Genomic DNA, 57,671 nt, shown 5'->3' on the forward strand with positions numbered 1-57,671 from the left:
TGACGCGTGAGGCTTTCACCGACAAACAAGTCTGAAGCAACAGTTATTCCATAGTTTAAATGTACGCCCTTAATCATCATATTGATATCCGGAATAACGTATTGAGGCTTAATGAGCGGCCTTTTGCCGAAATTTTCAAGCCAGAAACGACGGATAATTGACAATTTATTATCGTAGCTGATCCATTTCTGATTCAACAACCATTCCTCTACCCCATGCATATCGTTGGCTTTTATCAAGTCCTCCATTTCCCGGCAGTTGTAACTTGCGTGTGCAACAATCATAAAACTTTCTTCCACTAACGGTTCGTAAACCACCTCGTTAGATTGGACTTTTTTCGTGGCTATAACAAAATCCAGGTTCTTGTTCAGCAAATTCGTTATCAGCACATCGGGATGGCCGAATTGAAATTGCACATCCTGTTTGCATTCGCTCAACTTACCCAATAAAATATTGTTTGCATACTCAATGGGAGAGCCGATTCTCAATTGTTTTGAACGGATCAACGCGGATTTACGAAACTCAACCTCTACTCGTTCCAGATGCTCTACCGAAGCTACAATCTGCGCATAAAGCATTTTCCCGTATTCGGTAGGCTCCAATTTTCGCGGAAGTCTTAAAAACAGCTTTTGCCCGATATAACTTTCCAAAGCAGCCAGTTGAATACTTACATTCGGTTGCGATATCAGCAGTTCCTCCGAAGCACGCGTGAGATTACCGTTCTGATAAATTGATTTAAAAGTTCTATACCATTCGAAGTTAACCATGTGGTAAATATAGACATTAATCTATAAATATATTTATAGCTAACCATAATTTATTCTATTTTCATAATAGTAAATACAACCGTAACTTTGTACTGTAATAAAACAATTAAAAAAGAAAGAGAGTAATTATGAAAACCGTATTATTTAAAGAAGCAACAAGAGGTCGCGCCAACCATGGTTGGTTAGATTCGAAACATACGTTCAGCTTTGCAAGATACTTCAACCCTACCCGAATGGGCTTTGGATTACTACGGGTTGTTAATGACGATAAAGTAATTGGCGGTGAAGGCTTTGGCACACACCCACACGATAATATGGAAATAGTATCCATCCCTTTGTCGGGAAGTCTTGCTCATAAAGACAGTATGGGACACGAAGAGATCATCAAATCCGGCGAGGTACAAGTAATGAGTGCCGGAACAGGAATTACGCACAGCGAATACAACGCGAACGTTGATCAGGACGTACAATTTCTTCAGATTTGGGTATTCCCAAGAGCACAAGACCTGAAGCCCAGATATGATCAGAAAGCGTTCGACTTTACAAAAAAGCACAACGACCTTACGCTGATCGTGTCTCCTGATAGCGAAGATGAAAGTTTGTGGGTTAACCAAGACGTATGGTTCAGCATGGGAGAGTTTGACGACAAACAGTCAAAAACATACAATGTAAGACGAAAAGAAAATGGCGTTTTTGCCATGGTTATAGAAGGTGAATTTGAAGTAGCCGGAACAAAACTTACAAAACGAGACGCAATCGGCATCTATGACACAGATTCTTTCGAAATAAAATCGCTGGCAAACAACGGACGCCTCTTACTGATTGATGTCCCCATGGATTAATCAGACCAAACACAGCTGAAAATGAGGAGAGGGATTCATGCCTGCACACTACAAAAAGAGGGTGTCCAAAAAAAATGGATACCCTCTTCTTTTAAACTTCTAAACTGAATCAGTACACAGGATGAGATTTGAACTCACACACCGTTACCGGCACTACCCCCTCAAAGTAGCGTGTCTACCAATTCCACCACCTGCGCATTCTAATGGTTGCCAAAACAAGACAATCTTATCTTTGCACCATCTCCAAAACGTGTGCAAAGATAACGCATCTAAAAAGAACAACAAAACTTTAATTACATATATTTTGCACCTTTCAATTTTATTCGCACCTGCGAAGCCCATAAAAAAGACACAATTCCAAACAAATTTAAAACTCAAATTTCCCCTTCCTACAACACCATTTTTTTGCATTACTATATGAAAAAAAAAGATAACCTTTATATTTCAAAAAATAACCTTTATGTTTCCAAAAATAACCTTTATGTTTTTCGCCCTCATAAGGCGCTGTTAATCAGATAAATAAAAACAGCCTGTTTTTCCATATTTTTGCTACCCTGCCGAAGCTCCTTATACTATTATTTCGCTCCATGCAGAGATCTCTCCACTCCGGTCGAGAAGACAGGGAGAAGGATCGAGATGACAGGGAGGGTGGTTCCTTCCCCTTGTCATCCTGAGCCTGTCGAAGGATCTCATCCCATCTGACTATTATTGAACGAAGCCGTATGCAGAGATCTCTCCACTCCGGTCGAGATGACAGGGAGGGGGGCGAGATGACAAAGTGGTGGTCAGGTTGGCAAAGAGGGAGGGTCGGAATAACAAAGAAAGTGGGATAGGAAAACAATACATTACTAAAAACAATTCCGAACAAAACAAAAAAAAGCCTTGCAAGTCTATTGACTCACAAGGCTTATTTGTTTTGTTAAGTGCCCAGAACAGGACTCGAACCTGCACGTCCGCAAAGACACTCGCACCTGAAACGAGCGCGTCTACCAATTCCGCCACCTGGGCTTAATACGATAAAAAGGCAGCCTCATGCCGCCTTTGCTAAGAGCGAAAGACGGGATTCGAACCCGCGACCCTAACCTTGGCAAGGTTATGCTCTACCAACTGAGCTACTTTCGCGATAACGGGTGCAAATATAGGAGTATTTTTGATTTTATCAAAAGATCAATCGTTTTTTTATCAAAAACAATACTATATAAACCCATTACTCTTCTATTGTTATTTCAATCCTGTTGCTTCCAACCATAAGTTAGCCATCAACTGACGACCGGGCAGATCAGGGTGAACGCCGTCTCCGGACCAGTAACGGGCAGGAGCTAATTTCATTGCGGCATCAAAGCCTGCTTGATAAGGTACAAACACGGCATTGAACTCATCGGCCAGCTTTCGGGCAACTACGCGGTACTCGTCAAACATAGGAAACCATTTATCCAGATCAATAGCCGAACCTCCTTTTAATGTGAATGGTTCGCCAATTACCAATTGTACGTTAGGCATTTTCTCCTTTGTGTATTGAAGCAACGCGCGGAAATCGTCTTCGTAAATCTGAACTGTTCCTCTATAACCTCCGTTTAATGTATGCCAATAGTCGTTTACACCAATCAGGATACTTACCACGTCCGGCATGATGGAAAGGCAATCAATTTCCCAACGATCGCGCAACTGAAACACTTTGTTTCCACTGATTCCTTTGTTATAAATTTTCAGCTGTTTGTCGGCATGTTTGGTAAGCAGACCGGTTGCTGCATAGAGTGAATATCCATATCCCAATTGCCCTTGAGAGTTACAGTTCACATCAGCTCTGTCACGTCCGGCGTCTGTTATTGAATCTCCTTGAAAGAGAATAACGCTATTTTTCTTCAAACTAATTTTTGAAGCATTTGCAGAGGCATTTTCCTGAACAGTTGCTTTTGCCAGTTCAGGGATCATCATTGCTCCTAAACCTGCCGCGATTCCTTTCTTAAAAAAGGATCTTCTTGAATTTTCCATGAATTTTATATTCAATTATTGATTAACGATTAACTTTTTAGAATTAGATACGCAAAACTACAAAAAGTATACGTGAGTTAGTCTATTTTTGCGACTAATTGGGTAAACAACATAGACATAACATCTGCAGCCTTGTTTGCCGCTGCAATTACATCGGCACCATCATTTACAAAATCGTCGGCAAAATGATAGCCTTCATTTGTAATTACAGACATTCCTAAAACCCGGATGCCGGCATGGCGGGCGATAATTACTTCCGGAACCGTGCTCATCCCTATGGCGTCACCTCCAACTTTACCATAGAAGGCATATTCTGCCGGGGTTTCATAAGTCGGTCCTGTTAAAGCCACATATACCCCTTTCTTTAATGTGATTTGCTTTTCTTCGGCAATTTCTTCCATTATCCGGATCAGTTCACGATCATACGCTCTTGTCATGTCCGGAAAGCGAGGCCCGAAATTTTCATTATTAGGACCTATCAACGGGTTGGGCATCATATTAATATGATCACGTATCAGCATCAGATCACCTACTTTAAAGGTGGTGTTTATTCCTCCCGCCGCATTAGAAACAAGCAATGTTTTAATTCCAAGCAGTTTCATTACACGTATGGGGAAAGTAACCTCCTGCATAGGATAGCCTTCATAATAATGAAAACGTCCCTGCATGGCTAAAACTAATTTGCTCCCTAACTTACCGCAAATCAGATTTCCTTTATGCCCCATTGCTGTGGAATGTTTAAAGTGAGGTATTTCGTGATATGGAATAACTACAGGATCTGTTATTTTATCCGCTAAACCTCCTAATCCACTTCCTAAAATGATTGCAATCTCAGGCAGAACAGGTATTTTACTTGCTAAATAGTCTGCTGTTTCTTTGTATTTCTGATCCATATCTTTATAGGTTTATCTTTCTACTAAATCATACGCTCTTTGAGCAGCCTTGTCCATTATCTCATTTTCACCGGGCACCACTTTATTCTCCATCAGCACCTTTCCGTCACAAATAAGCGTATCCACACAATTTCCGTTTGCTGAGTAAACTAAGTTAGAAATAAAATTAAAATTCGGAGTAAAGGCAGGTATATTTAAGTCGATCAAAGCTAAATCGGCCAATGCTCCTTCTTCAATCCGACCGGCATCTACTTGCAGAATCGATGCTCCTGTGGCAGTTGCCGACTCGAACATTTCTTCCGCCGACAAAACAACAGGATTTTCTCGCCAGCCCTTACCTAATAAAGCTGTAAGTTTCATTACCTCAACCATATCCAGGTTATTAGACGACGCACAACCATCGGTTCCCAGTCCTACACGGATACCGTATTTCTTCATTTCGTCGTACATAAAATGAATTCCAGAACCTAACTTCATGTTGGAAGCCGGATTATGCACCACACTCACACCATGATCCGCAAGCAATTGCATCTCTTCTTCATCCACATAAATACCATGAGCCACAACTAAATTAGGAGATAATACGCCCAATTTATGAAGATATCGCACGGGAGTATCTCCAAATTGTTTTATCGAAGCTTCTACCTCGCCCTTTGTTTCCGACAGATGGAGGTGAACAAGGATATTGTTTGCTGTAGCGAACTCTTGCACCCACTTAAGTAATTCACCGGAAACCGTATAAATAGCGTGTGGACCAATAGCATACGTCAATCGATCACTGTATTTATGCATAGACGCAAGCAGCGCTTCACTTTCACGTTTGCATTTCTCCGTCAGCTCTGGTTTAAAATAATCGAAACAAGAGCCTGCAAGTACTGCCCGAAGTCCCATTTCTTCTACCGCCTGAGCCGTTGAATGAAATCCGGTATACATATCGAAGAAAGTAGTTGTTCCTGTTTTGATCATCTCAAGACAAGCCAACTTGGCTCCCCAATAAATATCTTCATCCGTTAGTTTAGACTCATTTGGCCATATACGATCTTCCAACCAGGGCTTCAAAGGCATATCATCGCCAAAACCACGAAACAAAGTCATCGCCGCATGTGTATGGCAGTTCACCATACCCGGAATAACAGCTTTCCTTTTACCGTCAATAATTTTGTCTGCCGGATTGTTCAACTCTTCTCCGATCTTCACGATCCGGTTACCTTCTATATAGATATCTGTCGGTTTCTTATTCCACTCTACAGATTTTATCAATAAACTCTTCATCAAAAAAACTTAGCTTTCATATTTTTAATTTTCTCCTCTCCTATTCTCTTTAGTAAAGCCGGCAGTTCAGATCGCTTCACAGCAGCAAACGAATAGCTTTCTTTCACTTCGACAATACCGAGGTCGTCCTTTTCTAACGCTCCTTTTTGAAAAAGGAATCCCACAACATCTTTTTTACTTAGCTTATCCCTTTTGCCTCTGTTGATCGTTAACGTTGCCCAATCTGACGGAATGGGTGTTTTCACTTTCTCTGGCAAAAAAAATTCATCGGGTACAGGTGTGATATATTCGGGAACAAACTCCTTATCGTTCAGTATAAGGTAAGCATCCCCTTCGGCATGCATACGAGCCGTACGCCCATTCCTGTGAATAAATGATTCTTCATTAACCGGAGGATGGTAATGTATTACGTTTTTCACTTCCGGAATATCTAATCCACGGGAAGCAAGATCAGTCGAGATCAACACGATAGTTGAGCCATTTCTGAATTTAGACAATACCCGTTCCCTATCCAACTGCTCCATTCCTCCATGAAAACACGCATTATCGACATTCCTCTCCGTAAGGTAATTGCTTACCCGCTCTACAGCTTCACGTAAATTACAGAATACCAAAGCAGATCCACCCTTCAACTCCCCCAACAAGGCGTAAAGAGTATCCAATTTATCCGGGACAGGAGATTTCACAAGATGCATCGATAAGGCTTTGTTCTTTTTCTCTTCCGTCAGAAAAGAAAGTTTTACCGGAGCCTGTATTCGCACAAATTCAGGAATCTGAATGGCAGCGGTAGCAGAAGTCAAAACCCGTCGGCGTACACTTGCCAGATGAGCCAGAATATCTTTCATCTCTGCCGTAAAACCAAGCTCGAGAATCTTATCGAACTCATCTAAAATCAATGTTTTCACATTATCCAGCGAAATATTCCCACGATCCAGATGATCCAATATACGTCCGGGCGTTCCGATTAAAACCGCCGGAGGATGCTCCAGACTCTTTTTTTCCGTACGTATCGGATGACCACCGTAACAACAGTTTATCTTAAATCCGGAACCGAGCGAACGAAATACGGATTCTATCTGAAGCGCAAGTTCCCGCGAGGGAGCTATGATAAGCGCTTGTATTGTTTTTGTATCACGTGACAGGGTAGTCAGTAAAGGAAGTAAAAAAGCTAATGTCTTTCCTGACCCTGTCGGACTAAGCAATAGCATATCTTTTGATGTACCTGCGTTAAGAACCGCACGCTGCATCTCATTAAGAGTCTCAATCCCCGCGTTTTTCAACGCGAGGGAGACAACTTCTTTTTCAATCATAAATTATTTATATTCTCTGTAAAATTCAGCAACCGATTCGATGCCTTTATAAAAGAAATCTAAACGACAACTCTCATTCGGCGAATGGATTGCATTCTGTTCCAGGCCAAAGCCCATTAATATTGTTTTTGTATCCAAAACTTGTTCAAATGTAGAGATAATAGGAATACTACCTCCTCTACGCACCGCCAATGGTTTAACACCAAAAGCTACTTCCACCGCTTTTTCAGCAGCCTGATAAGCAGGAAGATCAATCGGGCAAACATACCCTTGCCCACCGTGTTTAGGCGTTACTTTTACTTTTACATAATCAGGAGCAACACTTGTGATATAATCTTCAAACATTTTTGAGATTTTCGTATGATCCTGATGCGGCACTAACCGGCAGGATACCTTTGCGTATGCTTTAGAAGGAAGTACGGTTTTGCTGCCTTCTCCTGTATAACCTCCCCATATACCACACATATCAAAACAAGGACGACAACTGTTTCGTTCAAGTGTTGAGTAACCTTTTTCTCCAAACAACGCGTTTACATCAATAGCCTGTTTGTATTTATTTTCATCAAAAGGAATTTTAGCCATCATTTCGCGCTCAGCAACCGAAAGTTCCTCAACGTCATCATAAAATCCGGGGATCGTAATACGTCCGTCCGAATCTGTTATAGCAGCCATCATTTTACAAAGCACATTGATAGGATTAGCCACAGCTCCACCAAAATGTCCGGAATGCAAGTCTCTGTTCGGTCCGGTCACTTCAATTTCCCAATAAGCCAAGCCACGTAAACCGGTAGTCAGCGAAGGAGTTTCCGCATTCACCATACTGGTATCTGAAACCAAAATAATATCCGCTTTCAGCAAGTCTTTATTCTCACGGCAAAAGCCTTCCAGACTCGGCGAGCCTATCTCCTCTTCCCCTTCAAATATAAACTTCACATTGCAACGCAGCAAATCTTCTTTAAGAGCCGTTTCAAAGCCTTTTACCTGAATCATTCCCTGTCCTTTATCATCATCCGCACCACGAGCCCAGATACGACCATCCCTAACCTCTGCTTCAAAAGGATTGCTCTTCCAAAGTTCGAGCGGTTCAGCCGGCATCACATCATAATGCGCATAGACAAGTACAGTCGGGGCATTTTCCGAATAAAACTTCTCACCATAAACGACCGGATTCCCTTCAGTAGGCATCACAACAGCTTTATCTGCGCCCGATGAAAGTAGTATCTCCGTCCACCTCTCAGCACAAGCAAGCATATCCGGCTTGTGCTCTTGCTTCGCACTGATCGATGGGATACGTATTAATGAAAAAAGTTCTTCTAAAAAACGCTCTTTGTTTGATTCAATAAACTGCTTTACTGACATAATATATGATTTATTTGTTTATAATAAATTAGAAGCTAATTCCGACAATTGACTTCGTTCTCCTTTTATCAGATTTACATGTGCGAAAAGATCCTGCCCTTTCATCTTATCTATCATATAGGCCAATCCGTTGCTTTGAGCATCCAGATAGGGCGAGTCGATCTGCTGAACATCACCAGTAAAGACCATTTTCGTTCCTTCTCCCGCACGTGTAATAATTGTCTTTATTTCATGTGGCGTCAGGTTTTGCGCTTCATCAATAATACAAAACGTATCCGAAAGACTCCTGCCACGAATAAAGGCCAATGCTTCTATCACTAATTGATTGCTTTTTTGCATTTCATCAATTCGCTTCACCTCCGGTCCGGAAGGCGAGAATTGCCCTTTAATTACATTCAGGTTATCGAAGAGAGGTTGCATATAAGGAGCAACCTTTTGTTTTTCGTCGCCCGGTAAAAACCCGATATCCTTGTTGGCCAACGAAACAATCGGTCGGGCCAATAATATTTGCTTATAGGTATCCATTTGCTTCAATGCAGCAGCTAATGCCAATAAGGTTTTACCCGTTCCCGCTTTACCGGTAAGGCCAACTAACTTAACATCCGGATCGTTCAATATCTCAAACGCAAAACTCTGTTCCGCATTACGCGGCTGAATACCATAATTAGTTCCCTTCTCTACCTTTTTTATTTTGCCTGTAAACGGATTATAGCGCACCAACACCGAGTTACGTATGCTTTTAAGAATAAAACAATCGTTAGGCTTCAATAAGTTTTTATGACTAAACTCATCAACATCTACGCCTTCTATTTTATTGTATATCAAATCAATTAAATCCGGATCAATATTTTCATAGGTTTCATGCGCCTTATCAAAAAGGTCAACATTAATCACCTTGTCTGTAATATAATCTTCAACCAGAACTCCCAAAGAACGGGCTTTCATCCGTAGGTTAACATCTTTGGTAACCAGAATAGTCTGCATCTTTGGTTTCTTTTCCGCTATAGAAAGCGCACAGGATAAGATTCTATGATCCGGCGTGCGTTCCGGAAAGGAAAGTGCAATCTTTTCCTGGTATTTATCACCGGTTATCACATAGAGGTTACCCATCCCGATTCCAAGCGAAACCCCTTTTAGAAAAAGATCATTACTGGTAAGCGCATCAAGTTCGCGTACAAATTCACGTGCATTATAATTAATCTGGTCACTTCCTTTTTTAAATCGATCTAACTCTTCTAATACAACGATCGGAAGATAAATGTCATTTTCCTGAAAGTTCTCAATACACTTGTAATCATGAAGAATAACATTTGTATCCAACACGAAATTTTTCTTTGCTCCCATAACTTTCTCGTTTTAGATTTATGCTACTAATATAACAAGTTTTCCGGCATATTTTCCTCCCTTGTTTCCAAATTATTGTTTTTGACTACAATCGGAATAATATCAACAAAAAAAAGCGACCTTTAAGTAAGTCGCTTTCAAAACTCTATTTTTTTAAGTAATTATCTCAATCGATTTAGTGAGCGAACCAAAGCTTCATCCGCGCCGATATTCCGTATTGCCAAATAGTTCAACACTATGCAAACGGCAGGAAAAGCAGTTGCGAACTTTAATGTATAAGCAAAATCACTAAGTTGATCTTTGAAAGTATAAATCATATAGGCAAACAACCCGTAAAATCCGAAAAGAAGGATTGTATTAAAGACTGTCAGTCGTATCTGAAGCATTCTCTTTTTGAAAAGGAATATGGTGATCATCGTTATTACTAAAACAATAATTACTAATACCAATAACCCCCAAACCGGATACACCAGCTCTTTCTCTCCCAAAAGCGTGTTTAACCCGAAGACATCAAATGAATAAAGATTATCTCCTGATTGCAGTACCGCAAGCGGTAAGAAAAACAATGAGAGCATCAATATTGACACGATCAGCAGATAGACTGTTTGAATTCTCTGTAGCATATTTCAGAATAATCAAAGAGAAACTTAGAAATTATTCTTTTCTTTCGCCGGGTTTCTATAATAAACCTTTCCTTCTTCGTATTCCTGTGTTGCGATCAATGTAGACTTTGGAAGCTTTTCATAATAACGGGAGATTTCAATCTGCTCACGATTTTCAAAAACTTCTTCCAGATTATCATTGTACGAAGCAAACTCCTGAAGTTTCTTTTCAAGATCCTGTTTCATCTCAACAGACAGTTGATTTGCTCTTTTGCCAATAATCATCACGGTTTCATACACATTGCCAGTATCTTCAGACAATCTCATCATATCACGCGTGATTGTATTTACCGGAGCATTCGATTTTCTGTAATCCATAAAATTATTTAGTTAATTATTTTTTCTGTCGATCAATAAATATTCGTAATCCGTTTATTGGCATATTCAAAGAAACGTTCTGCCTGACGAACATATTTTCCTTCCGGATATTCATTGATGTAGTTGTAATATTCATCTACAACTTCACGATATCTTCCTTGCAGTTTTTCGTCTACACTAACACGAGCCAACTCGTATTTACTTTGCATCATCAAGAAGAAGAAATCTTCCCTGTGTTTGGAATAAGGATAGTTTTTCAGTGCGTTTTGAGCCGTTATTACAGCCGACTGAAAGTTATTACCCATATACGTTCCCAAATTAAAATACAAACGTGTAGCCAACAATTCCTTATAGGCCAGCTTTTCCTGCAACTCAAACAAAATATTCTGTGCTTGTTCCGCGCGTTCGCTCTGTGGATAATACTCCAGGTAAAGCTGCAACTGCGCGATAGCATCGTAAGTTTGTTTTTGGTCCAAACGTGGGTCGGGCGAATCAAGATATAACCCATATCCGGAATAGTAACGGGCCAGTTCGGTAAATTCACCTTTCGGATAGTTTGTATAGTAGGTATTGAAATATTGAGATGCCGTAACGTAATCTTTCTGCCCATAATAACTTTGGGCTAACAGATACAACGACTCCTCAGCTTTTCCTGTACCTTTGAAGATAGTCACTAACTCTTCCAACAATGTGGCCGACTTAGTGTATTGCTTCCCATTGAAATATTTTTTAGCATATGAATATTTCAATTCATAATCAGTACTCTTCAATATCTTATTATACTCCCCGCAGGAGGCAAATAAGACAGTCATCACGGTCAAAAAAAATACAACCTTTCTCATTCGTATGCTTTTAGCGTACAAAGCTAATGTTTCCTAATCAGATTAGAAAGCCTAAAACGTTAATATTTACAACTTATACAGATCACTCGCCGCAAGCAAAATCAGTTTATTCGACTTTAAAACCTCTACACAACGCTCCAGGTTATCCGGACGAATTACTATATTGGCGTCATCTCCCTGCGAAAAGGCATACATATATTCAACGAATATTTCCGCATTCGTAATTATATCCATTACTTTAGCCAGCGATCCCGGCACATTCGGGCAACGTAAACAAACCACATCCGTAACACTTACGGCATAACGTTGCTCCTTTAATATGTCGATGGCCTTTTCATCATCCGAAACGATCAGACGCAAGATGCCAAAATCAGAATTTTCAGCAACTGTAAAAGCAGTTAGATTAATACCGGCATCGCCCAGTAACTTCGCTACTTCTGTAAAACGCCCCCGTTTATTCTCCAAAAAAATAGACAATTGTTTTATTAACATATCTCCTCCTTGTTTTATGGGGTTTAAACTAATTTACGATTATCAATCACGCGTTTTGCTTTTCCCATGCTGCGTTCAATGCTTCGGGGTTCAACCAATTTTACTTTGGGCTGAATGCCGATAACACTTTGCATGCAATCCGTGATTTTTTTCTTCAGACTAATCATTTTATTCATTTCGTCCGAATAAAATTCAGATCTCACTTCCACCTGTATTTCCAACGTATCCGTATTATTAACACGATCCACGATAATCAGGTAATGCGGTTCAAACTCCGGCAATTCCAAAATTACGGATTCCACCTGAGATGGGAATACATTTACCCCACGAATTATCATCATATCGTCACTACGTCCGAGGATACGTGCCATCCGAACAGCCGTTCTTCCACAAGCACATTTTTCATAGTTCAGCGAAGTAAGGTCACGCGTGCGGTAACGAATCATCGGCATGCCTTCTTTTGTTATTGCCGTAAAAACAAGTTCTCCCTGTTGTCCGGGCTCTACCGGTTGCAAAGTTACCGGATCAACGATTTCCGGAAAGAAATGGTCTTCCCATAAATGCGTTCCGTTTTGACATTCGCACTCACCTCCTACACCCGGTCCGATTATTTCTGTTAATCCGTATATATCATAGGCTTTAATACCTAAAGATTCCTCAATTTCCTTCCGCATGTTTTCGGTCCAGGGTTCGGCTCCGAAAATACCGGTTTTCAACAGGAACTCTTCGCGAGGTATCCCCGAATCCTTGATTGTTTCACCAAGAAACAAAGCGTATGACGGCGTACAGGCCAGTACTTTCGCTCCAAAATCATGCATTAACTGTATCTGCTTTTGCGTATTTCCGCTACTCATCGGAATTACCGTGCCACCCAGATTTTCTATTCCACCATGTAGTCCCAATCCTCCGGTAAACAAACCGTAACCATAAGCTACCTGCACCATATCCTGCTTTGTCACACCTACAGCCGTAAGGCAACGGGCCACCACTTCACTCCAGATAGACAAATCCTTGCGGGTATATCCTACCACAATCGGCTTGCCGGTAGTTCCCGAAGAAGCGTGAAGCCGAACGATTTCCGACATCGGAGCTGCCATCAGATCGAAAGGATAATTATCCCTCAAATCCTGCTTTACTGTAAAAGGAAGTTTTACAATATCTTCAATCGACTCTATATCATCGGGAGTAACTCCCATTTCCTGCATTTTTTTTCTGTAGAACGGAGTGTTATGATAAACCCGTTCAACTACCCGTTTAAGACGGATGCCTTGTAGTTTACGCATCTCCTCCCGGTCCATGCACTCAATCGTCTCGTTCCAAATCATCGTATTAGTTTGTTATTTTGTTATAGTTAGCAATTAAAACGACTGCAAAATAACAATTTTTTTTCCGACAAGTAGAGATTGTAGGAAATAAAACATAGTATCTGTATATACTTAGGAGTATATCATGTAAATCCGTAATAGACAAAGCCGTCTAAGGGCATCTTTTTACACGGGTTTGGAGAATACTTTATCCGTGCTTCGCATCAATAAGTCCATTGAGGCGGCTACATTGCGGACAAAGAGACGCCCGTCGGTCGTGATTTTTAATTTGTGTTGATTGTACTCGATCAATCCGTCTTCTTCAAACTGCCGCATTTGAGTTTCATCGTAACCAATTGTTTGTTGCAATTCCCGAACAGGGAGGACTAATCTTTCCGATAAAGAGCGCCAATCTATGCTGTAATTACACATCAGTGTTTCAATTACTTCACGCGTGATTTGTTCCTCCCGGCTCAGTTTATAGCCTTTACTAACGGGTAGTTCTCCCTTCCCTGTCCGCTCTATATATTCCGGAATGCTTTTTGTGTTCTGACAATACGCGTCCGAAAGCTGACTGATGCCCGTTACCCCAAAAGCGTATACCTGTCCGGTTGTGCGGCGTGTACAATAGCCTTGAAAATTACGGTGCAGCTTACCATTAACAAGTGCTTCATACAGTTCGTCATCCGGTTTAACAAAATGATCCATACCAATACTTTTATAACGTGCAGATGCCAAAACAGCACAGGCCTCAGTGTACATGCGGCTCTTTTCCGTGCTTAGCGGCAAACCGGCTTTCTCAAGCATCAACTGACGTTTATAGATGCCCGGAACATGGGCGTAGGAAAAAGTAACTAACCGATCCGGTTCAAGTGCAACAGCCCGACTTATTGTATTGGCAAAACTATCCGCCGTTTGGTAAGGCAGACCATAGATAAAGTCCATGTTCACTTTCGCTCCATGTGCTTTCAAAAAGTGTATAATCTCCTGAACGGGAAGAAGAGCAGGTTTACGATTCACCGCCTTCAATACGTTTTCGTCAAAATCCTGTATACCCAAACTAAAACGGTTAAAACCTGCTGCCGTCAGTTCTTCCCAATAGACTTCGTCGGCATATCCGGGATGACATTCAATCGCTATTTCGGGACGTTCTATGCATTCAAATGCAGAAAGCAAATGCGCATTCAATTCACGAAGATAACGTGCCGGCAAAGCTGTCGGTGTTCCGCCACCGTAATGTATCTGCGCGATCTTACGTTTCGGATCAAGTCGTTTTATCACTAAATCAATTTCGGCATGTACGGCTCGAATATAGTTTTCCACCGCATCCGGTTTTTGCATGGCGTAGGCGTTGCATCCACAATAATGACACAAGCTACGGCAGAAAGGCATATGAAGATAAAAAGAAATATGATCCGGACAGGCCGTATTCGACCCATCTATCGCTGATTCATAATCGGCAGAAGTAAATGAATCAGTAAAATAGTTGGCCGGTGGATAACTCGTGTATCGAGGAACCGGAACGTTATATTTTTCGAGAATCGCTGTATTCATGTCAGTCATTACATTTTTCGCCTTTAAAAACTGTCAGCACATAGATCAAAGAGGTCAACGCCATAGTTGCCTGAAAGCAAAATAACCCCTGATACCCCCACAAATCGGCCAGTTTACCGCTTAAAATAGCAATACACATACTGCTAAGATGCGTCACTACGGTTTGTATCGTAAAGTCGGTGCCTTCCCTACCCGGGCGCACACAATCCATGGCAGTTGTATACACCACGATCGTAGCCATGCCGTAACTTCCCCATATCAGGAAAATACCGGCATACAGCACCGTAGAAGATGGATTCAAGAAGGTTATTAAAGTAAAGAAAACAGCCGTAATAAAAATCACTGCCGCGAAAAGAACGCGAGACGCGTGGCGTCCTATTCTACGCATAATAAAGCCACCGGCAAACGACGCTATTGCCCCCACCGAAGTCCCCACAATGCCATACATCAATCCAATCTCTTGCATATCATACCCTTGGTCAACCATATACGGTTTGAGCATAGCAAGCGTACCTATCAATCCGGAATAGAAAAGAAACAAAAACCCAACCTGCCGCCAGATTCCTTTTTGATTGAAGAAGTATATAAAATCCGCTTTCTTTGCCCGCACAGTAGTCTCAGGAGCTTGAATCTCCAGCTTTTTATTCAGAAAGAGCGGCAATAAGGCCACAAAAACAAACAAGGCAAGACAAGGCAAAAGGTTATTCCAGCCAAACTGACGGAACAAGAGCAGTAAAAGACCGCTTCCAAGCATGGAGCCCAAGAAACTACCCATAGACTGCATACTATTAACCAAGCTCTTATCCCGTTTGTTAAATGACAATACCGCTAATGCATCCGTAGCAATATCCTGCGTAGCAGATGCGATAAAAGACAAGATAATAAGCATCAGTATCAGATAAAAATCCAGCTTAAAATCGAGAAAAGAAACCGCGAAGATCAATCCGGCGTAAATCAGCTCGGAAGAAAATATCCAACGCTTAAAATGATTAGTCGTAACACAGTTTCTATCTACAAAGGGAGACCACAGGAATTTGAATATCCAGGGGAGCTTTATTAATTGCAATAACCCTATTGATGCAAGCGAGAAGTTTTCCTGCCTCATGATCACAGGCAATACCGTCGAGAAAAAACTCATCGGAATAGACTGTGCTATATAAAGAGACAGGAATGTACCCAGATCAACTACTTTCCTTTTATTCAGCATATTGGTTTAAAATGACATCGCTATACTACCCCCAAAGGTAAACGGTTTTCCTTTCTGGGCAAAGCTGTTACCCAGCGCTTCGAAATAAAAAGCAGTATAATTCGTATTTGTTATGTTTTTTGCCCAAAAGGAAACCGAAGCCTTACCCTGAGAAACCGTTACTTTACCATTCAACAACCCATACCAGGGCTGGGTCGTTTTGTTGTCTTCAGTCCAGTACAACTTGCCTGTTGCCGTATAACCAAGACTGAACGTTACTCGATCTATTTTATCAAACACGGAAGACAGCGTATAATCCGCATTAAGCGTAAGTGTATTCAGCGGAACCATTGGCAGAAAATTACCGTCGTAATTCAGTTTTTCAGATCGTTGGTATTCTTTAAATACAGCATGCGTATAGCCGTAGTTTACCTGCCACAGAAAACCGTTAAACGGACGTCCGTGCATACTTACTTCAAAACCCCTGCTTTCCGACTTGCCCGCATTTTTCAGCATAGAACCTTGTCCGCTCGCTATCGGCTGATATATTTGTTGTTTGCGCCAGTCTATGTAAAACAAGGCAAGATCCAAACTCAGGTAGTTTTCCCAAACATCCAGTTTTGCTCCTAACTCATAGTTCCAACTATATTCCGGATCAAAAGTACGATCAGCTTCCGTACTGAATGAGGTATTAAATCCTCCGGTCTTATACCCTTTTGTTGCTGTGGCGTAAAGCATTTCTCCTGTTGGCAATGTATATTGCAACGCGATTTTGGGTGTTAGCTGGCTAAAGCTAAGATCCGCATCAAAACGATCGGTTTCCTGCGTCACGGCGTCTTTCGTATTGAAAGCCAAATAACCATTTTCCGCATGTTCATAATCATAACGAAGTCCTAAAGTAAGTGCTAAGCCATCTATCAGTAAATCATCGAATGTAGATTGATGATAAAAAGCAACTCCGTAAGTAGGCATGTCGTATTCTTTGCCGGTAAGCAACTTTTGTGCCTTAAAGTCCATCATTAATGTATTGTCTACTCCCTGATGAAATCCGAACGCGCCAAACAACCATTTGTAGCGCCCATCGTTGTTAGACTTGATATTCAATTCTTCTGAAAACATATTTTGTTTTTGCTTCTGCGTAACAAAATAAAGATCGGCAGGAGAAAAATCCTGATCTATCTGCTGATTATCCGAAAGGTATTGATAGGAAGTCTGACTATTGATATGAAACAGATCCGTACGATATTCCAAATTGAGTCCGGAAGTAGAGATCAGTCGTTTATATGAACTGTAAGCATTGTAATTCACCTCCTTGGCGGTGTGTTTCGCACTATCATAGGGAGCATAAGGATAACCTCCCTGATCGGTATGATCCAAGTTGCTGATCAGTTTTAGTGTCAAACGATCGCTCACATCCCATTCCAGACGAGCACGTCCGGAAGCGGCAAACAAATCATCCGCTTTCTTTCCTGTATATTCATTGGTAAAATAGCCGCCGGAATTAACCACATCTCCGGATACGGCAAAAGCCACCCGGTCGGTTATTTTTCCGTAATGAGAAACGGAACCTTTTAGGTTGTTGTAATTTCCGGCCGTAAAACGCAGGTTAGTGCCTTGATATTTTCGTGGTGATTTTGTATATACATTAATAATACCCCCCATTGTGTTACGTCCGTAAAGCGTGCCTTGAGGCCCACGCAACACCTCGATCTGGTCTATCTCCGAGAAGTCAAAGTCAAAGGCAGATTTTTCGAAAAACGGCATACCATCGATATATAAGCCTACGGAAGGCGCGTTAATCCTCGATCCGATGCCACGGATATAAACGGGAGAGGTCAGTTTTGAACCATAGTCCGGGATAAATAAGTTGGGGATAAGCGAACTCACATCCTTAATGCTTGTTACCTCACGATTGCGAAGCATTGTGCCATTCACGGCAGATGCCGCTAATGGAGCGGTATTCAGGCTGCGTTCTTGCTTAAATGACTGAATAACCACTTCGCCCAAATCTACCTGATTACTGATTTTCGTTGTGTCTGCTTCTTCGGCGTGTACTCCCAAAGAAAAAATAAAGCCAATACCGATACATATAACTGCTTTTATCTTGTTCATTTTCTCACTATATTTTTTTAGTCTTATACTTATCTTTTATGAATATATCCTTTATTTCTCTTTTTCTATATCTGTGGAAAAACTTTTCTATATCTGTGGTAAAGTTTTTCTATATATATAGAAAAAGGAAAATATCCTTTATTCTTAAAAGTTCCATGTAATATCAGCACCAAAATGTACTGGCTTTCCTTGTTGTAAGAAAGAGTTTCCGCGAGATTCGAAATAGAAAGCAGCATATTCTTTATCCGTCAGGTTGCGCCCCCACAGGTCTAATCGTAAATTGCCCTTCCTGATTCCGGCTTTCATATTCAGCATACCGTAAATAGATTGCGTTATATCGTTTTGTTCGGTCCAGTAGATTTTCCCTGCTCCGCTGTATTGGGCAGAAACAATTAGTTGATCCACCCAGCAATTGGTTAAAAGTTTATTGTAGTTCAGCCCGATATTAAACGTATGGCGTGGGGTATAAGGCACAAAATTACCTTTATAGTCATTTTTACCATCGTCGTAATCACGGAATGTCGCACGTGTATACCCGTAATTCAGGTCGGCATTCAATCCCGGCAGTAAATTCGCTTTAACGGATAATTCCGCTCCGTAACTTTCTGCTTTACCGCCATTTGCCAATATGCGTCCGTTGCCGCTTGCCACAAACTTGGTAAGTTGTATGTCTTTAATATCCATATAGAACAACGTAAGTTCGGCCTTCAATACATCTTTGATCAACTCACTGCGTACTCCGGCTTCATAATTCCAGCTTTGTTCGGGCTTATAAGCCGATACGCTCTCAATAGGCTCGGGCTCAACCGCCAAATTCGGAACATATTTACTCATCAGGTCATATTGCATTTGCCCTTGCATATAATCGGCAGACATCTGAACGTTGTATCCACCGGTTTTATATCCTTTGGCAACAGACAGGTAAGTGAACGTTTGGCCGGTACATTTATACTTCAAGCTTATACGGGGAAGAAATTGCCAGAAATCTTGTGATATATGTTCATCCACAACAGAAGGCTCAACAGGCAGTTCTCTGATCGGAGCGCCCGGAGCTGTTAACATGCCAAGCCTCATCGAAGCGGCTGATTTATATGTCATTTCTTGCTTTTCATAATCCAACCTCCCCCCTACGGTAACCGACAGACCTTCGGTAAAAAGATTATTGTAGGTTGATTGATGAAAGAGAGCGGCTCCATAGGATGGCGTATCAAATGTGCCCGGGATATGGAGTTGATCGTCTAGCACCTGAAGATGCGGCATCTGCGGAATTATCTTTTTCAAATCATCAAAGACTGATTGCAGGATATGTTGCATCCCATCTTCTTTGAAGGTTACAGGGGCTTCCGTTTTCAAATTATTATAGAAACCGTATGCACCGAATGACCATTGATAGTTATTGTTCGTGTTACTCTTGATGGCAAGTTCTTCGCTGACGGCGTGTTGCTTTTGTTTTTGATTCAATGTAAACATGGTAGAATCGGTAAAGTCTTGATCTAACCACATATTGTCTTTGAAATACTGGTAGCCGGTAGTACTGGTCAGGCTGAATCCTTTTCCCCGGTATACAAGTTGCAGGTTATTGGCCAATATCGTTCTTGTGTATGTGTTTCGATCATTAAAATTGACCGGAGCCAGAGAATCGTTCTTTTGAAAATACTGTTTATACGGAAATGCACCCTGATCTGTGTAGTCCATATTTAATCCGTAGGTCAAACTCAGGTTGGGATTGATTAACCACTCCAATTTTACGCGTCCTCCTGCTGATTCTTCATTATCAACTTTCTTACCGGTGTATTGATTCGTAAAGAAACCATCATTGCGATCGTAATACCCACCAACGGATAAGCCAATAGTAGATCCGAGCTTCGCATAATGGGAAGCGCGCGCTTTGAACTGTCCGTAATTGCCACCGGAAAGGCTCAGCTTCGTGCCCTGATACGTTAATGGAGAGAGTGTATAGATGTTGATAATTCCACTCATCGCGTTTCTTCCATAAAGCGTACCCTGTGGGCCTCGTAACACTTCAATACGCTGAATATCCATCAGTTCAAAATCAAATATACTTTTATCCTGATAGGGAACATCATCGACATAAAGCCCGACCGACTGTCCGCTGCTTCGCGCACCTATCCCGCGAATATAGATTGCCGATGTGTATTTGGAACCATAATCCGGCATATACAAATTGGGAACATAAAAGCTGATATCTTTCAACGACTCAATCTGACGACCTCCGATGTTCTGCGGAGTGAGCACAGAGGCTGCCGCGGGTATATAACGAAAGTCGTTTGTTTCTTTAGTTGACGAGGTGACTACAATTTCATCAACGGAATAGGTCTTAATAGTATCGTTTAAAACAGGTTCTTCAGCATGAAGAATAGTAAAGCAGAGCATAGTACACATAATAAGTGTACAGGATAAACACCTTTTCATCTATTATAGGTATAATTTTAGTTTGTTCCACAAAATTATTACCATTCAACGGGAATCACAATCACTACATGTAGTGATTTTTCAAAAAGGATGTATTAGGAATTACAACACAAAGCTTAAATGTTAGCTAACAACAAGGTATATGGCGCAAATGTGACATACGCTTCCTCCGAGAACAAAAAAATGGAAAACGGTATGCATATACTTCATATTTGCAAAAGAATAAAACACCGCGCCTATGATATAGGAAACACCTCCCCCTAAAAGCCAATAAAAAGCAGCTGTTTGTCCGACTGCGGATAATGCGTTAAGCAATGGTTTAAGGGCCACCAGAATAGCGCATCCCATCACTACATAGCAAACAGTCTCCAAATGGTTGTGCTTTGTGTGTTTTCTGAAACTAAGAATAACACCCACAATCGCAGAAAGCCATACGAACAGAAATATTCCCCACCCCCACCAAGCCTCATCACGAAGGGTTATCAGTGTAAATGGTGTATAAGAACCGGCGATATGCAGATAGATCGAGGCATGATCCAACTTTTGTAAGAATTGTTTTCTTTTGGGTGCCACGGAGGCATGATAGCAGGTTGATAAGATATAGCAGGAAAGCATTCCAAAGAGATAAACCCAAACGCTGATTGTTGCCCGAAGATCATCTCCTGCCGCTTTGAGCAGAAAGTAGCCGGAAACTATTCCAAGCAATATGCCCAACGCGTGTGATAAGGCATTTGCTGCTTCTTCTTTTGGGGAGTATTGTCGGGCTCTTGTCATAGAAACAATCTATAATTCAATCTCATCAGCTGAGATAAGCCCATTCATAATGGCGTAATAAGTAAGTCCGGAAATAGTCTTTATCCCGAGTTTGGCTGTTATGTTTTTACGATGACTTAAAACGGTATTCAGGCTAATATTCAGCTTATCCGCAACTTCTTTGTTGGTAATCCCCCTTACAATCTGTTGTAATACATCCACTTCACGCACGGAAAGACCTTTATTGCTTTCCGAACTATTGCTTTCGCAACTAAACAGATGTTGCAACCAATCGATAATTACTTCAAGAGGTACCGTATTGTTGAGATGAAAATTGGAAGCAAGTGGGTTGGCGTTTTCTTTTATGTCCCCTTCGGAAGTAAGCACAATCGTTTTGTTGCGACGAGGTAAAAAGAATTCGGAATAAAGGACAAATACATCCGACTTGATAAAAAAATAGTCGAACTGATCGGTACCATGTTCTTCCAATTTGCTAAAGGTAGAGAAAACAGAAATTGTTACCGGAGGAAAAAAATCCGTCAGAATAGTTTGTAGTCCGATGCTTTGGAACGTATCAGTAAGGATTATCGCTATTTGCTTACTTTTATGCATATAGGAGTGAATTAAAGGCTAAGCTTTTCCATAGCTGATACCATTGGTGCCAGAATACGATAACGGATACGATCTTGCTGGCGTATGTCTTTTTCCAAACTTGCAATAGAGAATATCACCGCATAACAAAGATTTTCATTGTATTCACCCGAAATATGCTTTATAATCAGACTTTTCAAATCAGTAAGCAATGCTTCTAAAGAATTGTCTATCTGCTGTTCCGGCAAATTTAACAGGCATGATTCCTGTTTGCTGGATTGGAGCTTCCCTAATTTTTCGCTTAGATTAAGGCAATAAGGAAACCATTCGGTCGTGTCTTTATCAATTCTATCGGTCAATTTGGTTTTGAAAGAGGCAAAAAACTTTCCGATCAAGGCTACTGAGTTATTTCCTGCAGAAGCACTTAAGGAGACAAACGAACCCAGATGTCGCTCAATATTCGGAATCTGATGCCGTTGATAGTCAATATTCGTTTTGGTTAGATAATCAATAATCTGTGAGGTATGAAAGGCTTGTAGTTTCTTCTCCGGAAAATATTCTTCATTAAGAAAGGTGTTGATCACTACAAGCAAGAAGTCGGTATCAATATGGTATTGCCCGCATACTTCCTGAACTGTTTTATCAGCCAGCCCCAAACGAATACCAAACCTGTTAATAACAGGAATGAGTGAGGGATGTTCTTCCACCACCTCACTCAACTGCATATTTGAATATATCAAAGGCATATTATGCTTCTTCCCATTGTTTGCGTAAGAGTTCTACAGCAGCAGGAAGCACCACATTTCTATCTCCCTGACAGCCGCACTCAAAACTTACATATTTATCATAGCCTAACATTTTCAAGCCTTTAAAGCCGGCTACGTAATTGTCCGCGTCACCGTCTTCACCGGGCATACTTCTACGTTTACGACTTGCCATGTGAACATGCTGTAAATATTTTCCGGCTGAAAGGAAAGCTCCCATATCACAGGTTTCTTCCCATGTCATGTGCCAGAAATCTCCCAGACATGTAACACCCGGATTATTAATATCGCGACAAATCGAAGCAGCGTCGGCTACCTGACGTAAATAGAACGCTTCTTTTCTGTTAAGAGGCTCTAATATAACAGTGGTACCATGCTCTACGGCAAAAGTTCCTAATTCATCAAACCATTTACAAAGGAAATCTCGCGTTGCCTGCGTATGAGGCATAACCGGAGTTTGATGATTAAAAGCAGGAACAATAATTACTCCGGTAGAACCAAGTTCGCCGGCAGCAGTAATAATTTCGTGCATGGTATCGCGGCATTGGTTTCGTACGGCTTCATCCTCAGCAAGCATGAAACCTTGAAAACCGGCGCAAATAGCACTTACTTTAATATTACGTCCTTTTAGAGCATCCTTAATTTCAGTTACACGTCCGCCTAATCCTTTTCCTCCCGGCTCAAAACCAACAATACCTAATTTTTCGAAATAATCGAATTTTTCGTTTAGGTCTTTTCCCGGAGCTGTTCCTTCTTGAAAAGAAAGTTTCAGTTCCAGCTGGCTTTTAGCAGTTTCGGAACTGCTTTGACCTGAAGTTGAAGAAGTACATCCAGCCCATGCTGTAGTGCTTGCCGCAGTAGCGGCAGCACCAGCAAGAGATGTTTTTAAAAAATTTCTTCTATTTAATGACATAGTATCTTTATTTCTTTTCAACAGGTTTACCTGGAACCTGAACTACAAATCCGGACATATCCATCTTGCCAAGGTTAAGATCTTTCGGCAGATAGTCTTGAGAAGATGCAATCATTGAATCCCAAGAAATTTCAGCACCGGTATAAGCCGACTCACGTCCCATGATAGCAGCCATATTAGCAATAGCCGTTTCTGAAGCTTGTTCGATTTCTTTCTTACCACGAATGCTGTTAATCCAGTTTACATGCTCAAGAACGTATGGGTTTGTTTGTTTGAAAGTAGCTTTTTCTGCTTCTTTATCAAATTTCCAAATAACATTATCAGCAAGGTCTTTAATTACAGTTTCTCCATTAGCAGTAGACCATGATCCTTTAGTTCCCTGAATAAATTCGCTTACATTATTTACACAGCCATCAATCTGACGACACATACTATGCAAGTGGATTCCGTTTTCCATTGTGAAATCAATACTGAAGTTATCGTATTGATCACCGGTTAAACGACGTTGGCGAGAACCGAAACCAACAGCTTTTACAGGTTTCAAACCACTAAACCATGTAAATACGTCAATATTATGAACGTGCTGTTCTACGATATGGTCTCCGGATAGCCATTTCCAGTTAACCCAGTCTTTGATCATCCATTCGCAATCGCTCCAACCTTGTTGACGTTCGCGATACCAAAGCATATTCTGATTCCAATAAACTACACCACCGGTAATTTCACCGATTGCACCTTCCATAATTTTCTTGTAAGACTCAACATAATTACGTTGGTGATGACGTTGCGTACCTGTTACAATGCGAAGACCTTTAGCCTGTGCTTGTTTAGCTGTCGCTACAATTATTTTATAGCCCACAGGATCAACACAAATTGGTTTTTCAAGGAAAGAATGTTTTCCTTTTTCTGTTGCATATTGGAAATGGTAAGGACGGAAATTAGGAGGAGTAGCAACAATAACAACGTCAACTCCACTATCAATTACTTGTTTGTATGCATCTAATCCAACAAAACGCTTGTCGGCAGGAATGTCAATACCTTTATCTGCTTTTAGTTTGTCGGCAAGTCCGTCAACTCTTTCTTTAAATGTATCTCCAAGGGCAACAATGGTTACACCATTTGCTGCATTTAGGAAGTCAAACGCAGCACCCGAACCACGTCCGCCACAACCAATAACACCGGCTTTCAATTCTTGTCCGTCTGTTGCTAAATCTACTAATTCAGGGATATAATAAGTTCCTGGTTCCTTAAGCGCTTTAGTTGCAGCTGCATTTTCTGCACCACCGCCACCGCAAGATGTTAATACGGTTGCTGCACCACCTGTGCCGATTGCTCCAAGAGCACCTGCCATAGCTGAACTTTTCAGGAATGATCTTCTGCTAATACTATTTTCTTTCTTCATGATATAAATTATTAAAAGGTTTATATTGTTAATTCGGATTTACTGATGAATCAGGCTCACAAACTACACGGAATCCAACACCACGTATATCTGAGTACCACCAGATACTTTGCGGTTGTTGCGGGTCTGTTTTTAACCAGGCTTCATGTTTTGTAAAGTCACGAGCTGCACTTCTTAATTCTGCGGCATCTGACGTATAATTACCTCCACGTACAACCCATTCTTCTCCTGTGGTTATAAGTGGATTTGTAACATTTTCTTCCGTTTTGGAATAGGCTTCCGGATCATATTTGTCAGCACAATATTCCATCACGTTACCTAACATATTCTTCAAACCAAAAGGATTTGCCTGCACAAGAGAAGGCTCCTGAGTTCGGTTTTTACTATTTTTATTGTAAATCACGAAAGCACTGATCGGTTCGGTTTTCGCGCTAAACATCTTACGCCAAAATCCCTGATCAGAAAAGTCTTTCGGGCTTCCTTCAAAGAAATAAGCACTTTCTGTTCCTCCGCGAGCGGCGTATTCCCATTCAGCTTCTGTTGGCAAACGATATTTTTTTCCTGTTTTCAATGACAACCACTGGCAGAAGGTTTCCGCAGCATAGTGTGTCATGGTAATAGCCGGTCGATCTCCTCCACCCCAACCTTGATCAGGGAATCCAAACGGAGGCGTAGGACCGGAAACAGCATCTACGTCGGGATTACTATTGTTTGCATAAACAGCTTCAGGAGGCGTACGTCCTTCGCTCATTGTTTGTCCGTAAAATGCCCAATATTGATCCCACGTAGCTTCTACTTCAGCCATAAAGAACGGGCTTAGTGTTACGTTACGAACAGGCGTTTCATCTGCTTTCTGGAAAGCTTCTTTGGAAGAACTACCCATTTTAAAGGAACCACCGGGAATAGCAATCATTTTAAAGGAAACCATGGTTCCCGGTATCTGTTCAACAAAATCTGAAAATGAAGTAACCGGAGTTGGTTCTTTATAATATAAGCTGGTATCTATCGGACCAGAGGACATAGTAGGGATACCCTCCAGTTTTCCATGTGTATAATTCGGATTATAATGCCCGGCGTCCAAGTGACAACTTATACATTGTAAGTCTAATTTCTTTTCGTTTTCCTCATAATAAAGATGGGCTGTTATTCCATCATTATCAATACCCTCCGGGAATAAATTCTGATGACATTCTTTACATGATTCATTCGGTATGAATTTAATGGCATTCTCCAATTGTGATTTGCTATCCCAATCAAAGTCTGCACTGTCTTTTGTTAAATAGCCCCAAAGATCTTTAGCGCCTAATTTTGCTTTTGCAGTATAATGCGCCCAGGTATCATGTTTTGGTGGAAGGTGACAATCCACACAATGTACTTTAACACCGCTTCCGTTGCTCACATGTTGTCCAATCTTCCATGTTTCTTCCGCATGAGGATGAACATGACACATCATACATGACTCATCTGTTGAAAAATAAACTGAGGTTTGATAAACACCAATCATCATGGCCACACCGAGACCGAGACCAAGTAGTAGAAAGAAAGTTTTCCCACGAAAAAAACTTTTTTTCTTTTGAGAGTTTTGAAAAGAGTTTCTGTTTGTCATTTGTTTTTATGGTAAATCTGTTAGCAATAACATCAATTTTGTTATTATATACCTCTATTTAAGGCACTAAAGTTAATCTTTTTTTTATTGAGCAAAAATTAATCTATTCCTATTTTAATAAAAACATAAAAATCACATCTTCAAAATATACGGTAAAGAGTCTGATATACATCTATTAAGATTAAATCAGACTCTTCACCGTGTATTATTTAAAGAACAGCCCGCACCGGACGTATAATTAATGTGAAATTATAATCCTTATAAGGTATTCTATATTGTTCCATCGGAATAGCGCCCCATGTGTTTACACAACCTAAGCCCATTTGTATTTTGTCGATGCATACATTCGTATAATCAACAGGACAAACAAATGCGGAGTTACGTTGTTCTTTCTTTTCTCCATCATCCAATGACGCTATTGAATAATTCAAAGCTGAAGCAGAGAATGGTGATTCTGCGACAAACAACAAGCCATTTCCACTTAGATCGGTCTGCGCCCACCAGCGAACGTCTGATTTCGTTCCGGTTTCCTGCGGACGTACATAGGAGTAAAATTGCTCGCAAACAGATTGACGATATAATCCGATATCTTCAGATAATTTCCTGTCTGCGTAGTTTTCTACCGGACCACGACCGTAATATTTAATACGGCTCATATCTTTCGGCATTTGCATTTGCAAACCAAAACGGAACAGTTCCGAAACATCAGCACCTTTAGTCGTTGTCATAGACTGTGTAACCTTAATCTCTCCGATGTTATTGATTACATAAGTCAGTTTTAGCTTAGCTGATACGGCTTCCATATCATAATCAGCCTGTATAATCACCTGATTATTTTCAGTACGGCTAACAAGGTTGTTAAGTTTCAGTCCCGGATTTAACCAGGCTCTATACTTAAGTTGCAAGTTCGCACCCATATCATTGTCCGTTGGTGCACGCCAAAAGTTCGGAGTCAAACTACCTCCTTCGTGCAGCATTGCCAAACCATTTACGTCGTACCTACTGATATAGCCATCTGATTTATTAAAATCAATCTGGAAGTTTTCCCCTGCCACAATAAGATACTGCACATCATTGTCTTTCACTTGTGGTGTCACAACCTGTAGATTGCTACCGGTTACGTTTGCCAGTTGCATATCACATGGTTTGTATTCACGTACTACCAATTGATTTTTCGCGACTTTATGTCCAGCCTGCAATAAACAACATCCTTTTTTAGTCTTGAAAGCGATATTCAACAAGATTTCCTTTTCCGGACAAATACCATCAAGCGAATAGCCCAACTGTACCGGAACGGTTTTCTGAGGAGCTACATTCAGATCCTGAACAAAACCACGTTGAACAACAATTCCATCAGCCAACAACTCCCATTCAGCATAATAAGCCGAAAGGTCTGTAAAGAAGTTTTCGTTGTACACATTTACGACACCTTTATTCAGATCAGATGGGGTTACCCAAATCGATTGATATGTATAGGCCACTTCATACATGTGAGGGTTAGGTTTACGATCCGGATTTATCAAACCGTCATTAACGAAGTTGTTATCCGAAGCATCATAACGATTGAAATCACCGCCATAAGCATAATAGGAAACCCCATTCTTTTTCATTCGCGGAGACTGATCAACAAAGTCCCAGATAAATCCACCCTGATAATGCGGATATTTACGTGTGAGATCCCAATATTCCTTAAATCCACCTTGCGAGTTACCCATTGCATGCGCGTACTCACATTGGATTAATGATTTTGACGGGTTATCCTGACAATACTTCTCACTTCTTTCATAACCCAGATACATCGGGCAATAAACATCGGTAAATTCATTGCCATGCGCCTGTTCGTACTGTACCGCACGAGAAGGATCTTCCGCTTTAATCCATTTATAGCAAGCTTCAAAGTTCGGTCCGAATCCTGCTTCATTACCTAAAGACCAGAATATAATAGACGGGTGATTAAATCCACGTTGCACATTACGCTGGTTTCTTTCTAAATGCGCCTTATCATAAAGCGGATTCTTAGCCAATGTTTTGTCATCATACCCCATTCCATGCGATTCAATGTTCGCTTCAGCAACAACATACAAACCATACTTATCACACAGTTCATACCATAGATTATTATCGGGATAGTGACAAGTGCGCACCGCGTTGATATTGTATTCTTTCATAATACGTATATCTTGCAACATACGTTCAGGAGTAACCAAATAACCTGTCCGGGGATCCATCTCATGCCGATTTACTCCCTTAAACAATACAGCTTGTCCGTTTACAAGAATTTGTCCACCCTTCAGTTCTATCTTGCGAAATCCTACTTTTACAGGAATAGACTCGATTAGTTTATCTCCATTTTTAAGATTGGCAATTAATGTATATAAATTCGGCGTTTCGGCTGTCCATTTCAATGGATTAGCAACGTTCATAGTAATGGATTTCTTTCCTCCTCCTTTTGTAGACGCAGAGGCCACTACTTGTCCTTTATCGTCGAGCAAATTAAGTTCTGCCGTTGCTCCTCCTATCAGATTAAGCGCAATATTCAATGTAGCGTCTTTATATTGCTCATCCAAATCCGGAGTTACACGAATATCCTGAATATGTTGTGGATTACGTGTATAGAGATAACAGTCACGGGCAATACCTGATAAGCGTATTATATCCTGATCTTCCAGATACGTTCCGTCACACCAACGGAAAATCTGAAACGCGATCAGATTTTTGCCCGGCTTTAGGTATTTGGTAAGGTTGAATTCGGCTTCCAGTCGACTATCTTCGCTATATCCTACAAATTGTCCGTTTACCCAAAGATAAAGATTTGATACAGCAGACCCAAAATGCGCAAAAACTTCTTTGCCTTTCCAATCTGCGGGCAAAACGATTTCTTTACGGTAAGATCCTACATTATTATTTTCAATAGGAAATACGGGAGGATTGTTCACGAACTGATTTCGCCATGCATACCCAATATTTACATAAATAGGATCTCCATAACCATTCAGTTCCCAAAGCCCGGGAACGGGCATATTGTCCCACCCTTTATCATTGAAGTCTGTACGGTAAAAATCCGTCGGACGAGCATCCGCGTTCTTTACCCAATTAAATTTCCACACCCCATTAAGGGGCATGAAATTAACAGACTTCTCTTTAACACCCTTCAGTGCAGCTTCTTCCGTTTCGTATGCAAAGTAATTCGTATGCATCGGAGCACGGTTTATAGCATTCACTTTCGGGTCTTGCCATTCATTTCTCTGCGCAAATAACGAACCTGCCACAAAGAAGAGTAGAGTGTATATTATTAGATTAAATCTCATGTATAGATATATTAAAAATTAGTTGATCAGTCGATCCACTTCTGCCATTTTTGAGTGTCGTTATACCCGGCTTCTACCATTGTTTCAATAAACTGCATACCTCTTACGCCGTCATACACAGTTGGAAAATCCAACGTTTCTTCGGCAGGTTTCTCTCCTTTTTTAAACGCTCTTACAGTAGCCGCGAAATTCCGGTAGATATTGGCAAAAGACTCAATAAAACCTTCGGGATGCCCCCCCGGAGTGCGTGAATTATATTTCGCGATGTCCCCCATATATCCTCCATTTCCTACACGATAGATTTCTTTCGGTTTGTTGATCCACATTGCATACAAAGAATTCGGCTCTTCCTGTTTCCACTCCAAACCACCCTTTTCTCCATATACACGGATACGAAAATTATTTTCTTCGCCGGCACAGATCTGAGAAGATACAAGTACACCTTTAGCTCCATTATCATATTTAAGGAATGCCGTACCATCATCGTCAATAGGACGATTAGGTACAAAAGCCGTTAAATCACCACATAATTCGGTTACCTTTTGACCTAAAACATATTCGCTCAAATGCCATGCGTGTGTTCCAATGTCACCTACGCAACCGGCCTTGCCCGACTGTTTAGGATCAGTACGCCATCCGGCGTTATTGCCACCTAACAATTCTATTCTTTCAGAAAGCCAACCCTGGCAATATTCCACATAAACTCTGCGGATTTTACCCAATTCACCCGCTGCTATCCTTGCCTTCATATCTTTAACCGCGGGATACCCGGTATACACATGCGTAAGCGCAAGGATCAGGCCGGTTTCTTCTACTTTTTTCTGTAATAATTTCGCTTCTTCCAAAGAAAAAGTCATTGGTTTATCTACAACAACATGAAAACCTCTTTCCAGCGCCATCATCGCAGGTTCAAAATGCCAACGATTAGGCGTTACGATGGTTACGAAATCCATTCTTTCACCTTCCGGTAGAGTCATTTCATGTTCGAACATCTCCTGATAACTGCTGTAAATACGTTCTTCAGGGAGATAATATGAAAGTCCTGAACTACGGGAAATTTCCGGTTTTACGCTAAAACAACCACAAACAAGTTCGATCTGATTGTCCATAAAAGCACCACAACGGTGAATTGCACCGATAAAGGCATCGGACCCACCTCCGACCATACCCATTCTTAGTTTTCTGTTTTCCATAATATATCAATAAGTTAAAATGTAACAAAGTATCCCCTTTCAGAGTAAAAGAGGGTTGCACAAATATATACATAATCAGTTAGTTAATCATGCAACCCTCCATGGATAATCTTAATCTTTCATTATATTGGAAGAATCTACTTACTTAAAAAATTATTTACTACCCATTCCAGGATTTTGAACCAAATTAGGATTACGACGCATTTCATCCTGATGAATTGGAGCAAAATACATTTTATCTAACCATTTACGATTCTCACGGCTGGAAAGATCATTTACATAGTAGTAATAGTCATACTTTTCTTCGTCATGAATATAAGGCTTGTTAGAGACTTTACCCGGTTTCAATATACCTTCAACAATAATACCAGTCAAAGGTTTATTTCCACATTCAGGAGCGATCATCCAACGACGAACGTCGAAATAGCGATGTTGTTCATAAGCAAATTCTGCACGACGTTGTTGACGAATAAATTCCCGTAAATCGGACTGATTAAATTGTTTTCCACGAACAGACAATACTGATTTAACATCTTTCAGGTCTATACGAGCACGCAATTCGTTTATCCATTTAGCCGCTTCTTCCAGTTCATTTAATTCAACACATGCCTCAGCCGCAATTAAATACATTTCAGCTAATCGCATATAAACATGGGGTACAGTTTGTCTAAAATATTGAGCATCGATAGAGGTATCTATAAGCTTCTTTTCATAATATCCTGTCCAGGAACCGTTCCAGTCTTCTATAGGTCCTTGACGGGTATCAACACCCCACATAGAACGACGTTTAACGCCATCACGAAATTCTATTTCTTCATCTCCGTTTGTTACTTCATATTTACCAGCTTGCAAACGTCCCAGAGGAGTTGGATCAAGCGTAGCGGCATCAGCAGGACGTGGACGTCCCCAAGTATTTCCGTCAGTAGCTACCGTTGCATAAAAACGTGGTTCGCGTCCATTATAAGGATTACCTTTTTGAAATTCACCCGGCTTAGTCATTCCCTGAGGCATAGAGCCATCTTCAAATTCAAAAGCCATCACTAAATCCTGTGTTGGAGTAGTTCCTGCCCAGTTATGGTAACCATTAGGTCCATGCCATAGTCCCATATTATTTGCATTTCCAATAGATGTATGATAATTGCGAACAAACATTTGTTCACTATTCTGTACATCTGTCATAATCGCTTTAAATTTTTCTGCTCTTTCTGTATTTAATCCTCCCCTACAATCAATCAGGCTAAAAGGTCCTTCGTTTATTACTTTTACTGCTGCCTCTTTCGCCGCACGATATGTAGCCATACGATCTCCGTCAAATTGGTTTACATTTAACGTATTAACAGTACGGTCTGCATAAAGAGGACTAGCCACATGAAGCAAGATACGTGCTTTCAAACCGGTAGCAACAAATTTTGTTACTCGCCCCCACTCAGACGAGCCTACAGTTTCCGGCAAATATTTCTCAGCTTCCTCTAAATCTTTCACAATAAACTCCAGACATTCCCGCATTGTACTACGCGGCTTTTTCATCTCTTCCACTTGGTCTAAGGAAAAGTTTTCAGTGATAATTGGCACACCACCGTAACCACGCACCAATTCATGATACATATGCGCACGCATATAATAAGCTTCACCTTTCATCCTTTGCAGATTATACCCAATCTTTTCAGGAACATTATCAATATTATTGATAATTACATTGGCAAAACGAATTCCATTATATCTCTTCTGCCATTTAAAAGGATTATTATCATTTTCATACCACTGAAGGTTACCTTCAGTAATTGAAGCCGCTTCTACAACGTCCTTTTGACCATAATTATGTGTAAAATAAGCATCATCTGTCAAACCATCCAGCGAGTGCTCTTGTGCTCCGGGATGAATATTATTATATAAGTCGTTAACAAAGGCTTGCGTCAAAGCTGCGTCATTAAATACCATTTCCTCCGTATACGAAGTAGAAGGTACTATATCCATAAAATCTGAACAAGAATTGAACACAATTACCGAGCTCAACACAATTGCTATTATTTGTTTTTTATTTTTCATAATCATTTAGATTTAGAATGTTACTGAAACACCAAAATTCCAAATACGACGCTGTGGATACTCACGTCCGGTATCATTTGCCTCTGGATCTTGCACCTTTACATTGTCGATTGTAAAGAGGTTTGTTCCGGTTACCGACACTCGCAAGTCCTGAATGCCTGCATTCCGTATAGCAGGAAAATTAAAGGTATAACCTAATTCCAGATTCTTTAAACGGAGATAATCTGTTTTGAACTGATAGTAAGTATTCTTTTGATCAGTTCCGTTCTTAGCCCAATATTCATTTTCCCGATTATATGCGCGAGGATGCTCTACCATTGGATTTTCTTCGGTCCAACGTTTATCATACATAAACTTGTAATAGTTTCCAGCTTCACCGGCTCTTTCACGCCAGATATAAGTAATACCACCGGCTGCACCCTGAAACAAAGCCTTGAAGTCAAAGTTATTCCATCTAAGAGCAGTAGTAAGACCAAACATAAACGGAGGCTCAGAGTTTTTGCTTGAACGAACACGGTCGTCTGAATTTATAACACCATCATTATTTATATCTACATATTTAATATCTCCCGTACGTGCATTAGCCCAATGAGGGTAGTTATCTAATTCTTCTTGCGTATTAAACACTCCATCAGCAATATACCAAAGTTCTGTATTCACTCTCTTACCAGTACGTTTTTGGTATTCCGGAATTCCCGGGGTTTCGTCCCAAAACAACAGCTTATTCTTCGCATAAGTCATATTAAAAGACAAGTCATAATCCACCTTTCCTACTTTATCATTCCAAGTGATCAAACCTTCAACACCCTTATTCTCCATCTCACCAATATTTTCTCTTGGCAAAGTTATTCCGGATATTTGCGGTAATGAAGCATTTCTGTAAATCAACATATTGGTACGCTTCTGGTAAAATAAATCAGACTCAAGACTCAAACGATTATCAAGAAACTTGAACTCAAATCCAAGGTCATAGGTTGTTCCCACTTCCCATGTGATATTGGGATTAGGAGTACGAGTCGGATATAATGTTTTTTGGAAAGTCGAACCAAACATATACTCTGTTCCAAAACCGTAGGTGTTTAAATATTGAATTGTTCTATCCACATTTCCATCATTATCGACTAAATAGTCACTACCTGTTTGCGAAATTGAAGCACGCAATTTGAAGTAATTGATAAAATCTAAGTTCTCTTTCCAAAATGCTTCTTCTGAAGCACGCCATGCAGCAGAGACACCAGGGAAAAATCCATATCTCTTTTCTTTCGGGAAACGGTAAGAACCATCATACCGGAAAACAAATTCAATCAAATATTTTTCCAAATAGTTATAGCTGGCACGCCCAAAGTAATTAATACGACTTTCCTTCCATGAATAGCCTTCGGTTTCCATATCAGTCACAGAACCATTATTAATTTCATCCAGAGCATCAGATATAAAATACTTACGTGTAGCCCTTACCATACGCCAACTATTTTCCTGACCTTCAACGCCAAGAGTGATACCAACATTATGGTCTCCGAAAGAACGATCATACGTAGCGACCAAGTTTGCCATCCAGTCATTTTGTTCTTCCCTTCTTTCTTCCAACTGAGGCTGAGAAACGCCTTTCAAAGCCGGAGTTAGCTTATGTTCCGGATTACCATCCCACGTGTAAAGAGTAAACGGAGTCTCAAAACGACGACGGTTCTTGAAATGCTGGTCATACGAACCTGTTCCAACAAGAGTCAAGCCTTCTACACCAGGGATCTTCAATGTAGCTCTTAATGTATTTTGAATAAAATACTCTTTGTAGATATCCTTTCCCGTTTCCGGCGTTGCACGAACTACAGGGTTGTCACCATATTCAATATCGGGTCCGGGTTCTCCTGTAGGCCAATAAGCAGGTAAAATAGGTTTGCTTCTAACCATCGAACTAAAAATATCCCCTGCACCCCGAGCTGGGTAGTTTGTTTCTTGTAAACGATTCACACTTCCATAAGAAATATCCAGATAATCGTTAATTTTCATATCTAAATTAGCACGTATACTGTATTGGTCATAACGGTTTGCTGATTTCTTATAAATACCATCCTCTCCGTTAGCCGCTAAACTCAGATAAAATTTATATCGTTCATTTCCTCCGGAAACACTCAAGTCATGACGGTATAAAGGAGAATTATTTTTTACAGTCTCTTTATACCAATTCGTATTAGGATGCCCCCAAGGATCAGAGCCATCTTGATACAAACGTAAATCTTCATCTGAATAACGAGGAGAGCGACCTGAATATTTATCGATTTCATTTACCATAGTTGCATATTCAAATGCATTTGCTAATTCAGGTATACGAGTCGGTTGCGAAAAACCCATACTACCCGTATAAGTAACTGTTGGCTTCCCATCCTTTCCACGCTTTGTGGTGATCAGAATTACACCGTTTGCCGCACGTGATCCGTAAATGGCAGCAGCAGCATCTTTTAAAACCGACATAGATTCGATTTCATTCGGATTGATACGGTTCAAACCTCCAGTACGTCCGGGCACTCCATCAATCACAATAAGAGGATCATTGTTTCCCAAAGAATTTGTTCCACGGATACGAATTGTAGTTCCACCACCTCCCGGCTCATCTGAACGCTGCCAACCGATTACACCCGGCATGCGCCCAACCATAGCATTAGATAAGTTGGTCGTTGGAGAAGCCTTTAATTCTTCCCCTCCCACACTTGCTACTGCACCCGTTACCGTTACTTTCTTCTGCACCCCATACCCTACAACGACAACCTCGTCAATTAACTGCGTGTCATCTTGTAAAGTCATATCGATAACAGTATTAGCACCAACGGGTACTTCTTCTTTTTTATAGCCGATAAAAGAGAAAACAACAATGGCATTACTATTTGGAGCCTGAAGGGTATATTTCCCATCCAGATCCGAGATTGTTCCGGTTGTAGTACCTTTAATAGAGACGTTTACCCCAATAAGAGGTTCGCCGGCCGAATCAAAAACAGTCCCACTTATAGACTTGGTTTGAGCAAATCCGGGCACACAGCATAATAGCAGTAATAAGGTAAACAAGAACGAAACAGTCCTTTTTGTACCAATTCGGTTTGTTTGTTTTGTTAACATAGATGTTTTGTAAATTATAGATTTAAGATTCTTTTTTGATCGGATAGTTCTGATTTATCCTTTAAATAGTTAAAAGCGAAAATTGGTTTTTCCTTTTTTTCATTTCATAGGCAATTTCATTATTAGAGATTCGACATTTATGTTGTTTTATTTTCTTTGAAGCATAGCATGAAACCAACAAATATTATTGTGATCATGATTAGGGGAGCCGTCCATATAGCAACCCAATTATAGGATGATGCCGTTGAGAAATTGTCGACTACGTTACCGGCAACTAAAGTACCGAGGTATTTGCCGACACCGTAAGTAGCAAAAGCAATAAGTCCTTGTGCAGAATTCCGTAGATTGGAGGGCGCTTTTTCGTCCACGAATAATTGTCCCGAAACAAAAAAGAAAGTGAAGCAAAAACCGTGTAAAGGAAGTGCTGCATAAATAAAGGCACTAACTCCTGTTGATGCGGCAAGAGCAAAGAAGCCATAGAGCGACATCCATACAAAAATGGCTATACCGATACTTCCCTTGTACCGTAACTTAGCAAAAAAGAAGGGGAAAGTAAACAGGAAAACTATCTCGGCTATCTGCCCCAGACTCATGGCTGCCGCGGCGTTTTTGATTCCAAAATCATTCAGATATAAATTGGTAAAGGAATCATAAAAGGCTAAAGGAATACAGGTTAATGCGGAAAACAACAGCAAGATTGTAAAAGAGCGTTCCTTCGTTAATTTGAATGCATCAAAACCAAGCATTTTGAAAAAGGAGATTTTCTCTTTACTCCTTTCCGGCTTCTTGTAAGGTAGAAGTAAAGCAAGCCCAACGCCCAAAACAGAGGATACACCTGCGATAAAAAAAGGCGTAGCCAAATGTTCTACATTCAGAAAACTTACCAACACACCGGCTGCAATCCAACCAATAGAACCAAGTAATCGTATCCGGGAAAACTCCTTTCCGGGATCTTTCAGGTTTTCAAAAGAGATCGAATTACACAAAGCCGTAGTCGGCATGTAACAAATTGTGTAAGCGAAAAGAACAGGAAAGAAAAGGGAAAATTCTTTTATTTGAGTAAGCCAAAACAGCAGTCCTGCACCAACAAGATTAAGGAAAGCCATAACATGATTGGCTGAAAAAAATCGATCCGCAATCATACCCACTATAAATGGGGAAATCATAGATGCGATGGCAGCCGTTCCATAAGCAAGACCGATTTGTACTCCCGAAAAGTTCAAGGTTTGCCCGAGGTAAGTTCCCATAGTTACATACCAAGCACCCCAAATAAAGAACTGAATAAACATCATTACAGATAACTGTAACTTCTTTGTGGTTGAGTTCATCTTAAAATAATTCTAACGTGACTTAAGTAAATGCTAACAAATAAAGTTCTGAAATAATCTTACAGTGTATCCGATACAACTCTTGCAAATATATTACATTTTATCATATTTCACACTATTTACGGATATTATATTACACAGAAATTAATTGCACTTGAATTACAATTAATTTATTTATCGAAAGAATAATATATTAGATAATATTAACTAAATACACCTGATAAAGGTTACCCTCAGGAGTATGTTGCAACTAAAATTAATATGAAACAGGCTGGTTTTAGCCTGATCATGTCTGGAGAACGTGAATTAAAGTACAACACATTATTGCATATTGCAACTATTTTCCAAATGAATGTGGTAGACATTATTACATATCCCGAAAAATATTGCCCGGAAAAAGACACAAAGATTTCTGCGGATGCCGTTTTACAAATACGATTAGATGGCAAAATGAAAGAAGAATTTTTACGCTCTTTTTTAGGCTCTGAAATACAAAATATTCTAAAATAAAACATCGTTTTTTTTGTCAATAAACTATTATATCACTTTTTCTTCATTTCTCCACCAACATCTCTTCTTTCTAAATTTACAATGTATACCTAATGCCTGAATTCTATATCTTTGTTGCATAAAAACAAGACACTAAAATGAGAGAGCAGGAAAATTTGCAACAACTCGGGAAAACAACCGTGTACAAACAGGATTATGCGCCTGAAGTGTTAGAGGCCTTCGATAATAAACACCCGGAAAACGACTATTGGGTACGGTTCAACTGTCCGGAATTTACCAGTTTATGCCCTATTACCGGACAGCCGGACTTCGCAACGATTCATATTGATTATATTCCGGATATCAAGATGGTGGAGAGTAAAAGTTTAAAGCTATACCTTTTCAGTTTTCGGAACCATGGTGCTTTTCACGAAGATTGTGTAAACATCATTATGAAAGATCTTATCAAACTGATGAACCCGAACTATATTGAAGTGACAGGTATATTTACTCCCCGCGGTGGTATCAGCATCTATCCTTTCTGTAATTACGGAAAGCCTGATTCTAAATATGAAGCACTGGCAGAAAAAAGATTATTCGAACATAACCGATAGTAAATTCAGAAATAGTGTACATTTGTACAAGTATTAATTACTAATTTTAATAATAGTATCATGTATAAAAGAAACAGGACTGCAAAAGCCGGCCTTTTGGTATTGGCATGTGCTGCGTGCGGTACGCTTTCAGCGCAAAAAGAGTACCCAAAACAAGAAAAAATGACTCCGGGAATGTCTGAGTATTGGACTCCGCAACCCAAAGTAGTTACTCCGGGCGAACCTAACGCAAATGCATTCATTTCCGCACCTTCAGACGCGATCGTGTTATTTGACGGAAAGGATCTTTCTGCCTGGAAGTCTGCCAAAGAGGGAGAAGCCAAATGGAAAGTGGAGAACGGGGCATTTACCGTTGTAAAGGGAACCGGAGATATTCAAACTAAACAAGAGTTTGAAAGTTTTCAATTGCATATCGAATGGCAAATCCCGGCTAACATCACAGGAAAAAGCCAGGCGCGTGGAAACAGCGGAATCTTTTTGCAAGGCAAATACGAAATACAGGTATTGGATTGCTATAACAACGAAACTTACGTAAACGGACAAACAGGTAGTGTTTATAAACAAACACCTCCTTTGGCTAACGCAATGCGTAAACCCGGCGAATGGAATGTGTACGACATCATTTATTCTGCTCCGGTATTCAAAGAAGACGGAACTTATCGTGTGCCTCCTCGTGTAACTGTTATCCAGAACGGTATCGTACTTCAAAACAACACAACGATATTAGGAACAACGGAATACATCGGCTTCCCAAAAGTTGAGAAACATGGTGCCGGTCCTTTGATTCTTCAGGATCATGGAGATCCAAGCGAACCAATCAGTTTCCGTAATATCTGGATCAGGGAATTATAATCGTTTAATCTAAGATCAGATTAAACTCATCTTTCAACCGGGCGAGGGCAGGATTTTGATTCAAAAGATGCTCATATCGTTCGGTTGACGTATAAGCGAGATGCTTCTCATTTGTCTCTACAATCCTTACACGCATTTGTATTTTCGTATTGTGCAGCCTGGCACGTAAGAAGGAAAGAATATCAATACTATTAACCGTCAATTCATTCTGTTGCCCCGGGTTATGTACAGCCACTTCAAAATGAAAATTTTCCTGCAATACCGGTTCGCAATTTATCATTGTATTTTTTAAGTATACTTTCTCTCCCGTCGAATCAATAAATTCTTTCCAAAAACGAAGCAGATTTTCTTCGTCAAAAGGAGTACTCAGTACCGTTTCTGTTTGAGGTTGATTAGCTTCAGACTTTACCTCTTCTTTTTTCTGCCCTATCTCTTTCAATGAAATCCCCATAGTAGGACGGGCTGAAAAACTTTTTTTCGCCGGGCTTGCCGACGGTACTTCCGGTGCCTTAACAGGCGCGTCCACAGGCATTGTAGTAGTTATAACCTGGGGTTGAGAAGTGGGATTTTTTGTTACAGTAACAGGTGTTGGTGCCGTAACCGGTTGTCCTTCCTGATTAGGAAGAGTTTCAATCAGTCCTTTTTTTTTATCGTCTTCCGGTCCTTTAGCTGTTAATTGACAGAGCTGAATCAGGGTGAGTTCTAACAGTAACCGTTTATTCCGGCTGGTGCGATAGTTCAGGTCACATGCGTTCGCTAATTCGATTGCCTTATATAATAAGGTGTCGGAACAGCGTTTTGCCATTTCCTTGTATCGCTCCCGAATAGAAGCACCTACTTCAAATAAAATTAATGTAGCCTCGTCACGACAGACCAGCAAGTCGCGAAAATGCGAAGCTAAGCCTGTAATAATATTCTGCCCGTCAAAACCTTTGCCTAAAATATCGTTGAGCGTAAGGATAGCCGCGCGTACATTTCCGGTCAATATTGCTTCAGTCAGACGGAAGTAATATTCATAGTCGAGTACATTCAGGTTATCAATTACAGACTGATAAGAGATGTTCCCTCCGCTAAAACTGGCAACCTGATCAAATATAGATAAAGCGTCACGCATACCTCCATCGGCTTTTTGCGCGATAACGTTCAACGCTTCGGGTTCGGCAATAATATTCTCGCAAGAAGCAACATATTCCAGATGTTCCACCATATCCGCAATTGAGATGCGGGAAAAGTCATATATCTGGCAACGCGAAAGAATGGTTGGTAACACTTTGTGTTTTTCTGTTGTAGCCAGAATAAAAAGAGCATGATGGGGCGGCTCTTCCAGTGTTTTCAGAAATGCATTAAAAGCCGCGGCACTTAGCATGTGCACCTCGTCAATAATGAAAACTTTATATTTTCCGATTGCCGGTGGGATTCGCACCTGGTCTATCAAGGAGCGGATATCGTCTACCGAGTTATTCGAAGCCGCGTCTAACTCATGTATATTATAGGATCGCTGTTCATTAAACGCCTTACAGGATTCGCATTCATTACAAGCATCTCCTTCAGCCGTTAAATTAAGACAGTTTATTGTTTTCGCGAAAATACGCGCGCAGGAGGTTTTCCCCACACCACGCGGACCACAAAATAAGTAGGCATGGGCTAATTTATTGGTTTGTATAGCATTTTTCAGCGTAGTCGTTAAAGATTTTTGTCCTACCACACTACGAAACGTGGAGGGGCGATACTTCCGGGCCGATACAATATAATTATCCATTTGTCGCTTTTTTATTCGTGAATACAAACTTACATAAAAATTATGCGGGTTTCATAATAGGAATGATCAAAAACACACAGCCCTAAAAAATCATTCCTTTTTTTACATAGTAATACGATTAAAAACATAAAGGATATTTTTTCGAAAATAAAGGATATTTTTCGAAAAATAACCTTTATAAAAATCACAGTAAAGAATGTGTTGATTTTCAACGTTTTTGAAAATCGCATTTTAGCGGGTAAATTAATGCCGTTTTCACCTTCGATTTCAGCTCTATCACGGGCAATTTTATTGCTTCGTTTAGAAACAAGAGTTTTTTCTTACATTTGCAAAAAAAACATGCGACAATATATTATTGTGTATTTATTTCTGCTTTCGCTCCTACCCCTGTCGGCCCAACAAAAGGTCAGTTTAGGTGAGGAGTCGGAAATCAGTTTACTTATCTGCGGCCCTTCTCACGACAAATCGTTCACATTATACGGACACGCGGCTTTTCGCATTAAAGATACGGCTCAAAATTTCGACACGATATTCAACTACGGGCTGTTCGATTTCACCAGTTCTAATTTTTTATATCGATTTGCCAAAGGGGAAACGGATTACAAGTTAGGGGCTGCCGGATTTCTGGATTACATGATTGAATATCAGATGAGGGGCAGCTATGTTAACGAATTGGTTCTCAACCTGACCACAGAAGAAAAGAACAAGATATGGGATGCGCTGCTTATTAATTATCTACCGGAAAACCGGGTATACCGGTATAATTTCTTTTTTGATAATTGTGCGACGCGACTTGTTTCAATCGTAGAGCAGCACATAAACGGACGTATAATCTACAATACCGATCAGCCGGAACAGACCTTTCGGGATCTGATTAATTATTGTACGCGCGGGCATCATTGGCTTACCTTCGGTTGCGACCTCGCTTTAGGAAGTCCGACTGACGACTTAGCGACACCGCGCGAAAAGATGTTCCTCCCCGAACATTTGGAAAGTGCGTTCAAAACAGCGACTGTTAAATCTGAAGATGGCAGTTCGCGTTCATTAATAAAAGCGGTTATCCCTTTAGCCGACTTCGAACCGGAAATAAATAATTATCCTCCGGAGCTATTTACGCCTATTGTCTGTAGTTTACTGATTTTATTGGTTACCGCAGGTATTACCTATTGGGAATGGAAGAGAAAGAAACAGGCTAAATATTTGGATATAATACTATTTACCATAGCCGGAATTGCCGGGTGTGTGTTGTTTTTTCTCAGCTTCATATCAACTCACCCTTGTGTATATCCGAACTGGTCGCTTGTTTGGTTGCATCCGTTACACTTAGTCGGCGTATTACTAATTGCAGTAAAAAGATTTGCGAAGGCGGCTTTTTGCTATCATTTTATTAACTTTGTGGCGCTTACGATTTTGTTGCCGGGATGGATGTTTATCCCACAGCATTTGAACATAGCTTTTGTACCTCTGATTCTGACCCTTTGGATAAGGTCGGTATTTGCGGTTTACAGATATAAAACACAGAAAATAAAATGAGACGATTAATAACCTCGCTGATCGCGATTTTGGCGGTAACGAATTTGGAGGCTCAACAACAAGCACCCAAATTGGTTGTTTGCATAACCGTTGATCAACTGAGGGGAGATTATATAGAGTATTTTTACAATACATTTGGTGAGGGTGGCTTTAAACGTCTGATGAATGAAGGGCGTATGTATAAGAACATACGTTTCGAATTTTCGAATGTTGATCAGGCAAGTGCTTTTGCTACCATTTTTACCGGCAGCAATCCGTGTTATCATGGAATTGCTTCGGATAAAAAGTACGATTTCAACAAAGGCAAAGAGACGTCTTCTTTAAACGACCCCAATTATCTGGGCAACTATACGCGCGATAATTATTCGCCTAAAGCGTTACTTGCTTCAACAATCGGAGATGAGTTAAAGATCGCGTCCAGAGGCAGAAGCGATGTTTTTGCAATCGCACCAAATGCGGAAAGCGCGATTCTTTCTGCCGGCAACGCGGCAAACGGAGCTTTCTGGATGGACGACTACAACGGAAAATGGGCAACTACTACTTATTTCAAAGGGATTCCCTGGTATGTAGATCGTTATAATAACGGAACGGAATCATTGACTCCCCGTTTGGAGCAAATGACCTGGACTCCGTCTCTGCCAATCGATAAATTGAATGCTTTTCCTTATGTACTGGAAGACATTCCTTTTAAATATACATTCAGTGAGAAAAGCGGTACGGCCTATCTCAATATAAAAACGTCTCCCTTCATTAACAAGGAGATCAACAGACTGGCTCTGCAATTTCTCGAATACGGTGGGTTCGGCACCCGTTCTTGTCCGGATATGCTGGCAATCACCTATTACGCCGGCAACTATCGGGGAACAATGAGTAAAGAGTATACCCGTGAGATTCAGGACACTTACTACCAATTAGACAAGGATATTGAACAATTACTCGGAGCGATTGACAAAAAGATCGGGCTCGCGAATACGTTGATTGTTTTTACCGGAAGTGGCTATTACAGCAGCATTGAAGAGTATCCGGAAGGTATGCTATTAGCCGGGGGTGAATTCCATCCGAAACGTTGTACAGCCTTACTGAATATGTATCTGATGGCCATTTACGGACAAACGAACTGGGTAACCGGCTATTACAACAATCAGATATACCTGAACCGTAAGGCCATAGAAGACGCGAAATTAAACCTGCCCGAAATACAGATGAAGGCTGCAGAGTTTGTTCGTGAATTTAGCGGCGTTCAGCATGTTACAACCGATTATTCGTTAAAAACGGGAGACTGGAATGAAGGCACGTCTTCCCTTCGGCAAGGTACACATCATCTGGGAAGGGGTGATCTTATTGTGGAACTTCAGCCGGGATGGGTTATCAATAACGAGGTGGCTAAAGAAAAGCCAAAGGTAGTCCGCAACAATGCGGTTATTACTCCTCTTATTTTTTTCGGAAACGGCATAAAACCTGAACATATCTACCGTGAGATAAAAGCGACTGAGGTTGCTCCTACCGTTACTCATGTGCTCAGAATCAGACCGCCGAACGCGAGTCGTGAATTACCACTTTCTGAGTTTACCAACAAAAAATAACGAATAAAAAAATACAATATTATAGTATGGGATTTAATGAATTCATGACGAAGTTATTCGGCAATAAATCGCAACGTGACCTTAAAACGATAGATCCTTACGTTGAGAAGATCAAAGCCGCTTATCCGTCTATTGCTGCGCTATCTAATGACGAATTGCGTGCTAAAACTGAAGAAATCAAACAACGTATTCAGGATTATGTAGCTGACGAACGAAGTAAAGTAGAAGAACTTCGCAAAAATATTGACAACAAAGAGCTCGAAGAACGTGAAACGATCTGGGCTGAAGTTGATAAAATTGAGAAAGAGATTACCGATAAAATGGAAGAGGTTCTGGTAGAGGTAATGCCGGAGGTTTTTTCAATCGTTAAAGATACGGCTCGTCGTTTTACTGAGCATGCAGAAGTTATTGTTACAGCAACTGATTTTGACCGTGATTTGGCGGCAAAACATGATTTTGTACGTATTGAAGGAGATCAAGCGATTTTCCAGAATCAGTGGACTGCCGGAGGTAATGAAATTGTCTGGGACATGATTCATTACGATGTACAGCTGTTTGGTGGTGTGGTTTTACACAAAGGTAAGATCGCGGAAATGGCTACCGGTGAAGGTAAAACATTGGTAGCAACCCTGCCGGTGTTTCTGAATGCCCTGACTCGTAATGGTGTGCATGTGGTAACGGTGAACGACTACCTGTCGAAACGTGACTCGGAATGGATGGGGCCATTATATATGTTTCATGGCTTATCTGTGGATTGTATTGATAAACACCAACCAAACTCGGATGCGCGTAGGGCAGCTTATAATGCTGATATTACTTTCGGAACAAACAATGAATTTGGTTTCGACTACCTGCGCGATAACATGGCCGTCAGCCCAAGCGATCTCGTACAGCGTAAACATAACTACGCGATTGTCGATGAGGTAGACTCCGTGTTAATCGACGATGCGCGTACACCATTGATTATTTCCGGTCCGATTCCACGTGGTGAAGAACAACTGTTCGAACAGTTCCGCCCGAATGTGGAAGTCGTAGTGAATGCGCAAAAGAATCTTTGTACCAAATTATTGACTGAAGCAAAACAAAAAATAACCAGTTCTGATAGTAAAGTATCAGAAGAAGGTTTCCTTCTACTCTTCCGTTCATTCAAAGGTTTCCCAAAGAATAAAGCGTTGATCAAATTCCTAAGTGAACCGGGTATCAAAGCGGGAATGCTTAAAACTGAAGCATTCTATATGGAAAATAACATGCGTAACATGCACCTTGTTACGGAAGATCTGTACTTCGTCATTGAAGAAAAGAACAACAGCATTGAATTGACCGATAAGGGTATTGATTTGCTTACCGGAAAAACGGACGACCCTCACTTCTTCGTTTTGCCTGATATTACTTCCGAACTGTCGCAATTGGATAATGAACCCGGAGGTGAAGAAGAAAGACAAGCTAAAAAAGATGAAATACTCGCGAATTATTCCGTAAAGAGCGAGCGTGTACATACAATCAATCAGTTATTAAAAGCTTATACTTTATTTGAAAAAGACGACGAATATGTTGTTATGGATAATAAGGTAATGATCGTAGACGAGCAGACCGGACGTATCATGGATGGTCGTCGTTATTCTGACGGTCTGCATCAGGCTATTGAAGCTAAAGAAGGCGTAAAAGTAGAAGCTGCTACACAAACCTTCGCGACAATTACCCTTCAGAACTATTTCCGTATGTACCACAAGCTTTCGGGTATGACCGGTACAGCAGAAACAGAAGCCGGTGAACTTTGGGACATCTATAAGTTGGATGTTGTGGTTATTCCAACCAATCGTCCGATTGCCCGTAAAGATATGAATGACCGTATCTACAAAACAAAGCGCGAAAAGTATTCGGCTGTTATTGAAGAGATCGGTGCATTGGTAGAAGCCGGACGCCCGGTGCTTGTCGGTACGACTTCTGTGGAAATTTCCGAATTGCTTAGCCGTATGTTGAATCTGAGAAAGATCCCTCATAATGTACTGAACGCGAAGTTGCACCAACGTGAAGCAGACATTGTTGCTCAGGCTGGTAAAAGCGGAACGGTTACAATTGCAACGAACATGGCCGGTCGTGGTACCGACATTAAACTTTCCGCTGAAGTTAAAGCTGCCGGAGGTTTGGCTATTATAGGTACTGAGCGACATGAAAGCCGTCGTGTAGACAGACAGTTACGTGGTCGTGCCGGACGTCAGGGAGACCCGGGTTCATCCGTATTCTTTGTTTCATTGGAAGACGATTTGATGCGTTTGTTTGCGTCTGATAAAATCGCCGGTTTAATGGATAAACTTGGATTCAAAGAAGGCGAAGTTCTTGAACACAGCATGTTAAGCAAGTCTGTGGAACGCGCACAGAAAAAAGTGGAAGAAAACAACTTCGGTATTCGTAAGCGTTTGCTGGAATACGACGACGTAATGAACTCACAACGTACCGTAATTTACACTCGTAGACGCCATGCTTTAATGGGTGAACGTATCGGATTAGATGTGCTTAATACGATTTACGACACTTCCAACGCCATTGTTGATCAGCACGCTGAAGATAATGACTACGAAGGTTTCAAGTTGGAATTATTCAAGACATTTGCTCTTGAAAGTCCGTTTACTGAAGAGGTGTTCAAAGATACAAAAGCCGACAAACTACAAGATCAGTTGTTTGACACCACATTAACTACATTCAAACGTAGAATGGAACGTATAGCGCAAGTAGCTAATCCTGTGATCAAGCAGGTTTATGAAACCCAGGGAGCGCAATACGAAAACATCATGATCCCAATTACCGACGGTAAAAGAATGTACAATGTATCCTGCAATCTGAAAGAGGCCTATGAAACCGAATGTAAGGTAATAGCAAAATCATTCCAGAAAGCAATCACACTGCATACGATAGATGAATCATGGAAAGAACATCTCCGTGAAATGGATGAACTGCGTCATTCCGTACAAAACGCAAGTTATGAAAACAAAGATCCATTGTTGATCTATAAACTTGAATCGTACACCCTGTTTAAAACAATGGTCGACGTGATGAACCGCAAAACAGCAGCAATCCTGATGCGTGGACAAATCCCGGTTCGCGAAGAATCTGCCGAAGATCAGGAAGCAGCTCGTCAACGAGTAGCGGTAAGAGAGGCAGCACCTGAACGCAAACAGGACATGAGCCGTTATCGCACCGGAAGATCCGCAGATCAAGGGAATCCGCAGATGCCGCCATTGCCCAATACACAACAACAGCAACGCCACGAACCAATACGGGCAGAAAAAAGAGTAGGACGAAACGATCCTTGCCCTTGCGGAAGTGGAAAGAAATATAAGAACTGCCACGGCGCAGGATTATAAAACAAACAAAAGTGTCTTCAAAGCACGTCTATCAGACGATTTTGAAGACACTTTTTTTATTTTGTTCTATAGGCATACGGAGAAACTCCGGTATGCGAAGTAAAGTAACGACTGAAATGAGATTGGTTCGAAAAGTTTAACCTATCACTAATCTGCTGAATAGTTTGTGATGTATTCTTTAGTAGTGTTTTGGCTTCCAGTATCACATATTCATCAATCCAGTCTGACGCTTTCTTGCCGCTTACTTCCAGAATGATTTTAGAAAAGTACTTAGGAGTCAACGAGGCTTTGTCGGCATAATACTGTATCTTACGATGTTGATAAAACTCATCATTAACGTCACGGATAAAACGATAAAATATTTCGTCGTGTCTGCTGCTTGCCTCAACCAGCTTTTCCTGTTCTGAGAAAAAAATATGACAAACGTGGTAAAACATGATCCTGAAATAATGATGGATAATATTTATCCGGTATTTATTGTCTCTTTGACGAATCGTATTCCGGATACCTCTAAAAAGAGAGCTTTCCTCCTGCATAAGTTCTTGGGAGATAGAATAACAGGATTTCCATGTTACTGCTTTGCCAATATTAAACAGCAGACTGCGGATATCATTTTGTTCAAGTAAGAATTCATCTTTCACTAACATAAAACCCGCTTTAAAGTCCGGGCTAAATTCCAGCATCTGGAATATCTGATCGGTAAGGATAACAACAAACTTATTTTCCGACAGAACGATTTCATTAACCCCTTGCCTTAACCTTAATGATCCTTCAGTGCACAGAATAATCATATTCAGATTTATACGCATAGGATACTCAGGCACTTCTAAAAAATCGAGCACTTTCGTTGTGTCTTCAAAGTTATCAAAAACAACAAATTCGTTGGACAAAGAATCTGTCTCGATTCTTCTCCAGATAGTTTCCAGACTTATATCAAATACTTTCTCGCTCATATTTTATTCTTTCGTATGCAAATATGCAAAGAAACAAACAGTCATCAAACTTAAATTCGACCTTTTGGTATATTTCTCCGATTTATAGGACTTTCTTAATCTTAATTAAAGACGGAACTTTGCAATAAAAACTTCGACAATGAAAATGAAAACATTAGGACTATTAGGTATTATCTTGTTTTTACTCCCGTCTTGTTCTCAAAAAGAGTCAAATAAGGCGATTATTCCTTTTGTGAAAACAACAACTGTGTTTGCACACGAAAACAAGCAGGAAATTTTACTTCCGGGTAAGATTAAAGCTTCTTTAGACGTGAATCTCTCGTTTAAAGTAAGCGGAACAATACAGAAAGTATATGTAAATGCAGGCGACCAGGTGAAACGCGGACAGTTATTGGCTGAAATGGATCCGAAGGATTATGAAATACAATTTTCAGCAACAGAAGCGGAATATAAACAGATCAAAGGGGAAGCCGAACGCATTATCGCCCTTTATGAAAGAGGTAGCGTAACAACAAACGACTACGAAAAAGCGGTATACGGACTAAAACAAATCACCGCAAAATACGATGCGCACAAAAAGGCATTAGACGACACCCGTCTGTATGCTCCTTTTGAGGGCTACATACAAAAGCGGTTATTTCAACAGAATGAGACGATCGCGGCAGGTTATCCGGTTTTTTCTATGATTAATTCGGGAAATCTTGAAGTAGAGGTAAATATTTCCTCATCCGATTTTCTGAAACGGGCAAGCTTTACCGAATTTAGTTGTTCGGTAGATGTATTGGGCGGGCGTTCTTTTCCGCTCGAGATGATTGCTGTTAACCGGAAGGCCAATATGAATCAGCTTTATACCATGCGTCTGAACTTTAAAGAGAAACAAAATGGCGTGTCTCCTACTCCCGGTATGACGACTATGGTGTCCATCTTTTACAATGACGAAGGCGACGGAAAGGTATCCATTCCGTTATCTGCGATTTTCGAAAAAGAGTCGGATTCTTTTGTATGGGTCTATAATCCGTCAGATTCCCGGATCAGTGCGAGAAAAGTGAAAGTCGCTGAAGTACTGCTGAACGGAACAGTTATTCTATCCGAAGGACCCGAAGCAGGAGCTATTGTTGTTACTGCCGGTATACATAGTTTGAAAGAAGGCGACAAAGTACAACTTCTTCCGGAAGTTTCATCTACTAATATCGGAGGATTATTATAATGGACATAGGAAAATGGGCATTAGATAACCGTAAGTTGATTTACTTCTTCATTGCGGCATTTATTGTAGGAGGCGTTCTCTCCTACCAGAATATGAGTAAGCTGGAAGATCCGGAAATCAAGGTAAAGCAGGCGTTGATTATAACCACCTATCCGGGAGCATCACCGCATGAGGTTGAACTGGAAGTGACCGATGTACTTGAAAAAAGTATTCGTTCGATGAGTAATATCGATTATATAGAAAGTCGTTCTTTGAGCGATCTTTCAATGATTACGGTCGAACTATCAACCCTTGTTCCAGAGGAAGAGGTAGAACAATACTGGGACATGCTTCGTCGGAAAGTGAGCAATACGCAACATTTACTGCCCCAGGGAGCTTCAGCGTCTATTGTTAAAGACGATTTTGGGGATGTGTTCGGGATGTTTTACGCCATTACGGCAGACGGATTTTCGGATCGTGAAATCGGTGAATACGCTGATTTGGCGAAGAAAAGAATACAGAACATTGAAGGTATATCGAAAGTAGAAATATACGGCGAACAACAGGAGTGTATTAACATAAGTCTTTATCAGGACAAAATGGCCTACTTAGGCGTTCATCCGGCCGAAGTGTTGGCTACCCTCAACGGGCAAAACAAAACTATTTATTCCGGTTATTACGAAACAGGCGACGTTCGTTTGCGTGTTTCTGTGAACGACAGGTATCGCTCGGTAAACGACATCGCGAACCTGTTGTTGCAAGGGCATGAAGGCGATCAACTCCGATTGAAAGATATTGCCTCGGTTACTAAGGGATACGAAGAGCCGGTACGTAATGAAATGATGTATGACGGACAAAAGGCTCTTGGCTTCTCCATCTCGGCATTAAGCGGAACCGATGTTACCCAATTAGGCAAAGAGGTTGATCAAGTATTGCAAGAGCTGCAAGCGGAAAAGATCCCTGCGGGAATTGCTTTTAATAAAGTGTTTTTTCAGCCTGACCGGGTGAACGATGCTTTGCAGACGTTTATTCTGAATCTTATTATGTCGGCCGTTATCGTTATTGGTATTTTGGTTTTTATCGTTGGATTTAAAAGCAGCCTGATCATCGCGTTGAGCTTGGTGGTCACCGTGTTTGGTTCGATCTTTATCCTAAGTATGATGGACGGAACCTTGCAGAGGGTTTCTCTTGCCTCCTTTATTCTGGCTATGGCCTTGCTGGTAGACAACGCGATAGTGATAATCGATGGCATTTTGCTTGATCTGAAATTGGGGAAGCCTCGCAGGGAAGCGATGACAAATATCGGACGCAAAACAGGTATTCCTTTGCTTGGAGCTACATTAATCGCTATTCTTTCCTTTCTTCCTATATTCTTATCACCGGACACAGCAGGAGTTTACGTGCGCGATTTATTTATAGTGCTTGCCGTTTCTCTCTTACTGAGTTGGTTGCTTGCCTTAACTCAGATTCCGATTCAGGCGGATCAGACCATACATATTGAACCGGACAAAAACGGCAGCAAAGATTTGTTTAACAGCAAATATTATAACGGCCTACGGAAAGTTTTAAGATGGGGATTAGGACATAAAACCGTGTCTATTGCAGCAGCTATCGTGCTTGTTGCCGCAAGTGCATTTTGTTATCGTTTTCTGCCTCAAGGGTTTTTCCCGGACATGAATTACGACCAGCTTTATATTGAATATAAACTACCGGAAGGAACAAACAGCAACCGGATAAAAGCAGACCTACTGAAGATCAGTGACGATTTATTGAAACGGGAAGATATTAAACATGTTACCGCTTCGGTGGGAGGAACACCGAGTCGGTATAATCTGGTGCGCAGCATTGCCGATCCATCCTTGTCGTACGGAGAGTTGATCGTTGATTTCGCATCGCCCAAAGAGCTTGTGGCTTCTATGGAAGAAATTCAGGAGAAACTCAGCAATGAATATCCGGGCGCGTATGTCCGCTTAAAACGTTACAACCTGATGTACAAGAAGTATCCTATTGAAGTTCAATTCAACGGTCCGGATCCGGCTGTACTGAAAGAGTTGGCAAAACAAGCGCAAGACATTATGGAAAAGGACGAGAACACATTCTTGGTCACGTCAAACTGGGAGCCTAAGGTTCCTGTATTTATGGTTGACTACAACCAACCTATCGCGCGCAATGTAGGCTTAAGCCGTGAAGATATCGGATTGTCCTTGCTAACTTCAACGGGAGGTATTCCTACCGGAAAGTTCTATGATGGAATACACGGTGAGACGATCTATCTTAAAACGGTCGACAAGGATGGCAACCCGATTGAGAATCTGGATAACACATCGGTATTCAGTGTGATCCCGTCATTATCCGCGTTAAGTCGTGAGAATCTGCAAAATCTGATGACCGGTGCTTTGTCGGAGGAAGACCTGATCGCCTCTGTGCTTCAAACAGTACCACTTAGTCAGGCTTCAAACGGCATTCGCTTCAAATGGGAAGACCCGGTAGTGGTACGTTACAACGGCGAACGCGCCATACGCGCCCAATGCAACCCTGCTTATGGTGTTGGGGCTGAGAAAGCCAGACAAAGCGTTGCTAAAGAAATAGAAGCTATACCGTTACCTTCCGGCTACAGCATGCAATGGGAAGGAGAAAACAAAGCAAGCGGAGAAGCCATGAAGTATCTGTTCCAGAATCTTCCGTTAGCGATCATCCTTATTCTGGCTATATTGATCATGTTGTTTAAAGATTACAAAAAGCCTTTGATCATTTTCTGTTGTATTCCATTAATATTCACAGGTGTTATAATCAGTATGCTGATTTCGGGCAAAACATTTGGTTTCGTGGCGATTGTCGGTGTACTCGGATTGATCGGTATGATGGTTAAAAACGGAATCGTACTTATGGATGAGATTAACGCGCAACTGGCTTCCGGCGTAGAACCGATAGAAGCATTGATTGAAAGTACCGTAATTCGTTTTCGTCCGGTTATCTTGGTTTCGTTAACAACAATACTCGGCATGATCCCGCTTCTGTCTGACGATATGTTCGGGTCTATGGCCGTTACAATTATGGGCGGATTGCTTGTGGGTACGCTTATTACGCTCTTTTTCATTCCGATACTCTATGCAGCATTTTTTAAAATCAAAATGAAATGAAACGAATTATTTATTCTATCACAACTATACTCCTTTTTTCCGTTTACGGACTGACAGCTCAACAAACAATGACGCTTGAGCAATGCCGTGAAATGGCGCTCGAAAACAATAAACAAATGGCTATAGCCGCTAAAACGAGCGAAAAGGCATCAACCGATGTTAAGGCCTACCGGGCAAATTATTTCCCCAAATTTTCATTAACGGGTAATTATTTGTTTTCCGATTCGGAGTCTAAACTCACCCTTCCGGGCGGCTATCTGCCTACTTTCGTGCCCGGACCGGACGGCACTTTGGTTCCCAATATCCTGACCACGTTGCCAAGTGGAGAGCAGGTTTTTAAAGAATACGCCTATATGCCGGACACCGAGTTTCGCTTCAAGCTGAACAACTCCTACACAGCCGGAATCAAAGCTGAACAGCCCCTATTTATGGGAGGAAAGATAGCGGCCGCCTATGAAATGGCAAAAATAGGACACGAATTGGCCGAACTCAATGGAGATCTTACGCGTAGCGAGGTGCTTGTTCTGACCGACGAAGCCTACTGGACTTACGTAAAAGTATGCGAACTACACAAAGTAGCCCGGCAATACAAAGGCGTGGTAAACGAACTCCTTCGCAATGTACAATCCGGGCACGAAGTAGGGATGGTGCAACGAAACAATGTATTGAAGGTGCAGGTAAAATTGAATGAAGCGGAACTGCAACTACGCAAAGCGGAAAACGCCATACGTTTAGCACGCATGAATCTCTGCCACATCGTGGGCTTACCCCTCACAACGGAAATAACCCTCCCCGACTCTTTTGAAACGCCGGACGCTATTACGGTTTTTCAGGCCGATATTACCAAACGCCCGGAATACGCCATGCTGGACAAGCAAGTTGCACTCAAGCAGCAACAAACCCGGCTTGTACGCAGTGAATTTCTGCCAAGCGTAGGGGTGGCAGCCATGTACAACTATATGCATGGGTTAAAAATGAACGACAAACCGATGTTTGACAATAGTTCCTTTGCCGCCGTTATATCGGTCAACATCCCATTATTTCAATGGGGAGAAGGACGCAACAAGATCCGTTCGGCCCGGACCGAACAAAAAATCACTGAATTGAAACAGGCGGATGCCAACGAAAAGATGGAATTAGAACTGATGAAAAGCATCAATGATGTAGATGAAGCGACGCTTGAAGTAGCGCTTACACAAAACTCATTGATTGAAGCGGAAGAGAACCTCAAAACTCATAAAGACATGTACGAAACCGGCATGGCTACCTTGGTTGATTACCTCGAAGCGCAAACCGCCTGGCAAAAAGCCGGTTCAGACTGTGTAAATGCCAACGCTGCCCTTCGTTTAAGTCTGACAAAACACAAGAAAGCAGCAGGTGAATTATAAGAAAACTTGAATGAATTAACATTTCCATTCAAGCCCAATTAAAAGACTTCGTTTTCAAACATCCTTTATCTTTTCAAACACAAAGGTTATAATTCAAAAAATAACCTTTATGTTTGGAAAAATAAAGGATATATTTTCAGGCCTCCAAAACCATTGAAAATCAATACCTTAAAAGAAGCATATTTTTTCAACAAAACCCCTCGATTTTAAGTTAAAATGGGAAGAAAAACATTAGTTGAGGTGAGAGCCGGGAGTGGTGTTGTCTCTCTCTTCCGGATGATCGGTCAACACCTTGACTTTTGCTTTTTTAGTAGGAAAGGCGACAATATGCCAGGTTACAGCCGAACTTATCAGCACAAGCGCTATCTGCACCCATAAAATGTCAACAAGAAAAAGTGAAGTAACAACTGTTGACAGCCAAATCACGATCAATGTTGTTACTTTAGTGCGTATCGGAATGGCTTTATCCTCCACATAGTCTCTGATGTACCCACCAAAATAACGATTGGCCATTACCCGGTTATACATTTTCTTTGAACTTCGGATATAGCACCAGGAAGTTAAAAGCCAAAAAGGCGTAGTAGGCAATAATGGTACGAAAATACCGATCGCCCCCAAAATAAGGCATATCGTACCAACTATTATATATATGATTTTTTTGGGCTGATTCATCAGTGTACCTGATAGGTTTCGATGTCTTTACAGCCATTTAAGAAATCGGCCACAGCCATTTGCTTCTTACCGGCAAGTTGCACGGTTAGCAAACGAATAAAACCGTCTCTCACTGCTACATCCAGCGTTTTCTTTCCCGTCAAACGAAGTGTTCCGACAGGTAGTGTGTGCTGCTCAACAAGGTATTCGGCCGTGTACAACTTTAGCACTTGCGCTTTGCCTTCTTGCGGTTGCAAATAAGTCCAGGCAGCAGGGTAAGGAGAAAGCCCGCGAATAAAATCATATACCTTCCGCCCCGGCTGTTGCCAATCAATACGGCAGGTGTCTTTAAATATCTTCGGAGCAGCTTTCAGTTCAGCGGCAGAAGCATAGAACGCCTCCTGCGGAATGGCATCTACCTTGTCGTCAAGAATCAGATCGACCGTTTCTAACACCAAGCCGGCACCTATTTGCATCAGTCGGTCGTGAACGTCTCCTACATTATCTGTTTCGGCTATCGGCGTACGTTTCTGAAGGATAATCTTCCCGGTATCGATCTCATGCGTCAGGAAGAAGGTTGTTACGCCTGTTTCAGCATCACCGTTGATAACGGCCCAGTTAATAGGCGCGGCACCACGGTATTGTGGCAGCAAAGAAGCATGCAGGTTAAACGTGCCCAAACGAGGCATATCCCACACCACTTCCGGCAACATACGAAACGCCACCACTATCTGAAGATCAGCTCTAAGCGAACGAAGCTGCTCGACGAAGGCTTCGTCTTTGAGTTTTTCGGGCTGTAGTACCGGGATATTTTTCGACAAGGCGTATTTTTTCACCGGGCTGGCCTGCAACTCACTCATGTGCCGTCCAACCGGTTTATCCGGCATAGTAACCACTCCAACCACCTGATATCCATTCTCAACCAACGCCTGTAAGCTCTCTACTGCAAAATCGGGCGTACCCATATATACGATACGTAAATCTTCTTTTCTCATTTTTTAATCTCCTGAAAAATTATCAACCAACACTTCTCTATAAGAGTTGAATATTTTAGACTTCGACATAAAGCCGATATAATGTCCTTTCTCATCTACAACCGGCAGGTTCCAGGCTTTGGTATCGTCAAAAATCCCCATGATCTTTTCCATAGGAGTATTAATAAATATCTTGCCCGGAGCCGACACCATAAACTTAAATACATGAAACCGTTCATACAATTCCGGTCGGAACATTATATTTCGGATATCGTCCAGCAACACCACGCCAACCAAAATATCCTTGTCGTCTACCACCGGAAAAACATTCCTCCTGCTCTCGGAAATTACCTTAACCATATCTCCCAGCGACATGTTTGGCGAAACCACGACAAAGTCTTTTTCAATCATACTGTTCGCATTAAGCAAAGTTAGTACAGCCTTGTCTTTATGATGCGTCAGCAACTCCCCTTTTTCGGCCAAACGCATGGAGTAAATACTGTGAGGTTCAAACATTAATATGGTTATATAGGAACTAATGGAGACGATCATTAACGGCAGAAAGAGGTCATATCCTCCTGTTAGTTCCGCGATAAGGAACACACCCGTTAAGGGTGCGTGCATCACACCCGACATAACTCCGGCCATGCCCAACAAGGCAAAATTCTTTTCGGAAAGCATCGCTGTAAAAGGCAGATAATTGGCTGAATGGGCAAAAACAAACCCGGCTATACATCCCAAGAATAAACTTGGTGCAAATATCCCACCGCAACCACCTCCGGCATTCGTAGCACTTGAAGCAAACACTTTTGTAAGCAGAATCAAACCAAGAAATATAATCACCCCCCAATAATTACTGTTAAGGTAATAAAATATACTACCATCCATCATGTGCGAAAATTCACCATCCAGCAATGCCCCAATCGTATTATAGCCTTCGCCGTATAAAGGAGGAAAAAGGAAGATCAGCAAACTCAACATTACGCCGGCAACCAAAAACTTAGTCCAGTAACCTCCCAACTTACGGTAGCCACGCTCCACCTTGTTCATCACCCGGGTAAAATAGAGCGATACTAATCCGCAAAACACTCCCAGAAGAAGCACATAAGGGATACGGCTCATTATAAAGGCTTCGGTTTGCGAGAACTTAAACATCGCGTCGGTACCGGTAAATATATAGGATACCGTGGCTGCAGTTACCGATGATATTAGCAACGGCAACACGGATGTCATGGTTAAATCGAGCATCAGCACTTCTATAACAAACACCAACCCGGCGATAGGCGCTTTAAAAATACCGGCAATGGCTCCTGCGGCTCCACAACCAACCAACAACATCAATGTTTTTTGCTCCATTTTGAACATTCGTCCTAAATTAGAACCTATTGCCGCTCCGGTTAATACGATAGGAGCCTCCGCTCCTACCGATCCACCAAAACCGATAGTCATCGAACTTGCCACAATAGACGACCAGGTGTTATGTGGTTTGATGC

42 protein-coding genes and 3 tRNA genes (2 of these 45 running past the window's edge) are annotated in these 57,671 nt (G+C 41.2%); 10 read left to right on the top strand and 35 right to left on the bottom strand.

Going from position 1 to position 57,671, the window contains the following annotated elements; all coding sequences use genetic code 11:
• Window positions 1-767: the 5' portion of a LysR family transcriptional regulator gene (locus B9Y81_RS04630; RefSeq protein WP_085535824.1), read on the bottom strand. The gene continues 133 nt to the left of window position 1, outside the view; 767 of the gene's 900 nt are visible here — the first part of the coding sequence; the start codon lies at window positions 765-767; its stop codon lies off the left edge, out of view.
• A 128-nt stretch (window positions 768-895) separates the two neighbouring features.
• On the opposite strand from B9Y81_RS04630, the gene B9Y81_RS04635 reads away from it, so the two are divergent.
• Window positions 896-1,609, top strand: a complete 714-nt coding sequence (locus B9Y81_RS04635) for a pirin family protein (RefSeq protein WP_085535825.1) — start codon at window positions 896-898, stop codon at window positions 1,607-1,609.
• 113 nt (window positions 1,610-1,722) lie between these two features.
• Here B9Y81_RS04635 and B9Y81_RS04640 read toward each other — a convergent pair.
• The 29 genes from B9Y81_RS04640 to B9Y81_RS04780 all read right to left on the bottom strand — a co-directional run bounded on the left by B9Y81_RS04640 (window position 1,723) and on the right by B9Y81_RS04780 (window position 37,694).
• Window positions 1,723-1,806, bottom strand: a tRNA-Leu gene (locus B9Y81_RS04640).
• Window positions 1,807-2,533: 727 nt separating this feature from the next.
• Window positions 2,534-2,617: transfer RNA gene (locus B9Y81_RS04645), tRNA-Leu, on the bottom strand.
• Between the two features lie 41 nt (window positions 2,618-2,658).
• Window positions 2,659-2,731: transfer RNA gene (locus tag B9Y81_RS04650), tRNA-Gly, on the bottom strand.
• A 99-nt stretch (window positions 2,732-2,830) separates the two neighbouring features.
• Window positions 2,831-3,601 carry an SGNH/GDSL hydrolase family protein gene (locus B9Y81_RS04655; RefSeq protein ID WP_085535826.1) on the bottom strand — a complete coding sequence of 257 codons (771 nt, stop codon included), beginning with the start codon at window positions 3,599-3,601 and terminating at the stop codon, window positions 2,831-2,833.
• A 77-nt stretch (window positions 3,602-3,678) separates the two neighbouring features.
• Window positions 3,679-4,494 (bottom strand): purine nucleoside phosphorylase I, inosine and guanosine-specific, encoded by an 816-nt coding sequence (locus B9Y81_RS04660; RefSeq protein ID WP_085535827.1) that lies wholly within the window; start codon window positions 4,492-4,494, stop codon window positions 3,679-3,681.
• Between the two features lie 12 nt (window positions 4,495-4,506).
• Window positions 4,507-5,766 (bottom strand): amidohydrolase family protein, encoded by a 1,260-nt coding sequence (locus B9Y81_RS04665; protein ID WP_085535828.1) that lies wholly within the window; start codon window positions 5,764-5,766, stop codon window positions 4,507-4,509.
• Window positions 5,766-7,076, bottom strand: a complete 1,311-nt coding sequence (locus B9Y81_RS04670; protein WP_085535829.1) for a DEAD/DEAH box helicase — start codon at window positions 7,074-7,076, stop codon at window positions 5,766-5,768. The genes B9Y81_RS04665 and B9Y81_RS04670 overlap by 1 nt, the downstream gene beginning before the upstream one ends.
• 3 nt (window positions 7,077-7,079) lie before the next feature.
• Window positions 7,080-8,435, bottom strand: a complete 1,356-nt coding sequence (locus tag B9Y81_RS04675) for a dipeptidase (protein ID WP_085535830.1) — start codon at window positions 8,433-8,435, stop codon at window positions 7,080-7,082.
• A gap of 18 nt (window positions 8,436-8,453) precedes the next feature.
• On the bottom strand, window positions 8,454-9,779 hold the full coding sequence (locus B9Y81_RS04680) for a PhoH family protein (RefSeq protein WP_085535831.1): 1,326 nt from the start codon (window positions 9,777-9,779) through the stop codon (window positions 8,454-8,456).
• A gap of 161 nt (window positions 9,780-9,940) precedes the next feature.
• Complete coding sequence (locus B9Y81_RS04685; RefSeq protein ID WP_085535832.1) at window positions 9,941-10,402, bottom strand: DUF4293 domain-containing protein; 462 nt, start codon at window positions 10,400-10,402, stop codon at window positions 9,941-9,943.
• A 24-nt stretch (window positions 10,403-10,426) separates the two neighbouring features.
• Window positions 10,427-10,759, bottom strand: coding sequence for a DNA-directed RNA polymerase subunit omega (locus B9Y81_RS04690; RefSeq protein WP_085535833.1), 333 nt, complete (start codon window positions 10,757-10,759; stop codon window positions 10,427-10,429).
• Window positions 10,760-10,791: 32 nt separating this feature from the next.
• A complete protein-coding gene (locus B9Y81_RS04695; RefSeq protein WP_085535834.1) occupies window positions 10,792-11,601 on the bottom strand; it encodes an outer membrane protein assembly factor BamD in 810 nt (269 codons plus the stop codon).
• Window positions 11,602-11,667: 66 nt separating this feature from the next.
• Window positions 11,668-12,093 carry an amino acid-binding protein gene (locus tag B9Y81_RS04700; RefSeq protein WP_085535835.1) on the bottom strand — a complete coding sequence of 142 codons (426 nt, stop codon included), beginning with the start codon at window positions 12,091-12,093 and terminating at the stop codon, window positions 11,668-11,670.
• A 23-nt stretch (window positions 12,094-12,116) separates the two neighbouring features.
• A complete protein-coding gene (locus B9Y81_RS04705) occupies window positions 12,117-13,418 on the bottom strand; it encodes a phenylacetate--CoA ligase family protein (protein ID WP_085535836.1) in 1,302 nt (433 codons plus the stop codon).
• 165 nt (window positions 13,419-13,583) lie between these two features.
• On the bottom strand, window positions 13,584-14,951 hold the full coding sequence (gene hemN, locus B9Y81_RS04710) for an oxygen-independent coproporphyrinogen III oxidase (protein ID WP_085535837.1): 1,368 nt from the start codon (window positions 14,949-14,951) through the stop codon (window positions 13,584-13,586).
• Between the two features lies 1 nt (window position 14,952).
• Window positions 14,953-16,158: an MFS transporter gene (locus B9Y81_RS04715; RefSeq protein WP_085535838.1), complete on the bottom strand. Its 1,206-nt coding sequence runs from the start codon at window positions 16,156-16,158 to the stop codon at window positions 14,953-14,955.
• A 6-nt stretch (window positions 16,159-16,164) separates the two neighbouring features.
• Window positions 16,165-18,249, bottom strand: a complete 2,085-nt coding sequence (locus B9Y81_RS04720; protein ID WP_085535839.1) for a TonB-dependent receptor — start codon at window positions 18,247-18,249, stop codon at window positions 16,165-16,167.
• Between the two features lie 144 nt (window positions 18,250-18,393).
• On the bottom strand, window positions 18,394-20,652 hold the full coding sequence (locus tag B9Y81_RS04725) for a TonB-dependent receptor (RefSeq protein WP_176221457.1): 2,259 nt from the start codon (window positions 20,650-20,652) through the stop codon (window positions 18,394-18,396).
• A 153-nt stretch (window positions 20,653-20,805) separates the two neighbouring features.
• Entirely contained in the window at window positions 20,806-21,456 is a 651-nt protein-coding gene (trhA, locus tag B9Y81_RS04730) for a PAQR family membrane homeostasis protein TrhA (protein WP_085535841.1), read from the bottom strand.
• Between the two features lie 9 nt (window positions 21,457-21,465).
• Complete coding sequence (locus B9Y81_RS04735; RefSeq protein ID WP_085535842.1) at window positions 21,466-22,047, bottom strand: LuxR C-terminal-related transcriptional regulator; 582 nt, start codon at window positions 22,045-22,047, stop codon at window positions 21,466-21,468.
• An 11-nt stretch (window positions 22,048-22,058) separates the two neighbouring features.
• Window positions 22,059-22,751: a helix-turn-helix transcriptional regulator gene (locus B9Y81_RS04740; RefSeq protein ID WP_176221445.1), complete on the bottom strand. Its 693-nt coding sequence runs from the start codon at window positions 22,749-22,751 to the stop codon at window positions 22,059-22,061.
• 22 nt (window positions 22,752-22,773) lie between these two features.
• Window positions 22,774-23,703, bottom strand: a complete 930-nt coding sequence (locus B9Y81_RS04745; protein WP_085535844.1) for a sugar phosphate isomerase/epimerase family protein — start codon at window positions 23,701-23,703, stop codon at window positions 22,774-22,776.
• A gap of 7 nt (window positions 23,704-23,710) precedes the next feature.
• Window positions 23,711-25,105: a Gfo/Idh/MocA family oxidoreductase gene (locus B9Y81_RS04750; protein WP_085535845.1), complete on the bottom strand. Its 1,395-nt coding sequence runs from the start codon at window positions 25,103-25,105 to the stop codon at window positions 23,711-23,713.
• A 28-nt stretch (window positions 25,106-25,133) separates the two neighbouring features.
• On the bottom strand, window positions 25,134-26,711 hold the full coding sequence (locus B9Y81_RS04755; protein WP_085535846.1) for an SUMF1/EgtB/PvdO family nonheme iron enzyme: 1,578 nt from the start codon (window positions 26,709-26,711) through the stop codon (window positions 25,134-25,136).
• Window positions 26,712-26,920: 209 nt separating this feature from the next.
• The gene (locus B9Y81_RS04760) at window positions 26,921-30,019 is read right to left on the bottom strand and encodes a glycoside hydrolase family 2 TIM barrel-domain containing protein (RefSeq protein WP_085535847.1); all 3,099 of its coding nucleotides are present in this window, start codon (window positions 30,017-30,019) and stop codon (window positions 26,921-26,923) included.
• 26 nt (window positions 30,020-30,045) lie between these two features.
• Complete coding sequence (locus B9Y81_RS04765; RefSeq protein WP_085535848.1) at window positions 30,046-31,212, bottom strand: Gfo/Idh/MocA family protein; 1,167 nt, start codon at window positions 31,210-31,212, stop codon at window positions 30,046-30,048.
• 153 nt (window positions 31,213-31,365) lie between these two features.
• Window positions 31,366-33,258 carry a RagB/SusD family nutrient uptake outer membrane protein gene (locus B9Y81_RS04770; protein ID WP_085535849.1) on the bottom strand — a complete coding sequence of 631 codons (1,893 nt, stop codon included), beginning with the start codon at window positions 33,256-33,258 and terminating at the stop codon, window positions 31,366-31,368.
• Window positions 33,259-33,270: 12 nt separating this feature from the next.
• Window positions 33,271-36,366 (bottom strand): SusC/RagA family TonB-linked outer membrane protein, encoded by a 3,096-nt coding sequence (locus B9Y81_RS04775; protein ID WP_085535850.1) that lies wholly within the window; start codon window positions 36,364-36,366, stop codon window positions 33,271-33,273.
• Window positions 36,367-36,503: 137 nt separating this feature from the next.
• Window positions 36,504-37,694: an MFS transporter gene (locus B9Y81_RS04780; RefSeq protein WP_085535851.1), complete on the bottom strand. Its 1,191-nt coding sequence runs from the start codon at window positions 37,692-37,694 to the stop codon at window positions 36,504-36,506.
• 261 nt (window positions 37,695-37,955) lie between these two features.
• On the opposite strand from B9Y81_RS04780, the gene B9Y81_RS04785 reads away from it, so the two are divergent.
• The 3 genes from B9Y81_RS04785 to B9Y81_RS04795 all read left to right on the top strand — a co-directional run bounded on the left by B9Y81_RS04785 (window position 37,956) and on the right by B9Y81_RS04795 (window position 39,649).
• The gene (locus B9Y81_RS04785) at window positions 37,956-38,204 is read left to right on the top strand and encodes an XRE family transcriptional regulator (RefSeq protein ID WP_245832396.1); all 249 of its coding nucleotides are present in this window, start codon (window positions 37,956-37,958) and stop codon (window positions 38,202-38,204) included.
• Window positions 38,205-38,341: 137 nt separating this feature from the next.
• Entirely contained in the window at window positions 38,342-38,797 is a 456-nt protein-coding gene (queF, locus tag B9Y81_RS04790) for a preQ(1) synthase (protein ID WP_085535852.1), read from the top strand.
• Window positions 38,798-38,857: 60 nt separating this feature from the next.
• On the top strand, window positions 38,858-39,649 hold the full coding sequence (locus B9Y81_RS04795) for a 3-keto-disaccharide hydrolase (RefSeq protein WP_085535853.1): 792 nt from the start codon (window positions 38,858-38,860) through the stop codon (window positions 39,647-39,649).
• Between the two features lie 4 nt (window positions 39,650-39,653).
• Here the strand turns inward: B9Y81_RS04795 and B9Y81_RS04800 are convergent, their stop codons facing one another.
• A complete protein-coding gene (locus B9Y81_RS04800; protein WP_085535854.1) occupies window positions 39,654-41,408 on the bottom strand; it encodes a DNA polymerase III subunit gamma/tau in 1,755 nt (584 codons plus the stop codon).
• Window positions 41,409-41,747: 339 nt separating this feature from the next.
• On the opposite strand from B9Y81_RS04800, the gene B9Y81_RS04805 reads away from it, so the two are divergent.
• Genes B9Y81_RS04805 through secA form a run of 3 tightly spaced genes read left to right on the top strand, consistent with a single transcriptional unit; the run spans window position 41,748 to window position 47,886 of the window.
• Complete coding sequence (locus tag B9Y81_RS04805) at window positions 41,748-42,941, top strand: lipoprotein N-acyltransferase Lnb domain-containing protein (protein WP_085536004.1); 1,194 nt, start codon at window positions 41,748-41,750, stop codon at window positions 42,939-42,941.
• Window positions 42,938-44,524, top strand: coding sequence for an alkaline phosphatase family protein (locus B9Y81_RS04810; protein WP_085535855.1), 1,587 nt, complete (start codon window positions 42,938-42,940; stop codon window positions 44,522-44,524). The genes B9Y81_RS04805 and B9Y81_RS04810 overlap by 4 nt, the downstream gene beginning before the upstream one ends.
• Before the next feature lie 26 nt (window positions 44,525-44,550).
• A complete protein-coding gene (gene secA / locus B9Y81_RS04815) occupies window positions 44,551-47,886 on the top strand; it encodes a preprotein translocase subunit SecA (protein ID WP_085535856.1) in 3,336 nt (1,111 codons plus the stop codon).
• Between the two features lie 56 nt (window positions 47,887-47,942).
• Here secA and B9Y81_RS04820 read toward each other — a convergent pair whose 3' ends face one another.
• Entirely contained in the window at window positions 47,943-48,839 is an 897-nt protein-coding gene (locus tag B9Y81_RS04820) for a helix-turn-helix domain-containing protein (RefSeq protein WP_085535857.1), read from the bottom strand.
• Window positions 48,840-48,978: 139 nt separating this feature from the next.
• Here B9Y81_RS04820 and B9Y81_RS04825 point away from each other — a divergent pair, with 139 nt between their 5' ends.
• Genes B9Y81_RS04825 through B9Y81_RS04835 form a run of 3 tightly spaced genes read left to right on the top strand, consistent with a single transcriptional unit; the run spans window position 48,979 to window position 54,553 of the window.
• Complete coding sequence (locus B9Y81_RS04825; protein WP_085535858.1) at window positions 48,979-50,046, top strand: efflux RND transporter periplasmic adaptor subunit; 1,068 nt, start codon at window positions 48,979-48,981, stop codon at window positions 50,044-50,046.
• Complete coding sequence (locus B9Y81_RS04830; RefSeq protein WP_085535859.1) at window positions 50,046-53,165, top strand: efflux RND transporter permease subunit; 3,120 nt, start codon at window positions 50,046-50,048, stop codon at window positions 53,163-53,165. Before B9Y81_RS04825 ends, B9Y81_RS04830 begins: the two co-directional genes overlap by 1 nt.
• Window positions 53,162-54,553, top strand: a complete 1,392-nt coding sequence (locus B9Y81_RS04835) for a TolC family protein (RefSeq protein WP_085535860.1) — start codon at window positions 53,162-53,164, stop codon at window positions 54,551-54,553. The genes B9Y81_RS04830 and B9Y81_RS04835 overlap by 4 nt, the downstream gene beginning before the upstream one ends.
• 231 nt (window positions 54,554-54,784) lie before the next feature.
• On the opposite strand, the gene B9Y81_RS04840 is transcribed toward B9Y81_RS04835, so the two are convergent.
• The 3 genes in view from B9Y81_RS04840 to B9Y81_RS04850 are tightly spaced (at most 3 nt apart) and all read right to left on the bottom strand, a layout consistent with a single transcriptional unit that may run on beyond the window.
• Window positions 54,785-55,225: a YbaN family protein gene (locus tag B9Y81_RS04840; RefSeq protein ID WP_085535861.1), complete on the bottom strand. Its 441-nt coding sequence runs from the start codon at window positions 55,223-55,225 to the stop codon at window positions 54,785-54,787.
• A complete protein-coding gene (fmt, locus tag B9Y81_RS04845) occupies window positions 55,225-56,199 on the bottom strand; it encodes a methionyl-tRNA formyltransferase (RefSeq protein WP_085535862.1) in 975 nt (324 codons plus the stop codon). Before fmt ends, B9Y81_RS04840 begins: the two co-directional genes overlap by 1 nt.
• Before the next feature lie 3 nt (window positions 56,200-56,202).
• Window positions 56,203-57,671, bottom strand: the 3' portion of a protein-coding gene (locus B9Y81_RS04850) for a chloride channel protein (protein WP_085535863.1). 316 nt of this gene lie beyond the right edge of the window; only the last 1,469 of its 1,785 coding nucleotides appear in the window; the start codon falls outside the window, past its right edge; its stop codon occupies window positions 56,203-56,205.

Source organism: Massilibacteroides vaginae (assembly GCF_900178525.1).
In the GTDB taxonomy this organism is placed as follows: Bacteria; Bacteroidota; Bacteroidia; order Bacteroidales; family Tannerellaceae; genus Massilibacteroides; species Massilibacteroides vaginae.

Excerpts from the sequence above, each read along its gene's own strand:
- B9Y81_RS04840 (WP_085535861.1), bottom strand. The coding sequence starts at position 55,225 with ATGAATCAGCCCAAAAAAATCATATATATAATAGTTGGTACGATATGC.
- B9Y81_RS04755 (WP_085535846.1), bottom strand. The coding sequence starts at position 26,711 with ATGACAAACAGAAACTCTTTTCAAAACTCTCAAAAGAAAAAAAGTTTT.
- B9Y81_RS04660 (WP_085535827.1), bottom strand. The coding sequence starts at position 4,494 with ATGGATCAGAAATACAAAGAAACAGCAGACTATTTAGCAAGTAAAATA.
- B9Y81_RS04825 (WP_085535858.1), top strand. The coding sequence starts at position 48,979 with ATGAAAATGAAAACATTAGGACTATTAGGTATTATCTTGTTTTTACTC.
- B9Y81_RS04810 (WP_085535855.1), top strand. The coding sequence starts at position 42,938 with ATGAGACGATTAATAACCTCGCTGATCGCGATTTTGGCGGTAACGAAT.
- B9Y81_RS04705 (WP_085535836.1), bottom strand. The coding sequence starts at position 13,418 with ATGATTTGGAACGAGACGATTGAGTGCATGGACCGGGAGGAGATGCGT.
- queF (WP_085535852.1), top strand. The coding sequence starts at position 38,342 with ATGAGAGAGCAGGAAAATTTGCAACAACTCGGGAAAACAACCGTGTAC.
- B9Y81_RS04635 (WP_085535825.1), top strand. The coding sequence starts at position 896 with ATGAAAACCGTATTATTTAAAGAAGCAACAAGAGGTCGCGCCAACCAT.
- B9Y81_RS04675 (WP_085535830.1), bottom strand. The coding sequence starts at position 8,435 with ATGTCAGTAAAGCAGTTTATTGAATCAAACAAAGAGCGTTTTTTAGAA.
- B9Y81_RS04760 (WP_085535847.1), bottom strand. The coding sequence starts at position 30,019 with ATGAGATTTAATCTAATAATATACACTCTACTCTTCTTTGTGGCAGGT.
- B9Y81_RS04805 (WP_085536004.1), top strand. The coding sequence starts at position 41,748 with ATGCGACAATATATTATTGTGTATTTATTTCTGCTTTCGCTCCTACCC.
- B9Y81_RS04715 (WP_085535838.1), bottom strand. The coding sequence starts at position 16,158 with ATGCTGAATAAAAGGAAAGTAGTTGATCTGGGTACATTCCTGTCTCTT.
- B9Y81_RS04690 (WP_085535833.1), bottom strand. The coding sequence starts at position 10,759 with ATGGATTACAGAAAATCGAATGCTCCGGTAAATACAATCACGCGTGAT.
- fmt (WP_085535862.1), bottom strand. The coding sequence starts at position 56,199 with ATGAGAAAAGAAGATTTACGTATCGTATATATGGGTACGCCCGATTTT.
- B9Y81_RS04775 (WP_085535850.1), bottom strand. The coding sequence starts at position 36,366 with ATGTTAACAAAACAAACAAACCGAATTGGTACAAAAAGGACTGTTTCG.
- B9Y81_RS04765 (WP_085535848.1), bottom strand. The coding sequence starts at position 31,212 with ATGGAAAACAGAAAACTAAGAATGGGTATGGTCGGAGGTGGGTCCGAT.
- B9Y81_RS04695 (WP_085535834.1), bottom strand. The coding sequence starts at position 11,601 with ATGAGAAAGGTTGTATTTTTTTTGACCGTGATGACTGTCTTATTTGCC.
- B9Y81_RS04745 (WP_085535844.1), bottom strand. The coding sequence starts at position 23,703 with ATGTCATTAAATAGAAGAAATTTTTTAAAAACATCTCTTGCTGGTGCT.
- B9Y81_RS04835 (WP_085535860.1), top strand. The coding sequence starts at position 53,162 with ATGAAACGAATTATTTATTCTATCACAACTATACTCCTTTTTTCCGTT.
- B9Y81_RS04795 (WP_085535853.1), top strand. The coding sequence starts at position 38,858 with ATGTATAAAAGAAACAGGACTGCAAAAGCCGGCCTTTTGGTATTGGCA.
- B9Y81_RS04800 (WP_085535854.1), bottom strand. The coding sequence starts at position 41,408 with ATGGATAATTATATTGTATCGGCCCGGAAGTATCGCCCCTCCACGTTT.
- secA (WP_085535856.1), top strand. The coding sequence starts at position 44,551 with ATGGGATTTAATGAATTCATGACGAAGTTATTCGGCAATAAATCGCAA.
- B9Y81_RS04780 (WP_085535851.1), bottom strand. The coding sequence starts at position 37,694 with ATGAACTCAACCACAAAGAAGTTACAGTTATCTGTAATGATGTTTATT.
- B9Y81_RS04720 (WP_085535839.1), bottom strand. The coding sequence starts at position 18,249 with ATGAACAAGATAAAAGCAGTTATATGTATCGGTATTGGCTTTATTTTT.
- B9Y81_RS04700 (WP_085535835.1), bottom strand. The coding sequence starts at position 12,093 with ATGTTAATAAAACAATTGTCTATTTTTTTGGAGAATAAACGGGGGCGT.
- B9Y81_RS04740 (WP_176221445.1), bottom strand. The coding sequence starts at position 22,751 with ATGCAGTTGAGTGAGGTGGTGGAAGAACATCCCTCACTCATTCCTGTT.
- B9Y81_RS04770 (WP_085535849.1), bottom strand. The coding sequence starts at position 33,258 with ATGAAAAATAAAAAACAAATAATAGCAATTGTGTTGAGCTCGGTAATT.
- B9Y81_RS04820 (WP_085535857.1), bottom strand. The coding sequence starts at position 48,839 with ATGAGCGAGAAAGTATTTGATATAAGTCTGGAAACTATCTGGAGAAGA.
- hemN (WP_085535837.1), bottom strand. The coding sequence starts at position 14,951 with ATGAATACAGCGATTCTCGAAAAATATAACGTTCCGGTTCCTCGATAC.
- trhA (WP_085535841.1), bottom strand. The coding sequence starts at position 21,456 with ATGACAAGAGCCCGACAATACTCCCCAAAAGAAGAAGCAGCAAATGCC.
- B9Y81_RS04725 (WP_176221457.1), bottom strand. The coding sequence starts at position 20,652 with ATGTGTACTATGCTCTGCTTTACTATTCTTCATGCTGAAGAACCTGTT.
- B9Y81_RS04655 (WP_085535826.1), bottom strand. The coding sequence starts at position 3,601 with ATGGAAAATTCAAGAAGATCCTTTTTTAAGAAAGGAATCGCGGCAGGT.
- B9Y81_RS04665 (WP_085535828.1), bottom strand. The coding sequence starts at position 5,766 with ATGAAGAGTTTATTGATAAAATCTGTAGAGTGGAATAAGAAACCGACA.
- B9Y81_RS04735 (WP_085535842.1), bottom strand. The coding sequence starts at position 22,047 with ATGCATAAAAGTAAGCAAATAGCGATAATCCTTACTGATACGTTCCAA.
- B9Y81_RS04680 (WP_085535831.1), bottom strand. The coding sequence starts at position 9,779 with ATGGGAGCAAAGAAAAATTTCGTGTTGGATACAAATGTTATTCTTCAT.
- B9Y81_RS04685 (WP_085535832.1), bottom strand. The coding sequence starts at position 10,402 with ATGCTACAGAGAATTCAAACAGTCTATCTGCTGATCGTGTCAATATTG.
- B9Y81_RS04785 (WP_245832396.1), top strand. The coding sequence starts at position 37,956 with ATGAAACAGGCTGGTTTTAGCCTGATCATGTCTGGAGAACGTGAATTA.
- B9Y81_RS04830 (WP_085535859.1), top strand. The coding sequence starts at position 50,046 with ATGGACATAGGAAAATGGGCATTAGATAACCGTAAGTTGATTTACTTC.
- B9Y81_RS04750 (WP_085535845.1), bottom strand. The coding sequence starts at position 25,105 with ATGAAGAAAGAAAATAGTATTAGCAGAAGATCATTCCTGAAAAGTTCA.
- B9Y81_RS04670 (WP_085535829.1), bottom strand. The coding sequence starts at position 7,076 with ATGATTGAAAAAGAAGTTGTCTCCCTCGCGTTGAAAAACGCGGGGATT.